This is a genomic window from Bacillus sp. AFS055030, assembly GCF_002574545.1.
Classification (GTDB): domain Bacteria; phylum Bacillota; class Bacilli; order Bacillales; family Bacillaceae_G; genus Gottfriedia.
The window spans coordinates 1-57,671 of sequence record NZ_NUGT01000032.1; the positions used below are offsets into that span (position 1 = coordinate 1).

Here is a 57,671-nt window from a genome sequence, read left to right on the forward strand (position 1 = left end):
CCAGTCGCCTCCACTTTTCGTTACATAAACATAGTTGGTTGAAAGTCGATTGTTAGTTGTAGTTTTCCTTTGTCTATTTCGTCTTGGTAGTATTGTTGGATTTTGTTTAGTACGTCATAGAGTGCTGGTTCAGATTTGTATTTTATCACACATTGATATCGGAAATGGTCTTTTATTTTTGCGATTGGTGATGCTACTGGTCCGAGTATAATGGATTTTTCTGATAAGTATTCTCTTAGATAGCTTGCAATTTGTTCGCTTACTTTTACTGTTTTTATTAAATCATTATGAGCTATTGATATTAAAACTAAATAATAAAAAGGTGGATATCGAAATGAGCGTCTTATTTTCATTTCTTCTTCATAAAACGCAACATAGTTTTGTGTTTTAGCAAATTCGATACTATAATGCTCTGGTGAATAGGTTTGTACAACTACTTCACCTGGCTTTTCATGACGGCCAGCTCTTCCACTTACTTGTGTCAGTAAGCTAAACGTTCGCTCACTTGCTCTAAAATCTGGTAAATGTAGTGAACTATCTGCTGCTAAAACTCCAACTAATGTAACATTTGGAAAATCCAGTCCTTTTGCAATCATCTGTGTACCTAGTAAAATATCTGCCTCACCGTTCCCAAATTGCTTAAGCATTTTTTCGTGGGCACCTTTACGACTAGTCGTATCATTATCCATTCTAATGACTCGTGCCTCTGGATACGTTTTTGTAATAGCTTCCTCTACCTTTTGTGTTCCAGTTCCAAAAAATCGAATATGTTCGCTCTGGCACGATGGGCATTGTTTTGGCATATATGTTTCATATCCGCAATAATGACATTTTAGATGATGGTTATTCTTATGATAAGTTAATGAAACCTCACAATGGGGGCACTGAATTGTGTAACCACAATCCCTACACATTACAAACGAAGAATAGCCTCGACGGTTTAAAAATAAGATGATTTGTTCCTTCTTCTCTAATCGATCAATTATTTTTTCATGTAGTGCTGTAGAAAACATCGAACGATTACCGATTCTTAACTGCTCTCTCATATCGACTATTTCCACTTCAGGTAATGGACCTTGATTTACCCTTTTGGACATTGTATTTAGCTCATAAACCCCTTTATTTGCTCTGGCATATGATTCTAGTGTTGGAGTCGCACTTCCTAAAACGACCGGACAATGATGATATTCTCCTCTCCAAATTGCAATATCCCTTGCATGATATCTTGGATGTTCGTCTTGTTTATATGTCGTCTCGTGTTCTTCATCAATGATGATCATGCCAATATTTTCAAATGGAGCAAAGATTGCAGAACGGGCACCTACTACTACCTTAACTTCTTTTCTTTGAATCTTTCTCCATTCATCATATTTCTCACCGATCGATAGACCACTATGTAGAACTGCGACATCATTTCCGAATCTACTTTTAAAACGCCCTACAATCTGTGGGGTAAGTGAAATTTCTGGTACTAATACGATTGCTTCTTTCCCTTCAGATAGGACTTCTTGAATAGTTTGCAAATAAACTTCAGTCTTTCCACTTCCTGTTACTCCGTGTAAAAGATGAATCTTATTCTTTCTTTCCTGAAATGATGAAACAATTTGCTCAAATGCAGATTGTTGTTCTTCTATTAGTGGTAAAGGCTTAGAGAGTTCGATTTCCTTACCTTCATAAGGATCACGATAGACTTCTATTGTTTTAATTGAAACTACCTCGTTTTTCTCTAATGTCTTTATAGGCGAATCCGTAATGCCAAGACATTCTTTTAGCTCCTTCACACTTGTTTGACCATTCATACGTAAGTATTCAATAATGTCTTTTTGTTGTGGAGATTTGATCAAAGGTAATTCTTCGTCTAATACCTTTAATAGAGAAACTACACGTTCTGTTTTTTTATTGGCTTTATTTTTCACTTCATATTCAATTTCAAGCAGTCCTTCTTTTATTGCTCGTTGAACTAATGAAATTTTACTAACTAGACTTTCAACTTCAGTCCATTCTCTTCTTTTAACGACTGAAAATAGATTTGCTAATTCAGGAACTAATTGATTTAAAGCCTCATCAGATTTAACTTGAACATGTTTTTTATATACAGCTTTTATAGCAGTCGGAAGCATTGCTTGATATGCAGAAATGAAAAAACAAAGTGTTTTTTCAGATAGATAAGAACCTAAAAGAAGAAGCTCCTCTGTTAATACTGGCATGACATCAAGAACTTCTTCGATTTCTTTAACCTTCTCTAAATTAGTTGTTTCCTTTATAGACAAGACGAATCCTTGAACTTTCCTTGGTCCGAATGGAACAATTACTCGCATTCCAGGTTGTATTGCATCCTGCCATCTAGTTGGTATTTTATAATCAAAAGGACGGTCTGTTTGTCTGACTGATACATCAACTAAAACTGATGCGTATGTCATCTTTCTACCTCATTTAATAAGTGATGAACTTCAAGTAATATTTCTTCTGCTACTTCTTTTTTACTCATTTTAGGAAGTGGTTTAACTTCACCATTACGCTTAAATATGGTAACTATATTCGTATCAGTTCCAAAACCAGCCCCTTTTTTTGTTACATCATTGGCAACAATCATATCAGCATTTTTCTTTAAAAGTTTACTTTTTGCATACTCATCTATTTGGTCAGTTTCTGCAGCAAACCCTACTAATATTTGATGTGTTTTATGTTGACCTAAAGTTAATAGAATATCTTTTGTACGTTTAAAAGCAATTGACAGATCACCATCTGCTTTTTTCACTTTTTGGTCATAAGTAATCGAAGGCGTGTAATCAGCAACTGCAGCTGTTTTTATTACAACATCCGCCTCATGATAATAAGACCAAATCGCTTCAAACATCTCCTGTGCAGATTCGATTTGGATAAATTTACAGCCTTTAGGTGGTGTTAAGTTAGTTGGTCCAGAAACTAAAATCACCTCTGCTCCTAAAGAAAGTGCAACTTCTGCTATACTATAGCCCATCTTTCCTGTTGAATGATTTGAAACAAAGCGAACTGGATCAATTTTTTCAACTGTTGGACCGGCAGAAATAATGATTTTTTTACCTTTTAATAAACCAACATCTCTTTTAAAATATTCATTCACATATTGAACGATTTCTTCTGGCTCTGCTAATCTACCTTTTCCAACATAGCCACATGCTAAATATCCTTCATTTGGCTCAATAAATCGATGACCAATCTCTTTTAATGTGTTCATATTCTTTTGTACAATCGGATGGTTATACATATTAACATTCATTGCAGGTGCGACCCAAACTGGTTTTGTTGCAGCCAGTAAAGTTGCCAAAATCATTTCATCCCCAAGACCATTTGCTAATTTTCCAATCGTATTAGCAGTTGCTGGAGCAACGATGATTAAATCAGGCCAGTCGCCTAAATCAATATGTGCAATTTTAGAACTATCTTTTTCATCAAAAGTATCTATATAAACATCATTTCTTGATAAAGCTTGAAACGTTAAAGGTGTCACAAATTTAGTTGCGGAAGGGCTCATCATTACTTTAACGTCATATCCTGCTTGTACTAATTTACTTGTAAGTGCTGCTGCTTTATAAACTGCAATTCCACCTGTAACACATAGGAGAATCTTTTTTTGTTCCACTCACCTTCACCCTTTCAAATTTTATTCTTTCTATGTAATATGTCAAAAAATAGGTCTTTTGGATGTTCTATGTCTAAGATACCACAAATATGTTTTAAATAAATGTTATAGACTTTTCTAAAAAAAAGCTAAACAATGAGCTTAGTTGTCTGAATCTTGTTTCGAATACAGCGCTTTTCGCGGATCAACTACTCGGTTATTTTATCACAAAAATAAGACTGCCCCCATTTCTAATCACCACATAAACTTTTAGGAGAGGTGTTAAACACCACGTTGTCCTTTTTAGTCATATGGATAATTAGCAAATGTTTTGGGACAGCCTCATCACACAGTTAAATATTAATCTTCTTTAACATCTTCAAGTTTTCTATAAGATAATAATCCAGCATTAATTTCTTCTAATGCTTTTCCTACAAATTTATCAGATACAGGTTTTTCAACACGAATATCTTTATTTACTTGCATTTCGCGAGCACGCTTTGAAGCAACTGTTACTAGCGTATATTTTGAGTCTAATTTTGTTAATAAACGGTCAATCGAAGGATATAACATAGTTTATTCGGCCTCCATCATTCTTTTATAATAATTTGCAACTCGTTCACGTTTTAAATGTTCACTTAAAATAATTGCTTTAATACGTTCACAAGCTAAATCAACTTGATCATTTTCGACTACATAATCGTAAGCATCCATCATTTCAATTTCTTCTTTTGCTGCATTCATACGATTCATAATCACATCTTCAGTTTCTGTACCTCTTGTTACAATTCGATTTTGTAATTCTCTCATACTCGGAGGGGCTAAGAAAATAAAGATTCCTTCAGGAAAAGCTTTTTTTACTTGCAGGGCACCTTGAACTTCAATTTCCAGGAAAATGTCTTTTCCTTCGCTTAATGTTTTTTCAACATAATCAATTGGCGTTCCATAGTAATTACCTACAAACTCTGCCCACTCAAGAAACTTATCTTCATTTATTTTCTGTTTGAAATCTTCTTTTGATGTAAAGAAATAATCCACTCCATGTACTTCACCTTCACGAGGTTTTCTTGTCGTCATCGAAATACTATATTGAAGATCTAAATCCTTATTATCAAAAATAGCTTTACGCACCGTACCCTTACCTACTCCAGATGGACCAGAAAGTACGATTAATAAGCCTCTTTCATGCCTCATTTATGACCCTACCCTTCTAATTCTAGACAGTTTAATTTACTAAAGGTCAATCGCTCGTTACTTTTTTCGTGTGTCAGAGTCAATTAAAAAATTAATTAGTCTTCTAATTCACATTGTTACCGGACCTTTGCAACTATAAACAAATCTTTTACATTATTCAATATTTTGAACTTGCTCTCTAATTTTTTCAAGATTATTTTTAATTTCAACAACTTGTTTAGAAATATCTAATGAGTTTGCTTTCGAACCAATCGTATTCACTTCTCGATTCATTTCTTGTACGATAAAATCTAATTTTCTCCCGATTGATTCTTTTATTTGTAAAGTTTCATTAAACAATTCTAAATGACTAGTCAGTCGAACTAATTCTTCAGATATGTCACATCGATCTGCAAAGAGCATAATTTCTGTTAATAATCTTTGCTCATCAACCGTTGTTAATTCAGCTTCCGCTAATTTTGATTGAAGTTTTTCACGATAAGATTTCAAAACAAGTGGAGAATGAACAGTAATCTGTTTTTTACATTCTTCAATTGCTGATAATCTTTCTATTAAATCTTTTTTAAGTTGTCCACCTTCTTTGCACTTAACATCAAAAAATTGCTGACATGCATTTTCAGTAGTCGTTAATAATAATTCTTCAAAATTATCATTGATTTGTTCTACTTCACTTACAGTAGTAACTTCCGGTAGCTTTAATAAATCGATCGGATTATAAAAAGATTTACTTTCCGCTTCGCCCGAAAGATTTTCAATCGCTTTTTTATATTGTTGAATTAAGCCTTCATCTATTTGTAATGTACGTTGTAATAAGCCCTCAATTGTAACAAAAACCTCAACTCGGCCTCGACTAGTATACTTAGCTACAATTTTCTTAATTGCATCTTCATATGCTAATAATTGTCTTGGCATTCGAACGATTGTCTCTAAGTATCGATGATTCACTGCTTTCATTTCAATATGTATTTTGTACTGTTCATTTGACAAAATGGCTTTACCATACCCTGTCATACTTACGACCATTGTTCCACTTCCAATACACTAATTTTCTCTCTATTTTATTTCCCAAATTTCATTCAATATGTAAAAGAGAAAAGGTAATAGAGCATACCTCTACTACCTTAAGGAATTATAACATATTTTAAATTGGTTATCCATTTTGTTCGCAAATTATTTTTTCTTAGTAAATAATGCTCCTGCAAGCATAAAAGTTGGAATAGATGAAAGACCTCCAATTAAGAACCAATCTCTTGGCACGATTGGTATCGTTTTGAAAATAGGTTGTAATGGTGGGTAGTAAATAACTACTAGCATTAAAAGCATAGAAACGATAACTGCTCCAATTAAATATAAATTTCCAAATACGTTTCGATGGAAAATGGATCGCTCACTTCTACAATCAAACACATGAATTAATTGTGCTAATACTAATGTTGAAAATGCTACTGTTTGTGCATATTCTAGTTGATTTGGATGTTGATTGTACGAAATAATGAATGCTAATAGTGTGACAAATCCAATTAAGAACCCTCTTGAAATAATTTTCCATCCTAAACCTCTTGCAAAAATCCCTTCTGTTACCGAGCGAGGACTTCTTTTCATGACATCATCTTCAGCTGAATCAACACCTAATGCCATAGCTGGTAGTCCATCAGTCACTAGATTTACCCATAAAATTTGTACTGGAACAAGTGGTAGCGGTAAAGCTAATAACATCGCAAACAACATTACTAAAATTTCACCAACATTTGAAGCTAATAAATAACGAATAAATTTGCGAATATTACTATAAATATTGCGACCTTCTTTAATTGCTGATTTGATAGTGGCAAAATTATCGTCAAGTAATACTAAAGATGAAGCTTCCTTTGCTACATCTGTACCAGTAATCCCCATTGAAATACCAATATCCGCCGCTTTAATTGCTGGTGCATCATTTACACCATCACCAGTCATTGCAACAATATGTCCATTTGCTTGAAGGGCTTTTACAATTTTTAATTTATGTTCAGGCGATACTCTAGCAAACACAGCAGCATCCTCTACAAATTCTTGAATCTGCTCTATTGATAGTGCATCTAATTCTTTCCCTTCTACTACTCTACCATTATCTCTTAAGATTCCTAGTTTTCTAGCTATACTAGAAGCTGTTAATTTATGATCCCCAGTTATCATAACCGTTTTTATACCAGCTTCTTTACATTCTTGAACAGCTTGTGCAACTTCTGCTCTTGGTGGGTCAATCATCCCTTGTAAGCCAATAAAAGTTAAATCACTTTCGAGATCCCTTTCATCAATGATTGAATTTGATTTTAATGGTTTAAACGCAATCGCAATCGTACGGAGTGCATTATTTGCATAAGTTTCAATTATATTTTCTACTGCATTTTGTCTAAACGTATTTAATTGTTCTTCCCTTTCATGCCATAAAATTGTATTACATTTTGAAAGTAAGACGTCTGGTGCACCCTTTGTAATCACAAATTGTTCACCTGATCGATTTTTTACAACAACCGACATCATTTTCCGTGTACTATCAAAAGGAAGTTCATGTATTCTAGTAAAATTCGAATTTACGTATTCACGATCGATTCCAGCTTTATACCCTGCCACAACAATCGCGCCTTCAGTTGGATCACCATCTAATACAATTTCTTTTTTCTTTTGAATCAATTGTGCATCACTACAAATAGATCCGAATACAAGAGTTTGAAATAATTGTTTATTTAATGTTGGATTAATGGTTCTGTCTTTATTTGTAAACTCTCCATCAATTGCATAGCCATTTCCAGATACTTCATAACTCGCTCCACCCGACCAAATATTTGTAACAGTCATTTTATTTTCGGTCATTGTCCCTGTTTTGTCTGAACAAATGACTGAAGCACATCCTAATGTTTCAACCGCTTGTAGCTTTCGAACGATTGCTTTCTTTTTAATCATTCGTTGTACCCCAAGTGATAAAGCAACTGTTACAATCGCTGGCAAACCTTCTGGAATCGCAGCAACTGCAAGTGACACACCCGCTAAAAACATATGATATAATTCATTTCCTTGATAAACACCGATAAATACAACTAAAGCTGTTAAAAACAATGCTAGAATAATCAATATTTTACCTAATTGTTCTAATCGTCTTTGTAAAGGTGTAACAATGGTTTCTGTATTTTGAAGTAAATTTGCAATTTGCCCCATTGCTGTTTTCATTCCTGTCGAAACAACTACACCTTTCCCATTTCCACGCGTAACAAGTGTTCCCATAAAGCCCATATTATCTTGATCACCAATACCAATATCATCAGACTGAATTGATTCAAATCTTTTTTGAACCGGAACTGATTCACCTGTAAGCGCTGATTCTTCTATGTATAAACTTGATGCTTCGATTATGCGAATATCAGCACCAATCCGATCACCACTTGAAAACTTAATAATATCACCAACAACTAATTCCTTTGAAGGTAACTTAACAAATTGTCCATCGCGCAAAACATTTACTTGTGGAGCAGCCAATTCTTTCAAAGCTTCTAATGATTTTTCTGCTTTAGCTTCCTGAAAATATCCTAAAATCCCGTTAATTAATACAATTGCCAAAATCGCTACTGCATCTACTACTTCCTTTAAAAAGATTGATATAATCGTAGCGCCTAATAGAACAAATACCATAAAATCATTAAACTGATTTAAAAATAAAACGAGTTTGGAAGTTTTCTCTGATTCCCTTAATTCATTTGCCCCAAATGTTGCTCGCCTTTTCTTTACCTCCTCATCAGTTAAACCGGAGGATACATTTGTATTCGTTACTTGCACGACTTCTTCCGCTCTCATCCGATAAAAATTCATACCCGCGTTCACCCCTAATTAAACATTAGGTAAGTTGTCCCCCTTACCTCTTGATAAAAGCATATTCAGACTCGTCCAAATTAATGATATAATGATGAAAATAAATCTAGCTTTTAGCAACTGAAAATGTGACAAGACTAATCAAGATATTGTATGATTGAATTCGCTTTTAGAACGATCTTGATTGTTTAATATATGGATATGAAACAGTTTTTAAAATAGGTTGATTTAAGGGAAAGATTGAATGTAATACTGGAAGTTATTAGAAATTTTAGGATCAAAAATAAAAATAGTGTTTTTAAAGAGTAGGACGTGATACATATGTCTTTTGACGGACTTTTTACAGGAGCTATGACAAACGAAGTAGCTTCTAAATTAACAACTGGAAGAATATCAAAAATTGTACAACCTAGTAACTATGAGGTACTACTAACCGTGAGAGCAAATGGTGCCAATTACAAACTAATATTAAGCGCTCACCCTAGTTACGCAAGATTCCATTTTACAAATCAAAACTATGATACTCCATCAGAACCATCTATGTTTACAATGCTTTTAAGAAAACATCTAAATGGTGGCATCATTGAAAGCATTACACAATTAGAACATGAGCGAATCGTGAACATGAAAGTACGTAGTAGAAATGAAATTGGTGATGAACAATACCGAACATTGATCATTGAATTAATGGGTAGACATAGTAATATCATCTTAATTGATGAAGAACGACAAGTAATATTAGATAGCATAAAGCATGTACCGATGGCCGTTAATCGACATCGAATAGTACAACCTGGAGCTACTTATATTTCTCCACCTAAACAAGAAAAACAAGATCCTTATAAAGTCACTTCCAAAGAGGAGTTTAATCAACTTATAACTCAAAGTGACAAATCACCGTCCGAAGCAATTGTTCAACATTTCTCCGGAATCTCTCCATTACTCGCAAATGAAATTGTCTATAAAGGAAAAGAGGATTTGTATAAATCGTTTAAAACAATCATGAATGAAATACAATTAAAAAAGTTTACTCCTTCACTTTTCCGCTTAGAATCGAGAGAAATGTTTTATTTCATTAATTTATCTCACTTACAAGCCGAACAAACTGTTTTCGACAGCTTAAGTGAGCTATTAGATGTTTTTTACTTTGGTAAAGCTGAACGTGACCGAGTAAAGCAACAAAGCGGAGACTTAGAAAAACTGTTACAAAATGAACTGACAAAAAATAAGAAAAAAATTAAAAAATTACTTAAAAGTCTTGAAGATACCGATAAAGCAGATAAAATTCAGTTACAAGGCGAATTACTTACAGCAAATATGTTTGCAATACAAAAAGGTATGAAAGAAATTGAAGTCATAAATTACTATGACGAAAATGGTGCCAAAATGGTTATTCCTTTATCGCCATTAAAAACACCTTCTGAAAATGCACAAGCTTATTTCACCAAATATACTAAGCTTAAAAATTCAGTCGCACATATCGAAGAACAAATTAAATTAACGACAGAAGAAAATGATTATTTAGAGACAGTTATTCAGCAAATTGAATCTGCTTCACCACGTGATTTAGAAGAAATTAGAGAAGAACTAGTAGAGACGGGTTATATTAGAAAGAAAAAATCGAAAAAAGCCCAAAAATCAAACAAACAAAAAGTCACATTAGATGAATACATCTCAACTACTGGTGAACAATTATTAGTCGGTAAAAATAATAAACAAAATGATTATTTAACAAATAAACTTGCAAGTAGAGACGAACTTTGGTTTCATACAAAAGATATCCCGGGTTCTCATGTTGTCATTCGTGCTAAGGATCCAAGTGAAATTGCGATTAAAGAAGCAGCTATTATTGCTGCATATTTTAGTAAAGCACGTCAATCAAGCTCAGTGCCAGTTGATTACACACAAATTCGCAATGTAAAAAAACCAAATGGTTCCAAACCAGGTTTTGTCATATACGAACAAAACAATACAGTGTATGTAACACCTGATGAAGAACTTGTTTTAAAACTGAAGAAATAATAAAAATGGTGCCTATTAACGGGCACCATTTTTCACGTTATAGAAGACTAAATCTAGCTTATCTTTTATCTCTCATTCTGCAAGTAGCTTAAAGCCTCTTTTGTCTTCTCAATATATTCTATGTCATTATTTGAACACATAAACTTGACATTTGTTTGACCAGTTTCATTTAATTGGCCATTTTCTCCAAGAAGCTGGATTAATCGTTTGACAGTTCCATTACTTCCATCAACAATTCGAACATCTTCAGGTAAAATCTTTTTTAGGATATTTTTATAAAATGGATAATGAGTACACCCTAAAACAATGGTTCCATATTGCTCAATATTAAATAATGAAAGTTTACTTTTAAAATAATCAATCATAAAATTTTCATTAAAATTTAATTCCTCACAATAATGAACTAGTTCTGGTAAAGGCAATGAATCAACAATACTTAGATCGTCCACCCTTGAAATAAGCTCATTATACTTTTTTTGCTTTAACGTAAGTGGAGTCGCAAAAACTAATACTCTCTTACCAGTTGTTCTGTTCATTTCAACAGCTGGTTTTACAGCCGGTTCCATTCCGATAATCGGAAAATCATACATTTCTCTCAATTCATTTACTGCTATACTAGTAGCCGTATTACATGCAATGACAAGTGCTTTCACATCTTCTTTAATAATCATTTCTACAGACTTTTTTACAAATGCACTTACTTCTTCCTTCGACTTTGTACCATAAGGAACGTGAAGCGTATCAGCAAAATATAAAAAATCTTCATTTGGTAATTTTTTCAGTGCCTCATTTAAGACAGTTAACCCACCAATTCCCGAGTCAAAAAAAGCTATTCTCATTTCAATTCACCTAATAATTTTAATTTAATGAAGTCATCTGTGAAAATGTCTACAAATCATTATACACCAGACAAACTTTTACAAATATATAATACTAAATTAACCTAATTATGGATGAATGTAAACTTTTCAGAAAATAGTTAACTCATGAACATGCCATTCGTCATACATGTTATACTTCAACTGATAAATTTTTTTTTAATGAAGTACAAGGATCATAGATTAAATAACAAGGTGGTTAGTAAAATGGTAGAAGAATTACTTAAAATTTTTGATGAATCTGGTAATCATATAGGAGAATCCCCACGGAGTGAAGTACATAAAAAGGGATTATGGCACGAAACATTTCATTGCTGGTTACTAAGTATAGTAGATAACCAAGCTTCAATCTATTTTCAAATCCGTAGTCATCAAAAAAAGGATTATCCGAATTTATTTGATATAACTGCAGCTGGTCATTTATTATCTACTGAAACTGTTCAAGATGGATTAAGAGAAGTAAAAGAAGAACTTGGAATTGAAGTAAAAATGGAAGATGTAATCCCACTTGGCACCATTAAAAATTCAATCATTTTAGATACTATTATTGATCGTGAATTGAGTCATGTTTTTTTACTAAAAAGCGAAAAACCTTTTACAGATTTCCACCTACAAAAAGAAGAAGTTTCAGGTATAGTCAAAGCTGATTTTAATCAATTTTATCAATTCGCACATGGATTAAAAGATACAGTAGAAGTTGTTGGTTTTCAAATGACTGAAACAGATGAAAAAATTCCAATTCAAAAATCAGTAGATAAAAATCAGTTTGTTTCACACGAAAGTAACTATCTTTTAGATGTTGTTGAATTAATAAAAAATCACATACATAGTGAATGAACACTGATTTGAATGAAAAAAAGGACTATCAGACAGTCCTTTTCATACTCTTGAAATGAATTTTTTAACTCATACTAGATTGTCTTTCGATAATTCGATATGGTACGACGACACTTTTTGAAAGTGAGTCATTTGATTGGATTTTTTCAATTACTAATTTAGTCGCTTCATTGCCTAGTTGAAAAATGTTAACGTCTACTGATGAAAGACTTGGAGTTGCTAGTTTTGTGAATACTAAGTTATTAAAGCTAATAATTGAAATCTCATCAGGTACTTGTATACCTTGTTCTGCAAGCGAACTCAATATTCCAAGAGCTATAATATCGTCTGCAGCTACAATTGCTGTTGGTGGATTTTTTAGAGACATTAAATGATCAATCGATACTTTTCCGCTTTCGAATAAGAAATCATCATGGAAAATGTATTCATTAGAAAGCGGTAAGCCCGCTAATTTCATTGCGTCACAATACCCGTTTAATCGATCTTGAGTGACAAGAAATTTTCTACTTCCACCAACAAACGCGATTTTCGTATGACCTTTTCGAATAAACATATCTGTTACTTCTCTAGCGGCACCATAGTTGTCATTATTAATATAAGTAATTCTTTCAACATTTTGATATGGTTTTCCTACAAGTACAAACGGAAATTCCTGGTCTAATAAATACTGAATAATTGGATCATTTTCACGTGAATAAAGTAAAATAATACCATCTACACGTTTACCCATTACCATTTTTTTAACTGCTTCAAGAATTTGATCTTCCGTTTCACCAGTTGAAATTAGAAGGGAATAATCTTTAATATGAGCAGTAGAACTAATCCCCCTAATCACTTCAGGGAAAAAAGGATTTTGAAATGCCTTACTTGCTGAACTAGGCATGACAATACCTAATGTTTGAGATGATTTATTTGCTAAATTTCTTGCGTTTATATTTGGGTGATACCCTAACTCTTCCATAATTCTTTTTACTTTTCTTTTTGTACGCTCACTAATAAGTGGACTATCTGAAATTACTCGAGAAACAGTAGAAGGTGCAACACCAGCTGCTTTTGCTACCTCATGTATTGTAATGCCCATCCTAATAACCTCATTTCTAGCTCGAACTTTCATTAAAATATCATTAAGTAAGATACACTAATGATACCATTTACAGAGTCAAAAAAGTCTAACTACAACTACTTTATTTTTGATTTTCAAGAATAATTGTTCCATACCCTTTTATGATCACTCTTGAATGATGAATGGAAGCGTTATTCATGAATAAATTACTCTTTTATGTAAAGCTTAATTACTTTTTTGCATCGATATTATGTTCCCACTTTGATTTGAACAACCGAAAAGAAAAAAGATGCAACATAAAGAGAAACAAGTATATTAATTGTTTTGATTATCTCTTTTGAAAAAAAAGAGTGAGATGCAAGACCCCACTCTTTTTGTATTAACCTTTATTCGCTCCAGCAGTGACGCCTTGGATGACATATTTTTGAAGTACTACATATAGAATTGTGATTGGTACTGCTACTAACACTGCACCTGCTGCGAACATTGTAAAATTCTGATTCGTCTGTCCTTTAATTAAATCAAACAGGCCAATGGCAAGTGTTTTCTTTTCATTTGAGCTAATTAATAAACGTGGCAGAATAAAATCCATCCATGGGACCATAAATTGGGTTAATGCAACAAAAGTTAAAATTGGTTTTGATAATGGTAAAATAATTTTTAAGAACACTTGTGTTTTAGTTGCTCCATCAATCATCGCTGATTCATCAAGTGACTTTGGAACAGCTCCTAGATACCCCTTTATTAACCACGTATTAAAAGGAATTTGTCCAGCTGCATAAACTAAAACTAGTCCTAAGTGATTATCTAATAGTCCAAAGTTTAAAAATAAGATATAAATAGCAATCATCCCCATAAAAGAAGGGAACATTTGAAGAACTAGCATTGCAATCATACCAAATTTTTTTCCTTTAAATTTATAACGAGAAAAGACATATGCAGCTGATGTTGATAAAAATATTGAAAGAACCATATTAATTAAAGCAATTTTTAATGTATTCCAATACCATAGAGAAAATTTCGTCTTCTCAAATAATTCTTGATAATGGATAATTGTTGGATTTTTTGGTAAAGGTGTTGCATTGGCGAGTCCAGTTGATTCACCGAACGATGATCCTAGTATCCAAATAATTGGAAACAAAACAACTAGAGCAACTAAAGTTAATAATAGATAAATTAAAGTAGTTAATAATCCTTTTCCAAAGTTTAATCTTTTTCTATTTAATTGTGTAATAGTAGACATTTTACTCCTCCTCTTTAAATTGCTTTGTACGAGTAAAGTTCCACGCAGAAATTGATCCAATAACTAAAAATATTAGAATCGACATAACAGATGCCATATTATACATACGATTATCAAGAGTCAATTTGTAAATCCATGTTATAAGAATATCAGTAGAACCTGCAAATTGATAATTCGGATTTGTTGGTCCACCTTCAGTTAAAAAATAAATGACATTGAAGTTATTAAAATTCATTGCAAATGACATAATTAACAATGGTGCTGTTGCTGCTATTATTAAGGGGAACGTAATTTTCCAGAATTCCTGAGATTTTGAAGCCCCATCTATTTTAGCAGCTTCATATATTTCTTTATCTAAGCTAGTCATTACCCCTGTCATTAATGCCATGAAGTATGGAAATCCTAGCCATAAATTAATAACAATAATTGTTATTCGAGCTAAATTAGGATGGTTAGAATCTGTAAACCAATTAATTCGCTCATCTGTCAAACCGATATTGACTAAAAATTGTGAGATTGGTCCAAATTGACCGTTAAACAATGTTTTGAATACAAGAAGAGAAATCATGCTTGGAATCGCCCAAGGTAAAATAAAGATTGTACGCCAGAATTTCTTACCTTTTACTAGACTACTATTTATGACTACTGCCATGAATAAACCACCAAAGAAACATGTAGCAGTAGAAAGAATTGCCCAAACAAACGTCCAAGTAAATACTCCTGTAAATGTATGAGTCCAAATTGGTAGGCTAAATAAATTGATAAAATTCTCTAATCCAACCCAGTTTACTAATTTAGTAGGCGGCAAATGAAATTTATTATAATCTGTAAAAGCAATTAATATTCCAAAGATAATTGGCATTAAAGATATAAATGTTAGCATAATAATCGATGGTATTAATACAATAAATTCAAACATTCCATCCCACAAGTCCGTAAGATATTCTTTAGAAGTTTGCAGTATATTTGTTTCATTAAATATCTTTCTTACTTTATAAGCATCTTTAATATTCCAATAATAGATTCCTAGAAGAATAGAAATTAAAATGAACGATATTATTCCATTTATTAGTAGTACAATTGAGTGATCTCCTTCAGTTAATCCTGTAATTCCCATCGTACGGGGCTGTGTACCTAACGTCACTAATCCCCATAACCCTTTAATAAAAAAACCACCATTTTCTCTTAAATAATACCCCTCTGAAAGATTAGTGTAATGACCTGTTAAAACTTCAATGGCTAAAACTATTATTTGAATTGTAAAAAAGAACATACCTTTTAAATATTGTTTATTGACTACTTGTCCTAATCCCCAAATCAAAACTGAGAGAATGGCAGATAGTGATGGGTTCATTTTATTCGATTCTTTATTAGGTAAATTAGGCTGATGTTCCAGAACTCTAGCCGCTTCCATGCTTATATCTCCCCCTCTCGCACCAAAATTCGGCACTAAAATCTTCATAATAATTTTTCATTATCTCAAATGATGCAAATTTTCGAAATCGCTTGCATAATTAGTTGATAATACAGCCTCTCATTTTGTTTGAGAGGCTGCATGTTAATGCATTATTTTTTACCTGCTTGTAAAGCTTCGTAATCTTCAACCGCTTTCTTTTGAGCAGCTTCCGGAGACATTAAGCCATCCCATACATTAACAATCATGTTTTTAGCAGGATCCCACCAGTTAGCCATTTCAGGAATTGAAGGCATCGGTTTTGAGAATGCAGCTTGAGCTGCAACTCCTTTAAGCAATTCATCTTTGCCTAAACCAGTAACTTCACTTGCATATTGTTCCTTAAGAGCTGGTAATTTCCCAGTTGTTTTATAAAGAACTTCAGCGCCTTCTTTAGAACCTAAGAACATTGCAAATATACGCGCAGCCGCTGGATGTTTAGAATAAGAAGATACGTTTGCAATTTGGTTACCTGAGAATGTTATTGGTTGGTTACCATTAATTTTTGGAAGTTTAGCAATTCCAAATTCAAATTTATTTTTGTCAGCACCTTTTTGCACATCAGCAATTGCCCAAGGACCAGTAATTAAGAATGGTGTTTTTCCTTTAGCAAATTCAAGAGTTGTTGTATCATTTGTAGCATCAGCTGAGTTTACATCCCAGATTTGACGTGCAGCTTTTAAAGACTCAAGAGCCGCTTTTACTTCTGATGAATCAAAGCCAATTTGAGATGCATCTTTACCATCCTTACCAAATAAGTCATAACCATATGAAGATAAGAAGAAATAGCTCGTGTAAGAATTTCCTGCTTCCCAACGAATTGTCCATTGATTTTTCTTTTTGTCATTATATGTATTAGCTAATTCAGTAATTTGATCCCACTCTGTAGGAGCAGTGTCTGAACCTGTTAATTGTTTTAATAATGTTTTGTTATAGAATAGTGCAACCGATTCCGTCGAAATTGGCACGCCGTATGCTTGATCGTCTTTCATCACTGTTCCAACAGAAGCATCTAAGAAATGATCTTTAATTTGATCAGTGTATCGTCCCATCGGACCAATAATTGCTGATTCTAAAGATGCACCGATCCCATCATGAGGTTGAACAAAAACATCTGCACCTAAACCAGCTTCACCATCAAGTTCCATTTTTGCACGAGTATCTACAGCACCAACTTTTTCATACTCAATTTTTACTTTTGGATACTTAGCATTAAACGCTTGAATGATACCGTTTGCATAATCATCGTTATCTAGCCAGACTTTTAATGGTTCTTTACCATTCAGTACATCCTTTTCCATCTTGTAACCTTTTGCTTGTTCGTCCCATGGAAGGTCGTCTTTCTTTTCTTTTGCAGTATTTGCAGTTTCCTTTGAAGTACCACAACCTGTTAATGCACCTAAACTTAAACTTACTGTCGCAAATACAGCAAACATCGATTTTAGCTTCATTTTGGTTTCCCCCTTACAAGATTTTTTCATAAAATATAGCAAGCGTTTTCACAACTTTATAATAATCTACTACTATTTTATTGTCAAACTATTTTGTATATTTAAACTATTTTTTAAAAAAGTTTAATTCCAAATGCTCATATCTAGCTTTTTACCTAGTTTTACATCTAAACAATAGATCAGTAGAGTAATCCTACTAAATCTCCACTCCTAACTATTCTTTAGAACTCTAGTTTTTCAAACAAAAAAGAGAGACCTGTTGTAGTCTCCCTTCCTACTTAAAGCCTTTACGCTACTCTATTATATTTTCTGTAGATGTAATAACTAAATAATATAAAACCGAAGTTAAATATTATATATACAAAAGCCATTGAGATCATTGTTCCAACGATTAAAGCAAATATTGCTGGTACCGTAGCTGAATAAGCTAGAAACGAAAAAAATTTTTTATAAGTCAATTTATTTGAATTTCCAATATTAAATAACAAAGACATCAAAGCCACAATAGCGATAAATATGATATTTGTAATAATCGTAATTGGATATAAAAGTTGCATTGCCATTGCAACTGCTTGCATTTTCACGCTTGAAACAACTCCGGTAAATAATTGATTATAATTTTGTAGATTAAATACATCAACTAATTGACTATTATATCCTCCATATAAATCAAATCCTAAAACATTCACATGGATGTGTGTTTTTCCTAAGATTATTGTTGTCTTCTCTTTATCATTTATGACAAATTGATCATTAGGATCTATTACAAGACGTTGGTTTTTATTATCTATTATTCTCGTTTTTTCAATAGAACAAGTCAAATTTTTATTAAAAGTACAATTCGGAACTTCATTTTGCCATCCTTTATTTTCGTAAAACGGTGCGAATACTCTTTCACTTAATCTCTCCGAATCTGTTTGTACAATTTGGAAAACTAGTGGAAATGCAATTAGTGAGCCTACTAAGATACATTGAATAAAAACAAATATTAGTTTATTATCTTTTGATCCATATATACCTTTTAAACTAAAGCGGTTATTATAAAAGCGTCTAATCAATTTTTCATCTCCTATAAATTAACTTTTCTTTTAGACTCTAACACACATTCCACATTTATTAAACTGAATATTTTAAAAATAGGTTTTGAAAACAATTGACATTGAAAACGTTTAATTATACTCTTTTTTTAAGCAAACGATTGTCTAAATTACGAGATGGAGGTAGCATAATGTTAAAGCAAGCCATATATCACCGCCCTAAAAACAACTATGCATACGCTTACAATAATGAAACGCTACATATACGTTTACGTACAAGTAAAAATGACATTACTTCTGTTAATCTAATACATGGTGATCCATATGATTGGAAAGATGGGGCTTGGGTAATAAATAAAACAGAAATGAAAAAGAGTGGTAGTACTGAATTATTCGATTATTGGTTTATTGAAATAAAACCTCCTTTTCGTAGACTGCGATACGGTTTTGAGATTAGTAGTTTAGATGAAACAATTACATATACTGAAAGAGGATTTTATGATGAAATTCCAACAGACGATACAGCTTATTACTTCTGCTTTCCATTCTTAAACGAAATAGATGTATTTAAAGCACCAAGCTGGGCAAAGGAAACGGTATGGTATCAAATTTTCCCAGAGCGCTTTGCGAACAAAGACCCGTCAATCAATCCTGAAGGTGTATTAGCATGGGAAAGTGAAGAGCCTTCTTCAAACAATTTCTTCGGGGGCGATTTTGAAGGAGTTATTCATCATTTAGATCACCTTGTCGAATTAGGAATTAGTGGAATTTACTTTACACCAATTTTTAAAGCATTCTCAAATCATAAATATGACACAATAGATTATATGGAAATTGATCCACAATTTGGTACAAAAGAAACGTTTAAGAGATTAGTAGATGAGTGTCATAAAAGAAATATAAAAGTTATGTTGGATGCTGTGTTTAATCATTGTGGTTATTTCTTTGAACCATTTCAGGACGTTTTAAAAAATCAAGATAAATCAAGATACAAGGACTGGTTCCATTTAATAGAATTCCCGATTGTAACTGATCCCGTGCCTAACTATGATGCATTTGCTTTTGTACCTTCAATGCCAAAATTAAATACTGAGCATCCTGAAGTTAAATCGTATTTATTAAAGGTTGGTAAATACTGGGCCAAAGAATTTAAGATTGATGGATGGCGATTAGATGTTGCAAATGAAGTAGATCACGCATTTTGGAGAGAGTTTAGAAAAGAAATTAAATCAATCAATCCTGAACTTTATATTTTAGGAGAAATTTGGCATGATTCAATGCCCTGGCTTCTTGGCGATCAGTTTGATGCGGTAATGAATTATCCTTTTACAAATGGAGCATTAGATTTCTTTGCTAAGGATAAAATTAATGCAGAAAAATTTACGAATATTATTAGTGATGTACTTCATTCGTATCCACAAAATATTAATGAAGTAGCTTTTAACTTACTTGGAAGTCACGATACTCCTCGTGTTTTAACAGTTTGTAACGAAAACATTGATAAATTAAAGCTTTTATACACATTTCAACTATCATTTCCAGGAGCTCCATGTATTTATTATGGAGATGAAATCGGCATGACGGGTAAACAAGACCCAGACTGTCGTAAATGTATGATTTGGGATGTAGAACGTCAAAATCGTCTACTCTTTAACTATATCCGAACATTAATAAAACTTCGAAAAAAATATAAGGCAATCGGTAATGACGGTTCATTTAACTTTATCGAAGTAAATAACGATAAAAACGTCATTGTCTATTCAAAAAAATTTGATAATGATACATTTATTTTTATCTTAAGTAATAATCCAAAAAAAATTACCATTAAAACACCTGATTTATTAGTTGGTAAAACGATCATAAATGTTCTTACAAATAAAAAAGAATCATATGATACTAAGTTTACACTTAAAAGTTTTGGGATTAAAATTTTAAAACTTTAGAATAAGAAAAGATGTCTTTGAGATCTTTTTCTATTGAAATATCAAAACTAAATCATAAAAAACCCTAAAAATAATTAGGGCTTTTTATGATTATTCAATATCTTTACTAAAAGAATAAGAAAGCTTTTTATACTCCATTTTATGTTCATAAAAACGATGCGCATTAATTCTTTGGACACCGGATTGTAGTGTAACTAATTGACAGTCATTTCTTTTTCCAAAATCAGAAATAAAATCAAGTAATTTCTTACCGTAACCATTTGAGCGTTTACTCTCATCCGTCACTAAATCATAAACAAATACATGTTTACCATTATAGAAATTTGTTATTATACTAACTCCAGCGACTGCAACCGTTACTCCTTGATCTTCTAACGCAAATAAATGATATCCTTGTTTTTGCATTTCTTCATACAAATTAAAAAACGATTCTTCGTTTAAGTGGGTACGAAGTTGTTTTAATACTTCAAAGCCTTTTCTTAACTCATCTTTTGTTTCGTAAAGCTTTATTGAAATATTAGCCATTTTAACACTCCTATTTAATTTGTTTACGATACACTAATTACATTTTCACCAGTTTCGGCTTCTCTTTTAAATAATCTTGAATAAACGCCATCTTTTTCTAATAAAGAATGATGCGTACCTTCTTCTACTACTTTACCATTTTCTAGTACAACGATTCGATCAGCAGTTAATACGGTAGATAATCGATGTGAAATTACGATGACAGATTGTTTTGATTTTCGCTGTTGAATTGCTTCATTTATTTGCAACTCTGTAATCGGATCTAAAGCGGAACTTGCTTCATCCAAAATTAGAATAGGAGAGTTTTTCACTAAAGCTCTTGCTAAAGATAATCTTTGTTTTTGACCACCAGATAATAGTGCCCCACGCTCACCAATTGATGAATCTAGCCCTTCTGGTAATGAATCTAGAAAGTCTGATAATCCACTATCTTTTAGCGCATTAATCATTTCATCGTCTGTCACCAATTCATTTCCTATACGAATATTATCTGCTAAACTACCATTTCTTAACTGGACATCTTGTGAAACAAATGAGATGGAATCTCTAATCCATTTTGCATTTGCTTTTTCAATTGGTAATCCATCTATTTCTATTATTCCATCATTTAACGGATAGAAACCTAATAATAAATCTACAATTGTTGACTTTCCAGCACCACTTGGTCCTACTACAGCAACCGCTTCCCCTGGTTTCACATGAAATGACAATCCATTTAACACAAATTCTTCCTTCGTTGGATACGCAAATTTAACATCTTTAAATTCAATTAACCCGTTAACCGAGGTTAATTTTTCACCTTCTTGTACTTCAAACTCTGAAACTTTTTCAGCTAACAATTTTTCAGAGCGATCTAATGCTGGACCAGTTCTACGTACTGATAGCCAGTTTCTAAGCATTCTTTGAATTTCATTAGCCGCAATCGTTACCAGTCCCCCAGCCGTATACATTTGTCCCGTTGTAATTTGATCATTTGAAATTAGTAAAACACTTATAAAATAGACAGCTGCTAAAGCAAATCCATTATAGCTACCAATTACGACAATTGATTGCATTCTTGCTTTTAATTCGATGATTGATTCCTTCATAAATGATTTACGGATATCGGCAACACTTTGAATTTCATAATCCGTTGCCCCTAGTATTCTTGAAAGTTGAATCCCTGTTACTGATTCACGTAATCTTTCTAAATACCGTGACGCTTCATTTCTAGCTTTAGCTGAAGCAATTCTAGTACGAGCTCCTACTTTATTAGAAGTTAAGTAAAATAAAACACCTAAAACAACACTAGTAATCATTAAATACGGATTAATCCAAAGTAAGACAATACTATAGATAAATACGCCTTGTACAGAAGCCATAAAAGTAGAGCCTTCCCATGCTAAAAAATTATGCAGTGTATCTGGATCATCAGATACTCGTGCTAATAATTCACCAGATTTTGATTGATGAAAGTATGAATAAGGTAAAATTTGCAAGTGCTTAAATAAACGTAATTTTTGCCAGTTTGTAACGGATTTAGCAATATGATGACAAAAATACTCATCAATGACCATTAAAATTAAATCAAGAATTGCAGCAATAACAAGCAACCACATTAATCCCCATAATAATGCATTGTCATGATTTGGGAGTATATGATCAATTAACCAACCCGTTCCGAGTGTTGGTATTAATGCTGCACAAACTTGACTTAAAGCAATTACAAATGAATCTGCAAATACCCATTTTTTATGAGGCTTGAGAAAATTTATGACTCTTTTTCCATCGCCTATTTTTTTAGTATTTTTCTGCATCATACAGCACTCTCCTTTTCTAGTTCACTGTATTGAGCCATATATAGTTGATAGTACTGACCTTTCAATGATAATAATTCTTCATGAGTGCCTTGTTCAGCAATACGACCTTTATCTAATAACAAAATACAATCAGCATCTTTAACAGTTACAAGTCGATGGGCGATCGTAATGGTTGTACGACCTGGTATTAACTTTTCAAGTGAAGATTGTACTTTTTCCTCTGTTTCTCCATCTAATGATGATGTAGCCTCATCGAAAATTAATACTGGAGGATGACGTAATATTGCTCTTGCAAGTGCTACTCGTTGTCTTTGACCACCAGATAATTTCAATCCTCTTTCACCAACAATCGTTTCAAAACCATCTTGAAGTGAATCAACTAAATCAGATAAGTCCGCAGCTTCAACTGCAAGCCCAAGTTCTTCATCAGTTGCATTCGGTTTAGCATATAGTAAATTTTGCTTTAATGTACTATTTAATAGAAATGTTTCTTGTGAAACAACACCAATATTTTGGCGTAATGATTGATAATCATGAGCTGATAAATCTTTACCATCAACAAAAATCGATCCTGATGAAGGCTGGTATAGGCCGAGTAATAACTGAATTAAAGTACTTTTTCCCCCACCGCTTGAACCAACAATCCCAATATGCTGACCTGCTTTAATTGAAAATGAAACATCTTTTAAGACTTCTTCCGTTGAATTTGGATAAGTAAATCGAATATTTTTAACTTCTAGATCACCTTTCACTACTCCAAATTTTGGTAAATCATCAGGTTGTTCTGCTGGTAGGTCAAAGTACTCATATATTCTTTCAAGTGCAGGAATTGCTTGTTGAATTGTTAATGCGTTTTCAGCTAACGAGCGAACAGGCATAAACATTGTCGGAATAAAACCTAGAACAGCAATTAACGTACCAACTGAAATTTCATGTTGCCAGATCGAATATCCACCAATTAACATAATGACCCCTGGTGCACCATTATTAAACACATTTCCTAAACGCCAATTAACCTTCCCAATTAAAGCCAAACGAATGGCAAATCTTTTCCATACAGACAGCTTATCTTCTAATTTTTTATTTTCTTTATCCTGTGTTTGAAACGTTCGCACTAAACGAACAGATTCGATACTTTCTTGAGTGTGATTATATAAATCAGCACTCATATCACGAGCTATAGCGCCCATTATTCTTACTTTTTTACCAATTAAAAAAGAAGGAACTAAATAAATCGCAAATACAATAAGCATGACTACAGCAGCTGGCCAATATAAAGGAAACACCGCTATAAATGCTGCAATTGCCGCAATTACTTGTTGAATAAAACGGGGTATAACTGTATTATTCAAGTTTTGAACAGACTCTACATCATGTGTTAGCCGATATAACATATCCCCTCGTGGTGTTGTCGAAAAAAACGTCATCGGTGCTTTTTGAAGCTTTGTAAAAGCACGTAATTGCATATCTGTAATGACATCTAAACCAATTTTCACTTGAATAAATTCTTGTAATGATTCAAAACCAACCTTAAATAAGAATGAAAGCATAATCCCTAAAATTAAATAAAAAATCATTTTCGAATCAGGACCACCAACAATCTCATCGACCAATTTACCAGTCAAAATCGGCGGAATAATCGCAAATGCGCCAGCAATTAATGAACATGCAAAAGCAATCAAAAATACTTTCCAATACGGTTTAAAATGCTTAACTGTTTCGATTAAAATTTTCATCTATTGCCATCCCCCTAACCTGTAACATTTTACAATATTTTCGAACTATTTTCACTATTAAAATTTTTACCAGGATTAAAGTAATTGTATAAATGGATTTTCCGAGATATTTTTTCTATTTATGTTGAATAAAAAATCCCGAAAGTTCCTCATTATCCCTTTAACCAATCTCAAGATATATTCTAATCTTTCAATTAATCGATTTCTTCATTATATTGATTGAATTTTTTTACACGATTTGACTGAATAAGCATAAAAAAATCTACAACATTAGTCGTAGATTTTAAGAAGTAGCTATCTATATTTACAAGCTATAAGTATCGTCCCTGCCCCAAATAAAATACAAAATTGGCGCTAATATTGAGGGTAGATAATATTTTATTATATTGGGTGATTTTGCAGAGAAATTCATCAGCAGTTTGATCAATATCAATGTAATATTTTAAAATCGTATGCATGAACGGATTTCCCTTTTACTGATGACAATATTTCCTCTACTCCTTTCATTTGAACTACATTTGTTTTTTTGCCAGTTTCCAGAGAATATTGCTCAATATAATATTTAACTTTCTTTTTTGAATCATACCTTACAACAAACATTGAATCATTTTTGAAATATGTTTGCTCTCCATAGCGATATGGCCCTTTTCGTGGATTTTCAATTGTAAATTTCTTTTTCACTAGATTACTAGTAGTGTCCATTGTGTAAACTTCACCTAATCCATTTGCAAAGAAAAGCTCTTTTCCATAAAGATAAATCGAATCATCTGGACTGTAAGGAATTGTTGCGGTCAATTGATTGCTGGTTTTATTTTTATAGGAAACAAGAGTGATTAAATCTTGCTTTAATGTTTTCTTATTAATTCGCAATAGTACTTCATTCTCATCTTTCAAATTCTCTTGTTTACTTTCCCCAAGTACCATGTAGTAATAATTTTCATCACTAATAATCTGTGAACTAGGACCGTAGCTGTCATAACCAGATCGTTTTTTTAGCTCGGTTAAATCTTTTATTTTTAGTTTGTTGTCGTCGAAACTAACTTTCCGTAAATGACGAGTATTTTTCTCAATATCTTCTGTTAAAATTAGTATTTCATTTTTATCTACACCTGATGTAGAAATATAATGGGGTATATTTCCTTTTTTAAATCCTTTCTCATTTCCATATAATACATTTGAAGCATAACCATTTTTTACAAAACCTGAATTAAAAATAGTAAAATAGAGATTTAGATTTTTTAAATATCCCGTTTGTTCTCCCGTATGTTGATACTTCATTTTAACTTCTTTATATTTATTCCCAATTAATCGTAGCGTTTCTTTATCTTCTAATAAAAGGCCAGTTTCACCTACCCCAACACTACCAAGTTCTAATCCTTTCATTTTATAACCTCTAGCTACACCGTCATTATCAACAAAGATCACAATACTAATCCCTCTATCATCCATATCTTGGTCCGCTGTAGAAGAATAATATAAGACGGCTTGTTTATCATCTAAAAAGTTATTCTTTCGAATGGTCTCCTCTTTTAGGATAAATGGAGAAACTCTAATCTTATTAACAATAAAATAACAACTGTAAATAACAAGTAAGGAAGCTAGAAATAGTATGATATATTTATACTTTCTTTTCATTTTTTTCTCCTAAACTTTACTAAAAGGCAATAAATCAAACTGTTCAACTTAAAATTTTATATTTTACGGACTAGCGTTGTATCTTTCGAATCACGAATATCTCTTGGATATACACCATTTCCTTTGTCTTTATCTAAATCTAAATCTGCTTTTAACTTATATGCAGACCATACTAACTTTGCACAATTTTTAGCACCATAATGATCTGTTTTACGGTTCGTTGCAAAATTGTAAGTGTAATCATCTTTACCAACTCGACTGTATGCCCAGTCGGCAGCTGCATTTCGTTTTGCAGTTGTAGTATTAACGGATTTTACTTGTGCATTTCCTTTGTCTACTAGTCTGTTTTTGTAATTTAGTTTACGAACTCCCACTTTTGGTACAGATTCAACTACAGTTTCAGTATTATAATACATCCCTACATGTCCATGATTTAAATAAGCAGTTTGTGATGCAGTATAGTAAATCTGGCCTTTTACTCCTTTTCCAACAGAAACAGTACCACCACTGCCCCCTCTAGCTTTTCAATTTTCTGATAACCCCTGAGTTTCGTTTTGTTTAAGCTCACTAAAAAGTTGTTCCAATATAATTTCTTGCGTATCACCAGTGTTTTCAGAAATGGATTCTACGTCTTTTAACAATTCTTTTTCTGTAACATCTGGTTGTAAGGCTAAAATTTCTTTTACATAAGGTAAATCGTTTGTGTTAGCATAACTAATAGGTGTGATAGAAAGGACTAAACTTGCAGATAAGACACTTACTCCAATTAATTTTTTCATTTTACCGTCTCCTTTTACAAATTATTTTATATTTGTAATAGAGAGTGATATGTGAAGTATACTAATTTCTCTGTCGAATCATTTATCACAATTCTATACAAGAATATTATACAAGGAAAAGTTTACTAAAATTCACTTAATTTAAGACTCTTTTGTGACACTTCTTTTTTTTCGAAAATCCTTAAAATCGGCTATTTGAGTCAAGTTTGCTTCACAGCTATCAAAGTCTACTTCCTTGATAAAAAAATCTACGTCCTAAGTCGTAGATTTTTTTGATTCATTCAGTTTGTATTCTAAGAATTCTTGAGATTTTCCTTTTGGGATACTCAAACTCTTAAATTCCTTATTTTTTATTAGCTTAGCAATATAAACAATTTGACCAATGTGATTTCCGTAATGACTGATTTGTCTTTGTATTGCTTGTAAAACGGTATGATCTTCTCCACGTATTTTAATCGTTTTTAACGCATCTTCTTCTTGTAGACTTTCTAGCGTGTTAAATACGACATTCCATCCTTTATTCCAATCTGCTAATAATTCATCCTTTGATTCGTATTTTCCTTCAAACTCAACATCACGATTTCGCCATGGTTTTTCGCCATCTGTCGTGAGAAAATCCGTCCATCTAGACATCATATTGCCGCTTAAATGCTTTACAATGATGGATATACTATTGGATTCACTAGAAGGTTTGATGTGTAACTCGTCATTATTTAGTTGATCCATCGAACAATCACCAAGCTTTTTTATCCCTTTGAATTCCTTTAAACTATTCGAAAGAAAATGTTTTCCGATTGACATTCATACCCCTCCAATTTTTTAATGTCCTTCAATCAATTGTATGAATAGTTCACAAACTTATTAATTCATTATCTAGTAATTTGTTTTTAGAAACTTTAAGGTGAAGGGGCTATTCATTTCTTATGCTTCCTAAAATCTTTTTAGATGATATATATTTTCGATTTTACTGTGTTTAATTGTGATTCTCCTTATATTTAATTGCCATTTTTCGTATTTTTATTGCGTCAATCATTTTTTTCTCCACAAAAAAAGATGACTCAAAAAAGTCATCTTTCCTACTCTAAGTATTAAACTTCAACAGTCATCCAACTAGCATCTTGTGGATTTTTTCTCCATGCAGTTAGTTTTGCTACGTGTTCTGCTTCGATTGAACCTTGTTCTTTTGCTACTTCAACTAGTGTGTCATAGTCTGTTAGAGAATAGTATGTTACGTCATTTGCACTAAACTTCTCTACTGCTGCTGGTAGATTGTATGTGAAGATTGAGACTACTCCTAGTACTTCGCAGCCTGCTTCGCGTAATGCTTCAACACATGTGATTACGCTGCCGCCAGTAGAGATTAAATCTTCTACTACAACTACTTTTTGTCCGGTTTTAATTGGTCCTTCGATTTGGTTTCCTTTGCCGTGGCCTTTTGCAGAGCTACGTACATAAACCATTGGTAATTCCATTAAATCACTCGTCCAAGCTGCGTGTGGAATTCCAGCAGTTGCAGTTCCTGCGATTACATCTACATTACCAAATTTAGTTTGAATTAATTCCACTAAGCCTTTAGCAATATTTTTACGAATTTCTGGATAGCCAAGAGTTAGGCGATTATCACAATAAATTGGAGATTTGATTCCTGATGCCCAAGTAAATGGAGTTTCAGGTTGAAGGCTTACTGCCCCAATGCTTAATAAATTTGCTGCGATATTTTTTTTCATATTGTTACGCCCTCCCATTGTGCTATTACTTCTTCATATGCTTCTACTGGATTTTCGCTTTTTGTAATACTGCGCCCTACTACAATATAGCTACTTCCTAATTGTCTAGCTTTCGCTGGAGTTGTTACTCGTACTTGATCATCAACACTATTGTCTGCTAAGCGAATTCCTGGGGTTACTGTAAGGAAGTTCTCACCTTCAACAGCTGCTTGAACTAACTCTACATCAAGTGGAGAGCAAACTACACCGTCAAGTCCGCTTTCTTCTGTTATCGCAGCATATAGTTTAATCGAATCTTGTAAAGAAGAAATTCCTTGTTCATGAATTACTTGTTCTTCTGATGTGCTAGTCAGTTGTGTTACAGCTATAAGTAATGGTCTTTTTTTACCAGCTGGAGTGCCTTCTTCTAGCCCTTCTAATGCTGCCTTCATCATTTTCGTACCACCAGCTGCATGTACATTAACCATGTCTACTTCTAGAGATGCGATATTTTTCATTGCATGTTTTACTGTATTTGGAATATCATGAAGTTTCAAGTCTAAGAAGATTTGATGTCCTAATTCTTTTAATTCCTTTATAATCGCTGGACCCTCTTTGTAAAATAGCTCCATCCCTACCTTTACATATAGAGACTTCTGAAATTTTTTTACAAAATTCATTACTTCATCTTTTGATGAAAAATCAAGCGCGATGACCACTTGTGATGACATGTTGTTTCCAGCTCCTTCCGATACATTCTTCAATTGATTGATATCCATACTTGTGTAGCACTTCTGGTAGTTCATTTATGATTGTTGGACAAACAAATGGATCAACGAAGTTTGCCGTACCTACACCGATTGCACTTGCTCCTGCTAGGAAAAATTCTAGTGCATCTTCAGCATTCATAACCCCACCCATTCCGATAATTGGGATGTTTACTACTTGGCTTACATCATGGATCATTCGAATCGCGACTGGTTTAATAGCAGGACCTGATAACCCACCAGTTTTATTAGCTAAAATTGGTTTACCTGTTCTTAAATCTAGTCTCATCCCTAGTAATGTATTGATCATTGTTAAACCATCTGCTCCAGCATTTTCAATTGCTTTTGCGATTTCAACAATATTCGTTACATTCGGTGATAATTTTACGTATAGCGGAACTTCGCTTACTTCTTTAACTTTCTTCGTTACTTCCGCTGCTGTTGCAGCATCCGTTCCAAATGCAATCCCACCACATTTTACATTTGGACAAGAAATGTTTAATTCTAATGCTTTTACATTACTTACTTTTGAAATTTCTTTTGCGACTGTTACATAGTCTTCAATAGTTGAACCAGCAATATTTGCAACGATTGGTACATCATAATTTGATAACCATTTTAATTCACCATCAATTACTTTTTCTAAACCAGGATTTTGTAGTCCAATCGCATTTAACATGCCCGCCTGAGTTTCAGCAACGCGAGGTGTTTCATTTCCGTACCTCGTTTCAACTGTTGTTGCTTTTATCATAATCGCTCCAAGAATACTTAGATCGTAAAGATTTGCAAACTCTCTACCAAATCCAAAGCAACCAGAAGCTGGCATAATAGGATTTTTTAAATCTAAGCCAGGGAGTTTTGTTTGTAATGAAATCATAGTACTACCTCCTCAGCTTGGAATACTGGTCCATCGCTACAAATTTTTCGATATGACCCGTCTTCAGTATGGCATACACATGCAAAACACGCTCCGATTCCACAGCCCATTCGTTCTTCAAGTGATATATAGCCATCCTTCATCCCTTTATATTGCTGTTGTAAAGCCTTTAACATCACAGTTGGACCACATGCAAAGTATTGATCAAATTGAAGTTCTTTTTCACGAATTACATCTGTTACGAAACCTTTCGTGCCTAGCGTTCCATCTACTGTTGCCATAAAAGTTGGTCCTAATTCTGAAAATTCTTTTTCATAAAAAGCTACGTTACTTGATGCAAATCCTAACACATGGATGACATTTACACCACGAGCTTTAAATTGCTTCGAAAGTTCATACATTGGAGGTACTCCTATTCCACCACCAACTAGTAGTGCTGTATTACCTTCTGAAAGAGTTTCAATATCATAACCTTGACCTAGAGGACCTAATACATCAACTTGTTGTCCAACGCTTGCTTCTTTTAAAAGCTTAGTTCCTTCACCCTCTGCACGGAATATCATCGTGAACTCACTTTTCTCTTTGTCGATCGAACATATACTGATTGGTCTTCTTAATAGTGGTGTTAGTCCACCAGTCACTTTTATATGGACAAACTGCCCAGGAGAGTGCATCTCCTGAACTAGTTCACCTTTTAATGTCATTTCGACAATTTGATGGGCAATTTCTCTGTTTGAGACAATTGTCATGAGTTCTTTTTTTATCATACTAATACGCCAGCCTTCATTTCTTTGTTTGGTAGTGCAGTAGTTGAGAATGTTAAACTTTCAATTACTGATAAGATTGCAGTTGCTGTATCTAGTGAAGTTAAGCAAACTACTCCGTTTTCAACTGATTCACGACGAATTCTGAATCCATCACGAGCTGGTTTTTTACCTTTTGTTAACGTATTGATAACAAACTGTGCATCTCCACGCTTGATCATATCTAGCATATTGTTTTCATGCTCGTTAATTTTGTTTACCCCTTTTACAGGTACGCCGTGGTTTTCTAAATGATTTTTAGTTCCTTCTGTACCAAATACAGTAAATCCGATTTCATGGAAGCGTTTTGCGATATCTACTACTTCTTCTTTATCTTTATCAGCTACTGTAATGATTACTGAACCGTGTGTTGGGATTTGCATTCCAGCAGCGATTAGTGCTTTGTATAATGCTTTTTGAAGACTTACATCTTTACCCATTACTTCTCCAGTTGATTTCATTTCAGGGCCTAATGTTATATCCACTGAGCGTAGTTTAGCAAATGAGAACACTGGTGCTTTTACATATACTTCATTACCTTCTGGATGGTAGCCAGTTGCATATCCGAATGAAGCTAATGTTTGACCAAGAATCACTTTTGTTGCGATATTCGCCATTGGTACATTCGTAATTTTACTTAAGAATGGTACTGTACGGCTTGATCTTGGGTTTACTTCAAGCACGAAGACTTCATCTTTATCTGTTACAACAAACTGGATGTTCAGTAATCCTTTGATATTTAAGCCTTTTGCTAATTTGATTGTATAGTCGATTAATTTTTGCTTCGCAGCTTCTGATACATTTTGTGTAGGATATACTGCGATTGAATCTCCTGAGTGAACTCCAGCTCGTTCGATATGCTCCATAATACCTGGGATGTACACATCGATTCCATCAGAGATTGCATCAACCTCAATTTCTTTACCAGTTAAGTAACGGTCGACTAATACTGGGTGTTCTGGATTGATTTTCACTGCATTTTCCATGTAGTGAAGAATTTCTTCACGACGGTAGACAATCTCCATCGCACGTCCACCTAGTACATATGATGGTCTTACTAATACTGGATAACCAATTTCATCAGCAATATTAGCTGCTTCTTCCGGTGTCATTGCTGTTTTACCTAGAGGTTGTGGTACTCCTAATTGTTGAAGTGCTTCTTCAAACTTGTCGCGGTCTTCAGCACGATCTAAATCCTCAAGTGATGTTCCAAGAATTTTCACACCACGTTCTACTAATTTGCTTGCAAGGTTAATGGCTGTTTGACCACCGAATTGAACAACTACTCCCATCGGTTTTTCTAAATCGATGATGTGCATTACGTCTTCTATTGTTAATGGTTCAAAGTACAGTTTGTCTGAGATACTGAAATCAGTTGAAACTGTTTCTGGGTTGTTGTTTATAATGATTGCTTCGTATCCAGCTTCTTTAATAGCTCTTACACAGTGTACTGTTGCGTAATCAAACTCGATCCCTTGACCGATTCGAATTGGACCAGAGCCAAGAACTATTACGCTCTTCTTATCTGTTACAATTGATTCATTTTCGATTTCGTATGTTCCGTAGAAGTATGGTGTTGTTGATTCAAACTCTGCTGAACATGTATCAACCATTTTATATACTGGAATGATTTGATTTTGTTTTCTAAATTCGTATATTTCTTTATTTGTAGCATTCCATTGTGATGCGATGTAATCATCACTGAAGCCCATCTTCTTAGCTTTTAAAAGTACATCTAGTTCAAAATGGTTATCTTTAATTTGTTTTTCCATTTTTATGATGTTTTCAATTTTGTGTAGGAAGAAAAAGTCAATTTTTGTAATGTCATGAATTTCTTCTAACGTCATACCTGTTCTCATTGCTTCAGCAACGATGTAAAGTCTTTCATCGTCAGCTTTTGCCATGCGAGTAATCATTTCGTCTTTCGTTAGTTCTTTTACTGCATTAAGCTCGATGTGACTGATACCTAATTCTAGAGAGCGAACTGCTTTTAATAATGACTCTTCAAGTGTTCTACCGATTGCCATTACTTCTCCAGTTGCTTTCATTTGAGTTCCTAACTGACGGTTTGCCGTTTCAAACTTATCAAATGGCCAGCGAGGAATTTTTGATACGATATAGTCTAATGCTGGCTCGAAGCAAGCATAAGTTTTCTTTGTAACTGGGTTAATCATTTCATCTAATGTTAAGCCTACTGCGATTTTTGCTGCTAGTTTTGCAATTGGATAGCCTGTAGCTTTTGAAGCAAGGGCACTTGAACGTGATACACGTGGATTAACTTCGATTACATAGTATTGGAAGCTATCTGGATCTAGAGCAAGCTGTACGTTACATCCACCTTCAATTCCTAGAGCACGAATGATTTTTAATGATACATTTCGTAGCATTTGATATTCACGGTCACTTAGCGTTTGTGAAGGAGCGATTACAATTGAATCTCCTGTGTGAACCCCAACTGGATCGATGTTTTCCATGTTACATACTACAATCGCATGGTCATTTGCATCACGCATTACTTCATATTCGATTTCTTTAAATCCAGCAATACTTTTCTCTAATAAACATTGTGTTACTGGACTATTTTTTAAACCGCTTGCTACGATTTCATTTAAATCTTCTTCATTGTAGCAAATTCCTCCACCAGTACCGCCTAGTGTAAAGGCTGGTCTTACGATGATTGGATAACCGATTTTTTCTACAAAGTCGTACGCTTCTTCTAAAGTATGGATGATTTCACTTTCTGGTACTGGCTCGTTTAAATCGTTCATTAATGTTCTGAATAAGTCGCGGTCTTCTGCACGATTAATTGCTTCTAGTGTCGTACCTAAAATTTTTACTCCGCACTCTTTTAACACACCAGATTCATCTAGTGCTACCGCTAAGTTAAGTCCTGTTTGACCACCTAATGTTGGTAAAAGTGCATCTGGGCGTTCTTTACGAATGATTCGGCTAACGAAGTCTACTGTAAGTGGTTCGATGTATACTTTATCAGCTGTTTGTACATCTGTCATAATTGTTGCAGGGTTTGAGTTTACAAGAATTACTTTGTATCCTTCTTCTTTCAATGCCTGACAAGCCTGTGTTCCAGCATAGTCAAATTCTGCTGCTTGACCGATTACGATTGGTCCTGATCCGATTACTAAGATTGTTTCAATGTCTACGCGTTTTGGCATTGTAAGTTCCCCTCTCTTTTCTGTGCTTCCATCATGCTAATAAAATCATCAAATAAATAGTTTGCATCTTCTGGTCCAGGTGATGCTTCTGGGTGGTATTGTACTGTGAATGCTGGGTAAATCTTATGTTTAAGACCTTCTACTGTTCCATCATTTAGTGCAACATGTGTTACTTCTAAATCAGTTCCTTCAATTGATTCCATTTCTACAGCATAACCATGGTTTTGTGAAGTGATTGCTACTTTTCCTGTTTCTAAATGTTTAACTGGATGGTTTGCACCACGGTGACCGAATTTAAGCTTTGAAGTATTCCCGCCATTTGCTAGAGCAAATAATTGGTGGCCTAAACAAATTCCGAATAATGGTACTTTGCCTACTACTTCTTTAATCATTTCGATTGCTACTTGGACATCTTTTGGATCTCCAGGTCCGTTACTTAACATAATTCCATCTGGAGCAAGTAAGAAAATTTCTTTTGCTGAAATATTATATGGAACGACTGTAACGTCACATTTACGGTTTGTTAATTCTCTTAAAATACCGTGCTTCATACCAAAATCTACTAACACTACTCGGTGTCCTCTACCTGGACTTCTATAAGGTTTTTTTGTTGAAACTCGTTCAACATGGTTTGTAAATAGTGGTGTATTTGTTAATTCTGCAACTACTTCATCTACATTTGCTTCCATGCTGCAGAATTTACCTTTCATTGTTCCAACTTCACGAAGCTTTTTCGTTAACATACGTGTATCAATTCCTGCTAAACCTGGAATGCCTTTATCTTTGCAATATTGATCTAAGCTCATTTTGTTTCGGAAATTTGATGGATGCTCAGCATATTCTTTTACAATTAAGCCATGTACTGCTGGCACGATGCTTTCGAAATCCTCTAAGTTGATACCATAGTTCCCTACTAAAGGGAAAGTGAATGTTACGATTTGTCCACAGTATGATGGGTCAGTTAATACCTCTTGATATCCTGTCATACCTGTTGTAAATACGATTTCTCCTGTTGTTTCAACTTCGCTACCAAATCCTTCTCCTACAAAAACTGTTCCGTCTTCTAATATTAATTGACGCATCATACTGTTAGTTCCTCTCTTTCATATACTAATTCGCCATTTACCATTGTCATTACTGGCCAACCTTTACAGTTCCAACCATTAAATGGTGTGTTTCTACCTTTTGAAAGGAATGTATTTGAATCGATTGCTTCTTCTAAATCTAAGTCGATTACAGTTAGGTCTGCTACCGCTCCAACTTCAATTTTCCCTCTGTTTAAGTTAAAAACTTCAGCAGGTTTAGTTGTTAAAAAGTTTATTACTTGTTGTAAAGTCATTTTACCTGTTTCGACAAAATGAGTGTTTAATAATGGAAATGCTGTTTCTAGCCCTACAATTCCAAATGGTGCTAATTGCATTCCTTGAGACTTTTCCTCTTCTGTATGAGGTGCATGATCTGTTGCAATCATGTCGATTGTTCCATCAAGTAATCCTTCAATTAATGCTTCTCGATCGACTGCACTTCTTAATGGAGGATTCATCTTAAAGTTTGTGTCTAAGCCTGGGATATCATCTTCACAAAGAATTAAATGGTGTGGAGAAACCTCTGCTGTTACATTAATTCCAGCACGTTTAGCATCGCGTACCACTCTTACTGATTCTTTCGTACTGATATGGCAAACATGATAGTGACAACCTGTAGCTTCAGCTAAAAGCACATCTCGAGCTATTTGAACACTCTCACAAATTGAAGGAATTCCATTTAAACCATTTTCTTTTGAAAACTTACCTTCGTGGACACAACCTTTTTGAATCAGTGTGTTTTCTTCACAGTGTGCAACGATTGATACATTTAGTTCAGCTGCTTTTTGCATTGCTTTATACATCATTTCAGCTGATTGAACTCCTACACCATCATCTGTGAATGCAAAAGCTCCATTTTCTTTTAAGCCTTCAAAGTCTGTTTGCTCTTCTCCAGCTTGTCGTATTGTTATTGATGCATATGGTAATACGTTTACGACTGCTGTTTCTTCTATTTTTTTATTCAATGCGCTTAAGTGCTCGATTGTATCTGGTACCGGTCGAGTGTTTGGCATTGCAGCAATTGTAGTAAATCCTCCTCTTGCTGCTGCCTTTGTACCTGTTTCGATTGTCTCTTTATGTTCACCGCCTGGCTCACGAAGATGCACATGAACATCTATTAACCCTGGTGATAGCAATTTGCCGTCTAATTCAATTTGTTTTGCATCTTCATCAACGATCGTTTCAGCAATTACTGAGATTTTTCCATTAACTACTAATACGTCTCGACTTAGAAGTTCACCATTTTCTTGTAAGATGACACCGTTTTTAAACAAGTACTTCATTTTTCATCTCTCCCCATACTGTTGGTAAGGCTCTTTTTAATACAGCCATTCTTACAAATACTCCGTTTTCCATTTGCTTGAAGATTCTTGATTGCTTGCATTCAACTAATTCACTTGCAATTTCAACATCTCGATTAAATGGAGCTGGATGCATGATAATGCTTGTAGATTTCATTTTTTTTGCCCTTTCAACTGTTAGGCCATGCTTTTGTAAATAATTTTCCATTATATGATTTGTCTCTTCGTCGTGTCGTTCATGCTGTACTCTCAATAGCATCATGACATCAACTTCTTCGACTAATTCATCTAAATTTTTATATGTTCCATAAGTATTTTTATCGTCTTTCCATTCATTAGGACTTGCGAAGAATACTTCTGCGCCTAATCTAGTTAGTGCTTCAGCATTAGAGCGTGCAACTCTTGAGTGTCTTAAATCTCCAACAATTGCTACTTTTAACCCTTCGAAGCTTCCAAATTCTTGCCTGATCGTAAGTAAGTCAAGTAAGCATTGTGTTGGGTGATTTCCACATCCATCGCCGGCATTCAGGATTGGCATTCCTGCATCTTTTATTTCTTGAAAATATTCGTCTTGTGTATGACGGATTACGACTGCTTCAACTCCAATTGCTTGAAGGGTTTTAACTGTATCATATAAAGTTTCACCTTTTTGAATACTTGAGCTTTCAACTGCTAAATTTATTACGTCAAGTCCAAGTTTCTTTTGAGCTACTTCAAAGCTAAAGCGAGTTCTCGTACTATTTTCAAAAAATAAATTTGCAACAAATGTCTGACGTTTCGGGCTACTTTTTTCTCCATTTGCAAAGTTTTGTGCTTCGTTAAGCAAATCTTGAATTTCTTCAATTGTTAATTCAGACATGGTTAATAAATGATTCATCCGTCATCCCCCTAAATGAATTTCATCTGTTTTATTTCTGGACATTCTTATCAATGTAAGAATGCCCCATTTATATGTCAATTATGAAGCTGAGCTTTCGTCCTTATTTTCAGTCGTACGATCGCCACCAATGTTTTCTGGAAGGACTAAATTTAGTACAACTCCGATTAAAGCCGATAAAGCCATTCCTTCTAATGCAAATTGTTTACCTATGTGTATTGCTGCTCCACCAATTCCTAGGACTAGAATGACTGAAGCGATAACTAAGTTTCGTTGTTTAGCAAAATCAATCTTGTTTTCTACTAGTACTCGTAATCCGCTTGAAGCGATGATTCCGAATAGTAAGATTGAGATACCACCCATTACAGGTGTCGGGATTGAGCTAATCACCGCTGAGATTTTTCCGATGAATCCAAATGACATGGCTAAGATTGCAGCACCTATGAATACGTACACGCTATATGCTCTTGTGATTGCTAGTACTCCGATGTTTTCTCCGTATGTTGTAGTAGTAGGTCCACCGATTAAACCTGCTATCATTGTTGAAACTGCATCACCGAATAATGACTTATCTAACCCAGGATCTTTAATTAAATCCTTTTCTACGACATTTCCTAGTACAACTTGGTGTCCAATATGTTCTGAAATTGTCACGATTGCTACAGGTACAAATATAAGCAGCAACTGGAAAGTGACATGTGGTGTGTAGTCAACAAATGGTACTGAGAAATCAGGAACAGCGATCCAATCTGCTTTTTTAATTTCGGTAAAATTTACTACTCCAAAGAAGATTGATGTAATATATCCACCGATAATTCCTACTAAGATTGGTATGACTGATAAGAAACCTCTTGTAAATAATGCTGTGATGATTGTGATTGCTAGTGTTATTAATGCGATTGCGATTGATGTAGAACTGTATTTACCGTCTGCTCCATTCATTGCCATTCCAACCGCTACTGTTGATAAGCTCAAACCGATTACGATAATTACCGGTCCAACTACGATTGGTGGTAATACTTTGAATAACCATTTCACGCCTACTTTGTTAATGATTAGTGCGATTACTGCATAAATAATACCTGTGATGAAAACTCCTACGAACGCTGCACCAGGTTCTAAATTTGTTTTCGCATAGATCATCGGAGCGATAAAGGCGAATGATGATCCAAGATAAGATGGTACTTTACCTCTTGTAATTAGTATGAACACGATCGTTCCAATTCCACTTGAAATTAGTGCGATTGAAGGATTTATTCCGATTAAGATTGGAGCCAATACTGTCGCGCCAAACATTGCGAATAAGTGTTGTAAACTTAGGAAAATCCATTGACTTATATTCGGTTTTTCATTTATCTCTAAAACAGGTTTTTGTCTCATGCTGTTGCTCCCTCCAATTTCCCCAATAAAAAAACTCTTTGTGAATATACACAAAGAGTCCAAGTGCGTCGCTTAATAAGGCAGCAACTAACTAGACCCTTTGTTAGCCTCTCTGGACCAAATTTAAAAGGGACTTCTATTTTTCAAATATACTTACTTTATCGTGGTCATCTGTTTCCTTTAATGCAACGACTACTCTTTCATTACTCGAAGTTGGAATATTTTTTCCAACGTAGTCTGCTCTAACTGGAAGTTCACGATGTCCTCGATCTACTAAAACCGCTAATTGTATTTGTGACGGTCTACCTAGGTCCATAACAGCGTCCATTGCGGCACGAACTGTTCTACCTGTATATAGCACATCATCTACTAAAATTACTTTTTTGTTTGTTAGGTCAACAGGAACATTTGAACCTTTCACTAATGGTTCTTTGTTTTCTGTCTTTGTCGATAAATCATCTCGATAAAGTGTAATATCTAAATCACCCATGATTACATCTTTACCTTCAATCTGTTTAATTCTTTCTGCAATACGTTTTGCTAGATAAACACCTCTTGTTTTGATCCCAACCAAAACTACATTTTCAATACCTTTGTTATTTTCTAGCATTTCATGAGCAATCCTTGTTAACCCACGTCTAATTGCTAGTTCGTCTAAGATGATTGCTTTTTCAGTCATTTACCTTTACCTCCTACTTTTATAATGTAGAAGCAAAAAACCCTCTTGCCCGATAGACAAGAGGGTAGCGTAAAAGGATACAATTATCCCTTTTCATGTTTCCGCTTCCTTCTCAACCTCACGGGGTTGTGTTAAAGGTTCATTTAACTGTCCTCATTATGACCTATATTTCAAGCATTGTCAACAGTTATCTTTGTAATTGTTCAAGAATATTTTCTAGGACTTTTGGTATAGGTGCTGAAAACTCTAAATACTCATTTGTTCTTGGATGATTAAATCCTAAAACAGCTGCATGTAGTGCTTGACCATCAATATCTAATGTTTTTCGTGGTCCATATTTAGGATCACCAGCTAATGGGAATCCTATGTATTTCATATGAACACGAATTTGGTGTGTACGACCTGTTTCAAGCTGACATTCAACTAATGTAAACTCATCAAATCGCTCTAATACTCTAAAATGTGTCACTGCTTCTTTACTATTCTCTTCCGTAACCGTCATGCTTTGGCGATCACTTTTATCTCGCCCAATCGGAGCATCGATTGTACCTTCTTCATGCGGAATAACTCCGTGTACAATAGCAATATACTTACGTACTGTAGTTTTTAAACGTAATTGCTCTGCAAGTTTCTCGTGTGCTACATCATTTTTTGCAACCATTAATAAACCTGAAGTATCCTTATCAATTCGATGGACAATACCTGGTCTTAATACACCATTTATGCCAGATAAATCTTTACAATGATACATTAGAGCGTTTACTAAAGTACCCGTTTCATGACCTAATGCAGGATGAACTACCATTCCACGAGGTTTATTTACAACAACTACATCAGCATCCTCATAGTAAATATCGAGTGGAATATTCTCAGCAATTACTTCTAATGGCTTTGGATCAGGTACTGAAACTGATATTTCATCTCCTTGTTTAACTTTATAATTACGTTTAATTTTTTCACCGTTCACTAATACAAAATCTTCTTTTAACCATGTTTGTACTTGAGACCTTGACCACTCATCATTTTGAGTTGCAATAAACGTATCGATTCTTTCTAAATGTTGATCCTCTTGAACTGTAAAAGCAAAAACTGTCATTTCTTAACTCCTCTTTTATCTTCCAATAAAGTAATAATAAATAATAAAATAACACCCACACAAAGTGCTGAATCTGCGATATTAAACACAGGAAAATCATAATTAAAGATATAAACATGAATAAAATCAACTACTTCTTTACGGAAGAATCGATCAATGAAATTACCTATCGCACCACCTAAAACTAATCCTAAAGATAAACCAAGGAGGCGATCTCCTTTTGCGTGTTTTTGAATAAAGTAAACTACTGCTGCCACAAAGACAAATGTAATTAAATAAAAGAAGCCCATTTTTCCTTGGAGCATTCCCCAAGCAGCTCCTCTATTGCGATGTGATGTTATGTAAAAAATATTTTTAATAATTTCAATATTTTCTCCTAAATACATCTTTTTTAATACTGCAAGTTTTGTCAGCTGATCAATTAAAATGACAATTAACGCAATAATATATGCCACATTTATCCCCTACCTTATTAGATATCTCATCAAATTTTAGCATAGGGGAAAGGTTTATACAATGAATTGTATTAGTAATGATTTCTAACAAAACTAAAATCCTCTAACGTACGACCCGTTGGAAGCACTCTTAATTTTTCAATTGGAATAGCTTGCCCAGTTACTTCACAATAACCATATAATCCATGTTCAATTTTTTGCAAAGCAATTTCAATATCATATAAATCATTTTGCATATCTTCAACGAGTATTTGATGTTTATTTGTCACCTCAAAAATTGAATGATGTTGCTCAATTTCAGAAGAACTTATTGGTTCTGAAAATAAACGATGTAGCAATTCATTTTTAATTTGTTCAAGCTCTTGTTTAATATAGAAAATTTCATTGCTCCTCATCTTCTTCACTCCCAATTTATTTATGTAAAAATACTTTTCCCTCAAATTGAAGTCGATAATAGGTGAAACTTTTTCCTTTAAAGGAAATGGCAAAAGATATTACCATTCATAAAGTTGCTAAAAAAAAGAAAACCCGCATAGGTCATTTTCCTAAAACGGGTTTTCCATTAATTCTTTCATTGATTTAAATCAGTCATTAAATTGTAGTTTTTTTACCTTTACTCTTTCATTAAAAAGAGCCGAAAGTTTAATCTTTCGGCTCTTGTTTAGTGAAACAACATATTAATTACATATCTTTAACTACACTTGCACAACGTAAGCAAAGTGTCGGGTGCGTTTCATCTTTTCCAACTTCTTCAGTAACTACCCAGCATCGTTCACAAGTTTCACCTGTCGCAGGAGTTACTTCAATACTTAATGTATCAAATGTTTGAGCTGTTTCAGGAGCTTTTTCATTACTATTTGCAATTTCTACTTGAGATACAATTAATAATTGTTTGAAGTCTTCATTAATTGAATTCAATAGCTCCTCTACTTCTGCATTTGGATAGATTTTCACTGATGCAGTTAGAGATTTACCGATTACTTTTTCATTACGTGCAACTTCAAGTGCTTTTAATACGTCGTCACGTAAATCCATGAATTTTTCCCATTTAGCTTCAAGGCTTTGAGTATCGCCGAAATCTTTAACATCTGGCATTTCAGTTAAGAAAATACTATCAACTGTAGTTCCTGCCATATGTGACCAAACTTCTTCAGCAGTATGAGGTAAAATTGGAGCAACTAAACGAGTTAATGCTTGTAATGATTCATGTAATACAGTTTGAATCGCTAAACGATCTTTATTCGTTTTTGGCTCAATATATAAAATATCTTTTGATAAATCAAAATAGAATGAACTTAATTCTGTTGTACAGAAGTTTTGAATTGTGTGGTATACATTTGCAAATTCATATTTCTCGTATGATTCACGAACTGATTTAACCACATTGTTTAACTTAACTAGCATGTATTGATCTAATTCGCGTAGCTCTTCATATTTTAAAGCATCTTGTTCTGCGTTAAATCCATCTAAGTTTCCTAATAAGAAACGGAATGTATTACGGATTTTACGGTATACTTCAGCAACTTGTTTCATTAATGCGTCAGAAATACGAACATCTGATTGATAATCTACAGAAGCTACCCATAAACGTAATATATCTGAACCATATTGATTCATAATTTTTGATGGTAAGACGATATTTCCGATTGATTTACTCATCTTACGACCTTCACCGTCTAAAACAAAGCCATGGCTTACTACAGCTTTGTAAGGAGCTTGACCTGTTACAGCAACGCTTGTACTTAATGAAGAGTTAAACCAACCACGGTATTGGTCAGAACCTTCTAAGTAAATGTCAGCAGGGAAAGATAATTCTTCTCGAGTGTTTAACACTGCTTGATGTGATGATCCACTATCAAACCATACATCCATAATATCTTTCTCTTTTGTGAATTTACCATTTGGTGAACCAGGATGTGTAAATCCTTCTGGTAATAATTCTTTTGCTTCTTTTTCAAACCAAATATTTGAACCATGCTCTTTAAATAAGTTCGAAACATGTTCAATTGTTTCTTCAGTAATAATGGCTTCTCCGTCTTCAGCATAAAATACTGGGATTGGTACTCCCCATACACGTTGACGTGAGATACACCAATCTCCACGATCACGAACCATGTTAAATAGACGAGTTTCACCCCAATTTGGGAACCACTTAGTATCTTGAACAGCTTGCATTAATTGCTCACGAATTGCTTCAATTGATGCAAACCATTGTGCAGTTGCACGGAAGATAATTGGCTTTTTTGTTCTCCAGTCATGTGGATATGAGTGTGTGATAAATTGTAATTTTAATAAAGCACCTTTTTCTTCTAATGCTTTTGTAACTGCTTTATTAGCTTCATCATAGAATAAACCTTCAAATCCAGGAGCTTCCTTCGTTAAAACACCTTTTTCGTCTACTGGACAAAGTACTTCTAATCCATATTGCTGACCTACACGGAAGTCATCTTCACCATGACCTGGTGCAGTATGAACACAACCTGTACCAGCGTCAGTTGTTACATGATCTCCTAAAATAACAACTGATTGACGATCATATAATGGATGCTTACAAATAATTCCTTCAAGTTCTCCACCTTTGAAAGTCTTTTCAACTACTGTATCTTCCCACCCTAGTTCATTTACTACAGATTCTCTTAACTCACTAGCAACTACAAACTTGTCACCATTTACTGATACAACATCGTAGCTTAAGTCAGGATGTAAACAAACAGCTAAGTTAGCTGGGATTGTCCATGGAGTTGTTGTCCAAATAATGAATTTCTCTCCACCCTTTAAAACGTCTTTTCCGTTTTCAACTGCAAATGCAACATAGATTGATGCTGAACGCTTATCTTGGTATTCGATTTCCGCTTCTGCAAGTGCAGATTCACTTGATGGAGACCAATATACTGGTTTAAGACCTTTATAGATTAATCCCTTAGTAGCCATTTTACCGAATACTTTAATTTGTTCTGCTTCATATTCTTTTTCAAGTGTGATATATGGTCGGTTCCAATCACCTAAAATTCCTAGACGTTTAAATTGTTCTTTTTGACGCTCTACTTGCTCGTAAGCATATTCTTCACATAGTTTACGGAATTCTGCTACTGACATTTCTTTTCGATTTACTTTTTTATTTGCTAATGCTTGTTCAATCGGTAAACCGTGTGTATCCCAACCTGGAACGTAAGGAGAACGGTATCCATTCATATTATAAAAACGTACAATGAAATCCTTTAATACTTTATTAAGTGCATGTCCCATATGAAGGTCACCATTTGCATAAGGTGGTCCATCATGTAAAATAAATGACGGTTTTCCTTCATTATGTTTTTGAACTGTTGCATAAATATCTTTTTTGTCCCACTCTTCCTGAATTTGTGGCTCACGTTGAGGTAAATTCCCTCTCATAGGAAATTCAGTTTTTGGCATAAGTAACGTATCTTTGTACTCCATTTGCTTTCCTCCATTTTTAAACTTTTTAAGCTTGATTTAAAGCTAGACGTTTTTTTAGCAAGTCTTAAACTAAAATGCCAGCTTACTTTCCATTTTTTAAATTCCACATTAACGCATTGTATCCATCTTACAATCCTTTTATTAGTGGAGTTGTCTATTATGTATAATAAATCGTATAGACGAAAAAAAACCTTCCTCATCCCAAAAAAGGGACGAGAAAGGTTTCCCGTGGTACCACCCTAATTGACAATAAATTTGATTAAATCATTGTCCACTTAGCATTCGTAACGTGAATGAAACGTCTTTTCTTACTCATTTTCAGAAAAGCACTCTAGGGTGATTTTCCTTCTATTTTCTACATCAAGCTTACACTATCCTTGACTCGCTACCTAGATTTATAGAAGTACTCTTCCCTGTCACCGATTTACTATTAATATCTAATAAATTATATGTTAAAACTTTATTAAACGTCAAGGCTTATACTACTTAGTTTGCGATTTCTTCTGTTTCTTTATCTTCTAAAATATGATCCCAATCTTCATGACCTAACATTTCTAATTGAGTTTCAATTGCCATTCTTAAACGAGTTCGGAAAACTTTTGATTGCTTTTTAAGCTCTTCAAACTCCATCGTTACTTTTCTAGATTTAATTAAAGCTTCATTGATAATGCGATCTGCATTTTTCTCCGCTTCTTTAATAATCAATTTAGCTTCTTTTTGGGCACTACCTTTTACATCTTCAGCAGCTTCTTGCGCAATCAGTATTGACTTATTTAAAGTTTCTTCTATAGTAGAAAAATGCTTTAATCTTTCTTTCATATCAAGAATTTGTTCTTCTAATTGTTTCTTCTCACGAATAACTAATTCATAATCTTTAATGACTTGATCTAAAAACTCGTTAACCTCATCTTCATCATAGCCACGAAAACTTTTACCAAATTCTTTATTATGAATATCAAGTGGTGTTAAAGGCAATTAAGCCACCTCCATGTATGTATGTTCTTTATTTATAGGTTATAATAAATTTTCGACAGTTTCTACGTTTTTCCTTCTACAATTTCTGACTATTTTTTAACACCGTAGTTTATCCGCCATTTTTCTTTTTTTGATAAACCATCAATTGACATTAACATCCCTCTACCAAAACCTTTGACAGAGAATAAATCGCCTTCTTCACATAAAAATGAAGTAGAGTCAATAACTCGCTGATTAACTTTAACGTGTTCAGCTTTAATTAAACTTTGAGCTTTTTGTCTTGGTATATTATAAAATTCACTTAATAGGACATCTAATCTTAGTGAGGATACAGTCCCATTATTAGTTTGCCAAACATCATCTGATTTGATCAATTCTTTCAATGGAATGCTTCTTAATTTAACCGGCGATTTTCCTATAGAATTTAAGTTATTTTCTACAAAACTTGCTATTTCATCCGCAACAATCACTTGGATCCTATCATTTTTTATTAGAATATCACCAAATTTCCCTCTTGTGATTCCTAACGACATTAATGTTCCTAATACTTGCCGATGGGATAAGCTGTGAAATTTCGTTGCATAAACTAATTCAAATGCTACCAAAGAATAATCTTCTTCAACAGGTGCATAAAAACTCGGATAAATAATTGCACGCTTTCGTTCACAATCCTCATGTCCACCAAAAAAAGCAACAAAACACTCCCCTTGATTTCCGATAATTGATTGCATAATCATTTGTTCTCTTAAATCTAGAAAATCCGTCAACTTAATAGAATAGCGTTCAATTGCCTGTTCCTTCCAACTGAGAACCTTATCTACGAAAACATGTTCTTCTTTTCGAAAATGATCATAAATACTCATTTATACAATCCTCTTTTTCATAAAACTATCAATATTAATTAAAAAAGAGAACCTGTAAGATTCTCTCTTTAAAAGTAACGAGAAATATTTGCAATACCAATTCCAGCAAATTCTAGTGCAAATAATGCAACAATTGGTGAAAAATCAAACATACCGATTGATGGAACAATTCGACGGAACGGCTCTAAATATGGTTCAGATAACCTACCAATTAAGCGACCGAAGCCTGATTGTCTTATTTGAGGGAACCAAGATAAAATAATATGAATGACAATGACGATTCTATAGTATGAGATTAATTTGTATAAAATATAAAAAAGTAAATCCATTTAATTACCACCTTTTAATGGAATTGTCTTCCTCAAATAACATATCTGTAATCGTTCCGGAAATATCAATATTATCAGGTGTACAAATAAATGTATTTGTACCAATTTTTTTTATATCTCCACTTATTGCATAAACTGTGCCACTCAAGAAATCAACAAATCGTTTAGCTTGATCGATTTGCATTTGTTGTAAATTGATTACAACTGCTTTTTTTGATTTTAAATGGTCTGCAACATCCTGTGCTTCTGCATATTCACGCGGCTGCGCTAATACAACTTTTGACGACAAAGAAGCTCCTCCCGGTATACTTACTAATTTTTGCTTTGAAGCATTACGCTCATGGTTAATTTCTTCATGTTTAGTAAATTGTTGTTGTTGATATTGTTTTTGTTGTTGATATTGTTTTTGTTGCTGTTGCTGTTGTTGCTCTTCGTATTCATAATCATCATCTTCATACTCATCTTCCATTGCAAAAAAGTTTCTTACTTTCCCAATAATACTCATCTTCTCTACCTTCCCTTTCCTACTAAATCAGTGCCTATTCTTATGAATGTAGCACCTTCTTCTATTGCTATTTCAAAATCATTAGACATACCCATTGATAATTCAGAACATGGAATATTTGCAATCTGTAGATCTTTGACTTTTTCTTGTAATTCCTTTAAACCTTTGAAACTATTTCGAATGATGGCTACATCTTCCGTGAAAGGTGCCATTGTCATTAACCCAACAACTTGTACTTTATCAAATTCTGAAACTTGTCTAGCAAATTCAATCACATCATTTGGATGGATGCCATGCTTTGAGTCTTCTCCAGATACGTTAACCTGTAGGAAACATTTTAATGGTTCAACTGCTCTTTTTTGTATTTCCTCTGCTAAGGATAGTCGATCTAATGAATGTAAATAATCTATTCTATGTATGACGTCTTTTACTTTTCTAGTTTGAAGTGAACCAATAAAATGCCAAACAACATCATCGCTTTTTATGTGATCTTGTTTTTCCTTCAGACCTTCTAAACGGTTTTCGCCTAATTGATGTATACCTTCAGCTAAAACTTCCTTAGCTACATCGGTAGATACTTGTTTCGTAACAGCAATTAAAGTGATTTCATCATTTCGATTTGCTCTTACTTTGGCTGCATTAATTTGTTCACTAATACGTTCGTAATTTTGTTTGACTGTCATGATGCTAATTCCTCCAACCAATAAAACTCATCATTCTTCCTGTTTTCCCACCATCTCTACGATGAGAAAAAAATAAGTTCGGGTTACAACTTGTACAATAATTTGTCATAAGTATATTTTTTTCACTAATACCCGATTTAATGAGTAATTGTTTGTTTGCTTCTTTTAAATTCAATTTAAATTTTCCGTTTTGTAAAATAGTTAAAATATTATTAGGAATTTTGTGTTCAAAAGCATCATTTAGCTTATTCATCACAAAATCATCTACCTCATAACAACAATCACCAATTGATGGCCCGATCGCAACTTGGATATTTTTCAGTTGTAGGTTTTCTTCTTTAATCCATTTTTCGATTAGACGCCCACCAATGTTTTGGACCGTGCCTTTCCAACCTGCATGTGCTAAACCAATAAATTTACTTGTTGGTTCAAGAAAATACAATGGAACACAATCTGCATAACAAGATGTTAATAATATATTTTCCTCATTTGTATAAAATCCATCAGTTGTCTCGATACTACTTTCGTAATCAGTAACACCTTTTCCACAATCTTTTTTTGTTACTTTCACGACATTATTCCCATGAACTTGTTCTGAACAAACCCATTTTGTCTTTGAAAACGCTAATTTACTCGCAAGGAGTTCTCTATTTTTTACGACAATATCCTTCGAGTCATTTACATGTAATCCAAGATTAAAAGAGGTGAAACAACCTTGGCTCACTCCATCATTTTTTGTTGTAAATCCTGCAACTAAATGTTTATATGAGTCTTCCCAAGGTTGAATCATAAAAGTACTTTCAGTCGATTGAATGAAGCTCTCTTTCATATTTATAAGACCTCACAGAAACTAATTTAGTAAATATATATGTCAACCAGTTGATGGTTTCCTATATTTTACCATAGATTTCACATTTTTGATTATTTTTGACAAAACACAATTATTTTTTTCACATTCGAAAGTAAAAATTAGCAATTAGGCATTATACTCGACGTAATTCCAGTTAAATATATAAAGTATAATAACAAACTACGCCTTTGACTTCCCCCTAAAAAGCACGTCTGTCGACAAATTTTCCTTAAGTGAATTTTACTGGACTTGCTTGATTTTCATCTAAATCCACAGACGAACGATATTTTACTAAAATAACATCTTCACCTATTTTCACAATATCATTCCAATAAATTGTCATTTCCTCTTCTTTACTAAAAAAGTTTAAGCCTTTCCCTGGCTTTGTTAAAATAATCGATGTGATTTTTCCACTTGATTGATCAATATCTAAATCAACAATATTTCCTAATTTCTTTCCATCGGCAACATTTACAACATCTTTAACTTGAAAATCTGAAATTCTGGCCATAAAACTTCACCTTCCTTTTTATAAAATATATGAAGCAAGGCCCAAACATCATGATAAAATTCAAATAAAAATGTGTTAGACAATGTTGTTCGATGTTCCTCCATTGTCTAACACATTAATAACTTATTTTCATTCTTCCAGTTTAACTATTTAGTTATTGGATTATTTAGATTATATAATTGTTTGTTTATAAATTTCATTCATTACAATTTGCAAATCTTATACAGGAATTGATGCTTGATTTTAGTTAGGCTCCGATTGTTTGCCTCAAAGTTTTAAGAGAATTTCCGAAATAGATTTAAAAGGAACTTTCTTTTTGTCTAAGAAATATGTTCGATGTCTAGCTGCGGCTCCTAGCTCCTCGGTAATATTCCATTAATCTTCGAAGTGGAAAAACCACCACTTCTTCAGATGAATGGAGATATTCCTTTCAGAGCTGGGCGAGCTTGCTCCACATTTCGTTTACCCCTGTATATTTTTGTTCATTTGTTTTATTGCTGATTTTTCTAGTCTGGATACTTGTGCTTGGGAAATGCCGATTTCTTCGGCGACTTCCATTTGTGTTTTTCCTTGGAAAAATCGTTTGCTGATGATCATTTTTTCTCGATCGTTTAGTCGTTTCATTCCTTCGCGCAGTGCTAGTTCTTCAACCCATTGCTCGTCCTTGTTTTTATCGTCACTTAGCTGATCCATTACAAAGATTGGATCTCCGCCATCATTATATATTGGTTCAAATAACGAAACTGGGTCTTGAATTGCATCTAATGCAAAGACTATTTCTTCATGTGTTACGCCTAGTACTTCTGCGATTTGAACAGGAGTTGGTTCTTTTGAATTCTCTGCTAATAATCGCTCTCTTACTTGTAATGCTTTATAAGCAATGTCTCTTAAGGATCTAGACACTCTTATTGGGTTATTATCCCTTAAATATCTTCTTATTTCACCAATAATCATCGGTACAGCATACGTCGAAAATTTTACATTTTGGCTTAAATCAAAATTATCAATAGACTTCATAAGGCCTATGCAGCCTACTTGAAATAAGTCATCCACAAATTCTCCGCGATTATTAAAACGCTGAATTACACTTAGGACAAGTCGTAAATTACCATTTACGATTGTTTCTCTTGCGCTTTTGTCACCGCTTTGCATTGCATGAAATAACTTACGCATCTCATCATTCTTTAAAACTGGAAGCTTTGATGTATCTACACCGCATATTTCTACTTTGTTTCGTGTCATGATGTTCCCTCCTACTTGGAGTTGCTGTACTATAGGTAAGTATCTCCTTCGGTGGAAAATTTATGCACAAAATAAAATATACAAAAATAATAATTTTTGTAATAAAACACCTATCAAATAGGAGAAATTCAATGATTTCCAGTGCTAAATGAATGAAAAAAATATTAATAAATTCTTCACACATAGGAAAAAACCGATTAGATTTGAAAAACTCAATTCTAATCGGTTCTTACTTATGTTAAACCATTTTATTAAACTCTTTTCGAAGTCTTTTAATAATGCGTTTTTCTAATCGAGATATATAAGATTGCGATATACCTAGCATATCAGCTACATCTTTTTGGGTTTTTTCTTCGGTCCCATCTAGTCCAAATCGTAGTTCCATTATTTGTTTTTCACGATCGTTTAGTTGATCTAATGCCTTTGTTAGTAATGATTTATCGACATTTGCTTCTAGGTCTTTTGTAATGATATCATCCTCTGTACCTAATACATCAGAAAGTAATAATTCATTTCCATCCCAATCAATGTTTAATGGCTCATCGAATGATACTTCAGAACGGTTTTTATTATTTCTACGTAAATGCATCAGAATTTCATTTTCGATACATCTTGAAGCGTATGTAGCCAATTTAATTTTCTTCTCCGGATTAAAGGTATTAACAGCTTTTATTAATCCAATTGTACCAATGCTAATCAAATCTTCAATATTAATCCCAGTATTTTCAAACTTTCTAGCGATATAAACTACCAATCTTAGATTTCTTTCAATTAATAGTGATCTAGCCCCTAAATCTCCATTCGGTAGTTTCTGTAAAAGCTTTTCTTCTTCTTCTCTTGTCAAAGGAGGTGGTAATGCTTCACTTCCCCCAATGTAGTATACTTCATCGGCTTTCAAACCAAGTTTTACTAACAGCTTATACAAACCTAACTTTAGTTTTAAGAAAAATCGATTCATTTTCTACCTCCTATGCAATTTCATTAATTGTTCCCTGCATCATTTTTGGATGAAGGATACATTCATATAAATTGTCTGAAGACAAAGTAACATGACTCAATCCAACTAAAACCGAACTCGATGAATACCATTTCCCATTAATTTTCAATTTTACAACAGTAGGTTTTATTGCAACGAGGAATTGATTACTTTGACCAATGCTTTTATAAGGTATATAGGTTCCTTGAAAAAAACTTAAGACGTCTAGTGCATCAGTATTATGCAAATTATTTTCAGGGTCCCTAACTATCTTTACTAGTTCGATCGGTAATCCATAATCACTAGTAGAACAATCTAAAATAATAACTGGTTTCCTAGAAAGAGGTTCATGTAGAGAGTTACCACTATCCATTAACCCTCTAATTTTAATCGAAGTGTTCCGCCACACAATTTCCATTTCATACATTTCATTCATTTTCCATTTTGTAAACGAGATTTGATTGATCGATTTTCTAGCGTAAAATATGACGATTGGTAGCATACCAATTACAAAATACCAACTAACAGGATCCCCATAAAAAGATGATTTTGTTAAATTTGATTCATTGCTGGCAAATAAATAATGTAGGCCTAATAATGCGCCACCTAAAATGAATGTTGAAAAATAGAAGATACTTAATAGCTGTAAAAAAGTGATAATTCGTTGACGTCCAAATGCAAAAAATACGATGAAAAACGATAATAATATTTTCATAAAGGGTGAGCCAACAACATATGCATAAGGAGTGAACGTCATTAAAACAACGATTGAGCCTAACAATGCTCCTAACAATGACCGCAAAATAGATACATTTCTTTTTAGAATTAAGCCTGTCAACTGAATGATCAAGAAGTCCATTAACAAGTTTAATAACCAAACAAGATCTCCATATATCACCAATTTTGTTCGCCATCCTCTATAGAATATTCATTTATATGTAAGTATAGGATGAGCACGGTAAGAAGTCTGTCAAAATAAGGTATCTTTATTGAAGAGTTTTTCGACAATACATTTTCAAAATACGGATTAGACAGGTCATATTTTATAAAAATCTTTCACTTTTTTTCATTTAATTCTGCCTAAATAAGGAGTGAGGATTTGGATAACTGGATTTTTCATTCACCCATTTTTGAGTTTGACAAAACGAAACCATCAATTAGACAGCACTCTGCTTGGAAGGGGCACGCTAAATTTGCTTACGATTTAGTTCATTTCGTAAAACCAAAAATAATTGTAGAATTAGGTACACACTATGGCTTTTCTTTTTTCTGTTTTTGTCAAAGTGTGAAAGATCATAATCTGTCATGTGAATGTTTTGCGGTTGATACTTGGCAAGGTGATTTGCATAGTGGACTGTATAGTAATGAAGTTTTTGATACAGTACATGAAGTTGTTCATAAACATTACCAAAAAGAAGCTAATATGATCCGTAAATCTTTTGACGAAGCAATTCAGCATTTCGAAGATCATTCAATCGACATACTTCATATTGACGGGTTTCATACTTTTGAAGCCGTGCAACATGATTACATTACTTGGTTACCAAAAGTGTCGAATGAAGGGATTGTTTTGATCCATGACACTGAAGTAAGAATAGTAGATTTTGGAGTTTATAAATTTTGGGAAGGCATTAAACAACAATTCCCATCTTTTGAATTTACACATTCACATGGTTTAGGTGTTTTATTTCCTAAAGGCTGTAACGAAAAGTTCAAGAATGTCATCAGTAATCTCACGAGTTTACAAAACCATTACTCAAAAGAATAAAAAAACCAAGATAAGAGATTCATCTTATCTTGGTTTTTACATTTATTAGCGTCTTTTACGATTACGTAAGAACGCTGGAATATCTAAGTCATCTAGACTAGTTACATTTTTAGTTGTTTCTACAACCGGAACTTCTTCGCGAATTGGTTCGCGTTTAATAGTTGGTTGTGGAGATTGAGTTGGCGTTGAAATTGTTTGTCTTGCCATTGGTTTTGGCGTAGGCGGTGCTGTAATGACACCTTCAAATCCAGTCGCAATAACCGTTACAATAATTTCATCCTTTAAGTTTTCATTGATTACAGAACCGAAAATCATATTTACTTCTGCATCACAAGCGGTTGAGACGATATCTGCTGCTTCTTGAACTTCATATAAACTTAAGTTCGTTCCACCAGTGATATTCATAAGTACACCTTGCGCACCGTTAATTGAAGTTTCTAATAATGGACTAGAAATAGCTTTTTTAGCTGCTTCAGCCGCACGATTTTCTCCACCAGCAACACCGATACCCATTAATGCAGAACCTTTATTAGACATAATTGTCTTAACATCTGCAAAGTCAAGGTTAATTAATCCCGGAACAGCGATTAAGTCAGAAATACCTTGAACCCCTTGACGAAGTACATTATCTGCTTCGCGGAATGCTTCTAGCATTGGGGTATTACGATCAACGATTTCTAATAATCGGTCATTAGGAATAACAATTAAAGTATCAACGCTTTCCTTCATTGCAGCGATTCCTGTAGCCGCTTGAGTTGAACGCTTTCTACCTTCAAATGTAAATGGACGAGTAACTACACCTACAGTTAATGCACCTAATTCTTTTGCTACTTGTGCAATCACTGGAGCTGCACCTGTTCCTGTACCGCCACCCATTCCAGCAGTTACGAATACCATGTCTGCTCCTTTAAGAGCTTCTTGTAATTGTTCTCTACTTTCTTCTGCTGCTTTTTTACCTACTTCTGGATTAGCTCCTGCCCCTAAACCACGAGTAAGTTTGCCACCGATTTGCATTTTCACTTCAGCTTTTGATAGATTAAGAGCTTGTGCATCTGTATTCACAGCAATAAAATCTACACCTTGTACTCCATGTTCAATCATTCGGTTAACCGCGTTATTTCCTCCGCCACCTACACCAATTACTTTTATCTTCGCTAATGCATCTACATTTGTATCAAAATCTAACATGATTGATCCCCCTACTATTCAAATTCATCACAAATTTAATCCCATAAATATTTAAAAATGCTTTTAACTTTACTCATGACGCGTTCTTCATCCTGCTGTTTTGGTTTTGTATTTGAATTTGAAACAGCTACAGGTTTTCGTTCATTTGATTCGAATGCAATATTAGAGCTAAGTTTTTTTCCACGCATTTTTGATTTATAAAAAGCATACTTGATTAGACCTACACCAGTAATGTATTGAGGTTCTCTTACACCAATATAGTCTGGTGTTGCAACCCTTACATTATTTTTAAATACCTTCTGAGCTAAATCGATTACACCAGTCATTGTTACTGTACCACCAGTTAAAACATATCCACCAGGTAAATTGCTACCTCTCATTCTTACAAGCTCATTTTGAACCATAATGAAGATTTCTTCTAATCTAGCTTCAATAATATCGGAAATTTCTTGCTGACTGTATTGTTGATGTTGCTCACTACCCATTATTGGTACACTTAATACTTCTTCAGGTAATGCAGTATCATAAAAAGCATGTCCAAACTTCACTTTAATTTTTTCTGCATCTTCTGTTGAAGTTTTCAGTCCAATAGATATATCTTTTGTAATATGTTCCCCTCCAACAGGTAGGACTGAAGTTGCCATTAATACACCTTCTCTAAATAGAGAAATTGTTGTTGAGCCTCCACCAATGTCAACAAGTGCTACACCTAAGTTTTTCTCATCCTGCTTTAGTGCTATCGTACTTGCAGCCATAGGTTGTAAACAAATATCCGTAACTTCTAACCCCGCTCTTTCAACGCAACGAAGTATATTATGTACTAGAGTTCTTGAACCAGTGATTAATGTACCTTCCATTTCTAAGCGTACACCGATCATTCCTCTTGGGTCTTTTACCTCAGAAAGGCCATCAACAATGTATTCATGTGGAACAACATCGATAATTTCTCTTTCCGGTGGTATAGAAATTACTTGAGCTTGATCCATTACTCTTAAAACATCTTCATTGTCAATTTCTTTATTTTCTTTAGATACTGCTACTACGCCGTTTGTACTAATCAACTGCACTTGATTCGCACTTACCCCTACAATTACTTTGTCAATATGAATGCCAACCATTCTTTCTGCTTGATCAATTGCTTTTTTGATTGATTTGACTGTTTCATCTATATCAACTATTGACCCACGTTTTAAGCCCGAAGATTTAACATTACCAACACCGATAATGTTAAGTGTGTCGTTAACTAGTTCTCCTATGATTACTTTAATTGTTGAAGTTCCAACGTCAAGACTCACATAGATCTCATTGCTGTTCATGATGGCACCTCCTTTTTCTCTCTATCTATTATAATCTAACATCATTTCATTCTTAAATATCATATATGACATCTATTCAACATTTACGGGTGTTTTCCTCTTTTTTTAAGTTTGATTTTTCATAATCTTTTTAATTTTTTTCATTATTGCTATTTAATTCCTAGTCTACACTAACATGCAAAGTTAAAAAAGACTTGAATGTACTGTTTACTAATGTTAAATAGCCTAATTTTGCTCAGTGCTATAAGGAGAAAAATAAGCACCCATTTCTAAATGGATAATCCCTTTTTGATCTTTAGGTATTGACTTTAAAATTAATGGGTAATTTGACATTTTATTTGAGAATTTTCGAATCGTTGTCCTTACTTCATACCCTTCATTCGTATAAACTGTTATTAACAAAGGATCATCTTTACTTGGCGTATAATCTATTTCAGAAATTGAATGAAAAATACTTTTTGGCATTTTTTTCAATTCCGCAGCCATTTCCTGTAACTCGTCTCCTTGTTTCCAACCAACCAAATCAGGTGCTGTAGTATTTCCTAGTGAATTTTTCTCTTTAATAAGCACTCCACTTTCTAACAATAGATACTTTTTCCCACTGAATAAACCTTGTCCAACAGGCTGGAATTCTTTTACATCAATGACTACTTTATTAGGAAATCTTTTATGTACGATTGCAGATTGAATTGTGTTTTGGCTTTCAAGCTGATCTACTACCTTTTTTGACCTAACTGTTAAAAAGCTATCCTCAACGCTAACATCAGCTAACTTTTGAATTTCTTTATCAGAGTACAGTTGGTTTCCATTAATTACTAAGTTAATTTTTGAACCAATTGATGTTTGGAAATACAATACACATAAAAGCAAAGAAAAAAACACAAGAATTGTGACCAGTAATCGCATATTTGCTTTTTTACGTTTTTTATTACGTAAAACAGGTACACGGTCTTCTAAACTAATAATCTTATTTTCCTGCATAAATATGCCTCCATTATCAATGTTCAACTAAAAAATACCTTTTTAATTTACTTTTACTTAAGAAGTAATGTAAGAATATTGAACTCCTCATGACTTTGCGACTTTCGAGAGGTATTGGCAAACGACAACCACCAAACAAGTTCTATTTACGCAACAAGCACCATACTTGAATTCGTTCTAGTTCAAGTGTCCGATATGATTTTATCTTATACTTCATGTCGAATACTAGTATAGTAAAATAATATGACGCTTTTATACTATATTGAATCCGAAGTCGACTCATCTCATAATTTAAATCACGAGTGTTCTTGACTTAATAATAGAATAATAAAAAATAGAATAGCAAATGAATGCCATTCTATTTTGGTCATCATATGCTATGTAAATTATAGCATATAATATGGGTAGTTTAGAAGAAACTTACATTTTTTTCCCAACAATTTCTACTTCTGTTTCAAGTTGTACATCAAATTTTTCTAATATAGTTTTCTTAATAAATGCTATTAAGTCTAATACATCTTTTGAAGTGGCATTTCCAGCATTTACAATAAAGTTACCATGCATTTCAGAAACCTTCGCTCCACCAATTTGATATCCTTTTAAATTAGCACGTTCAATTAAATTACCAGCATACTGTGGTAATGGATTACGGAAAATACTTCCAGCACATGGATAATTCCAAGGCTGTGTTTCTCTTCGATAATCTTTGTTTTTTTGCATTAATGCAGTTGATGCTTCTTTTGATCCTTCTTGAAGCTGAAGTTCTGCTTCTATAACGAATCCTTTACGTTTATGTTGTAAAACTGAA

At 33.7% G+C, this 57,671-nt stretch carries 51 protein-coding genes and 1 other annotated feature (1 of these 52 running past the window's edge); of the genes, 4 read left to right on the top strand and 47 right to left on the bottom strand.

Annotated features, from left to right (window positions below; genetic code table 11):
* Positions 1-20: 20 nt before the first annotated feature.
* The 6 genes from priA to CN925_RS13405 form a co-directional block, all read right to left on the bottom strand.
* Positions 21-2,420: a primosomal protein N' gene (gene priA, locus CN925_RS13380; RefSeq protein WP_098846722.1), complete on the bottom strand. Its 2,400-nt coding sequence runs from the start codon at positions 2,418-2,420 to the stop codon at positions 21-23.
* The gene (gene coaBC / locus CN925_RS13385) at positions 2,417-3,622 is read right to left on the bottom strand and encodes a bifunctional phosphopantothenoylcysteine decarboxylase/phosphopantothenate--cysteine ligase CoaBC (RefSeq protein ID WP_098846723.1); all 1,206 of its coding nucleotides are present in this window, start codon (positions 3,620-3,622) and stop codon (positions 2,417-2,419) included. Before coaBC ends, priA begins: the two co-directional genes overlap by 4 nt.
* A 339-nt stretch (positions 3,623-3,961) precedes the next feature.
* Positions 3,962-4,174, bottom strand: a complete 213-nt coding sequence (gene rpoZ / locus CN925_RS13390) for a DNA-directed RNA polymerase subunit omega (protein ID WP_098846724.1) — start codon at positions 4,172-4,174, stop codon at positions 3,962-3,964.
* Positions 4,175-4,177: 3 nt separating this feature from the next.
* Positions 4,178-4,795, bottom strand: a complete 618-nt coding sequence (gene gmk / locus CN925_RS13395) for a guanylate kinase (RefSeq protein ID WP_098846725.1) — start codon at positions 4,793-4,795, stop codon at positions 4,178-4,180.
* Positions 4,796-4,948: 153 nt separating this feature from the next.
* Positions 4,949-5,818 carry a YicC/YloC family endoribonuclease gene (locus CN925_RS13400; RefSeq protein ID WP_098846726.1) on the bottom strand — a complete coding sequence of 290 codons (870 nt, stop codon included), beginning with the start codon at positions 5,816-5,818 and terminating at the stop codon, positions 4,949-4,951.
* Positions 5,819-5,965: 147 nt separating this feature from the next.
* Entirely contained in the window at positions 5,966-8,638 is a 2,673-nt protein-coding gene (locus tag CN925_RS13405) for a calcium-translocating P-type ATPase, SERCA-type (protein ID WP_098846727.1), read from the bottom strand.
* A 321-nt stretch (positions 8,639-8,959) separates the two neighbouring features.
* Between CN925_RS13405 and CN925_RS13410 the strand changes: the two genes are divergently transcribed.
* Positions 8,960-10,660, top strand: coding sequence for an Rqc2 family fibronectin-binding protein (locus CN925_RS13410; RefSeq protein WP_098846728.1), 1,701 nt, complete (start codon positions 8,960-8,962; stop codon positions 10,658-10,660).
* 65 nt (positions 10,661-10,725) lie between these two features.
* On the opposite strand, the gene murI is transcribed toward CN925_RS13410, so the two are convergent.
* Positions 10,726-11,499 carry a glutamate racemase gene (murI, locus tag CN925_RS13415; RefSeq protein WP_098846729.1) on the bottom strand — a complete coding sequence of 258 codons (774 nt, stop codon included), beginning with the start codon at positions 11,497-11,499 and terminating at the stop codon, positions 10,726-10,728.
* A gap of 246 nt (positions 11,500-11,745) precedes the next feature.
* Here murI and CN925_RS13420 point away from each other — a divergent pair, with 246 nt between their 5' ends.
* Entirely contained in the window at positions 11,746-12,375 is a 630-nt protein-coding gene (locus CN925_RS13420) for an NUDIX hydrolase (RefSeq protein ID WP_098846730.1), read from the top strand.
* A gap of 64 nt (positions 12,376-12,439) precedes the next feature.
* Here CN925_RS13420 and CN925_RS13425 read toward each other — a convergent pair whose 3' ends face one another.
* The 5 genes from CN925_RS13425 to CN925_RS13445 form a co-directional block, all read right to left on the bottom strand.
* On the bottom strand, positions 12,440-13,456 hold the full coding sequence (locus CN925_RS13425; protein WP_098846731.1) for a LacI family DNA-binding transcriptional regulator: 1,017 nt from the start codon (positions 13,454-13,456) through the stop codon (positions 12,440-12,442).
* A 361-nt stretch (positions 13,457-13,817) separates the two neighbouring features.
* The gene (locus CN925_RS13430) at positions 13,818-14,681 is read right to left on the bottom strand and encodes a sugar ABC transporter permease (RefSeq protein ID WP_098846732.1); all 864 of its coding nucleotides are present in this window, start codon (positions 14,679-14,681) and stop codon (positions 13,818-13,820) included.
* Position 14,682: 1 nt separating this feature from the next.
* Positions 14,683-16,095: a carbohydrate ABC transporter permease gene (locus tag CN925_RS13435; protein ID WP_286138346.1), complete on the bottom strand. Its 1,413-nt coding sequence runs from the start codon at positions 16,093-16,095 to the stop codon at positions 14,683-14,685.
* Positions 16,096-16,247: 152 nt separating this feature from the next.
* Positions 16,248-17,585, bottom strand: coding sequence for a sugar ABC transporter substrate-binding protein (locus CN925_RS13440; RefSeq protein ID WP_180232958.1), 1,338 nt, complete (start codon positions 17,583-17,585; stop codon positions 16,248-16,250).
* Positions 17,586-17,872: 287 nt separating this feature from the next.
* Complete coding sequence (locus CN925_RS13445) at positions 17,873-18,643, bottom strand: DUF1189 family protein (RefSeq protein ID WP_180232959.1); 771 nt, start codon at positions 18,641-18,643, stop codon at positions 17,873-17,875.
* Positions 18,644-18,813: 170 nt separating this feature from the next.
* On the opposite strand from CN925_RS13445, the gene CN925_RS13450 reads away from it, so the two are divergent.
* The gene (locus CN925_RS13450; protein WP_098846735.1) at positions 18,814-20,565 is read left to right on the top strand and encodes a glycoside hydrolase family 13 protein; all 1,752 of its coding nucleotides are present in this window, start codon (positions 18,814-18,816) and stop codon (positions 20,563-20,565) included.
* A 90-nt stretch (positions 20,566-20,655) separates the two neighbouring features.
* Here the strand turns inward: CN925_RS13450 and CN925_RS13455 are convergent, their stop codons facing one another.
* The 31 genes from CN925_RS13455 to spoIIGA form a co-directional block, all read right to left on the bottom strand.
* Positions 20,656-21,090 (bottom strand): GNAT family N-acetyltransferase, encoded by a 435-nt coding sequence (locus CN925_RS13455; RefSeq protein ID WP_098846736.1) that lies wholly within the window; start codon positions 21,088-21,090, stop codon positions 20,656-20,658.
* A gap of 23 nt (positions 21,091-21,113) precedes the next feature.
* On the bottom strand, positions 21,114-22,889 hold the full coding sequence (locus tag CN925_RS13460) for an ABC transporter ATP-binding protein (protein ID WP_098846737.1): 1,776 nt from the start codon (positions 22,887-22,889) through the stop codon (positions 21,114-21,116).
* Positions 22,886-24,625 carry an ABC transporter ATP-binding protein gene (locus CN925_RS13465; protein ID WP_098846738.1) on the bottom strand — a complete coding sequence of 580 codons (1,740 nt, stop codon included), beginning with the start codon at positions 24,623-24,625 and terminating at the stop codon, positions 22,886-22,888. Before CN925_RS13465 ends, CN925_RS13460 begins: the two co-directional genes overlap by 4 nt.
* A gap of 429 nt (positions 24,626-25,054) precedes the next feature.
* On the bottom strand, positions 25,055-26,260 hold the full coding sequence (locus CN925_RS13470; protein WP_098846739.1) for a hypothetical protein: 1,206 nt from the start codon (positions 26,258-26,260) through the stop codon (positions 25,055-25,057).
* Between the two features lie 56 nt (positions 26,261-26,316).
* On the bottom strand, positions 26,317-26,727 hold the full coding sequence (locus CN925_RS21775; RefSeq protein WP_483295197.1) for a YiiX/YebB-like N1pC/P60 family cysteine hydrolase: 411 nt from the start codon (positions 26,725-26,727) through the stop codon (positions 26,317-26,319).
* A 57-nt stretch (positions 26,728-26,784) separates the two neighbouring features.
* On the bottom strand, positions 26,785-27,039 hold the full coding sequence (locus CN925_RS21780; RefSeq protein WP_483295196.1) for a hypothetical protein: 255 nt from the start codon (positions 27,037-27,039) through the stop codon (positions 26,785-26,787).
* 255 nt (positions 27,040-27,294) lie between these two features.
* Positions 27,295-27,840, bottom strand: coding sequence for a DUF1572 family protein (locus CN925_RS13480; protein ID WP_098846740.1), 546 nt, complete (start codon positions 27,838-27,840; stop codon positions 27,295-27,297).
* Positions 27,841-28,127: 287 nt separating this feature from the next.
* Positions 28,128-28,766, bottom strand: coding sequence for an orotate phosphoribosyltransferase (gene pyrE, locus CN925_RS13485; RefSeq protein ID WP_098846741.1), 639 nt, complete (start codon positions 28,764-28,766; stop codon positions 28,128-28,130).
* The gene (pyrF, locus tag CN925_RS13490; protein ID WP_098846742.1) at positions 28,763-29,476 is read right to left on the bottom strand and encodes an orotidine-5'-phosphate decarboxylase; all 714 of its coding nucleotides are present in this window, start codon (positions 29,474-29,476) and stop codon (positions 28,763-28,765) included. Before pyrF ends, pyrE begins: the two co-directional genes overlap by 4 nt.
* Entirely contained in the window at positions 29,448-30,389 is a 942-nt protein-coding gene (locus CN925_RS13495; RefSeq protein WP_098846743.1) for a dihydroorotate dehydrogenase, read from the bottom strand. Before CN925_RS13495 ends, pyrF begins: the two co-directional genes overlap by 29 nt.
* Positions 30,386-31,156 carry a dihydroorotate dehydrogenase electron transfer subunit gene (locus CN925_RS13500; RefSeq protein WP_098846744.1) on the bottom strand — a complete coding sequence of 257 codons (771 nt, stop codon included), beginning with the start codon at positions 31,154-31,156 and terminating at the stop codon, positions 30,386-30,388. The genes CN925_RS13495 and CN925_RS13500 overlap by 4 nt, the downstream gene beginning before the upstream one ends.
* On the bottom strand, positions 31,153-34,365 hold the full coding sequence (gene carB, locus CN925_RS13505) for a carbamoyl-phosphate synthase large subunit (protein WP_098846745.1): 3,213 nt from the start codon (positions 34,363-34,365) through the stop codon (positions 31,153-31,155). Before carB ends, CN925_RS13500 begins: the two co-directional genes overlap by 4 nt.
* The gene (locus CN925_RS13510; protein WP_098846746.1) at positions 34,350-35,450 is read right to left on the bottom strand and encodes a carbamoyl phosphate synthase small subunit; all 1,101 of its coding nucleotides are present in this window, start codon (positions 35,448-35,450) and stop codon (positions 34,350-34,352) included. The genes carB and CN925_RS13510 overlap by 16 nt, the downstream gene beginning before the upstream one ends.
* Positions 35,447-36,733 carry a dihydroorotase gene (locus CN925_RS13515; RefSeq protein ID WP_098846747.1) on the bottom strand — a complete coding sequence of 429 codons (1,287 nt, stop codon included), beginning with the start codon at positions 36,731-36,733 and terminating at the stop codon, positions 35,447-35,449. The genes CN925_RS13510 and CN925_RS13515 overlap by 4 nt, the downstream gene beginning before the upstream one ends.
* Positions 36,717-37,628 (bottom strand): aspartate carbamoyltransferase catalytic subunit, encoded by a 912-nt coding sequence (locus CN925_RS13520; protein WP_098846748.1) that lies wholly within the window; start codon positions 37,626-37,628, stop codon positions 36,717-36,719. Before CN925_RS13520 ends, CN925_RS13515 begins: the two co-directional genes overlap by 17 nt.
* Positions 37,629-37,709: 81 nt before the next feature.
* Positions 37,710-39,008 (bottom strand): solute carrier family 23 protein, encoded by a 1,299-nt coding sequence (locus tag CN925_RS13525; RefSeq protein WP_098846749.1) that lies wholly within the window; start codon positions 39,006-39,008, stop codon positions 37,710-37,712.
* A gap of 136 nt (positions 39,009-39,144) precedes the next feature.
* Positions 39,145-39,687, bottom strand: a complete 543-nt coding sequence (pyrR, locus tag CN925_RS13530; RefSeq protein WP_098846750.1) for a bifunctional pyr operon transcriptional regulator/uracil phosphoribosyltransferase PyrR — start codon at positions 39,685-39,687, stop codon at positions 39,145-39,147.
* Between the two features lie 187 nt (positions 39,688-39,874).
* Positions 39,875-40,783, bottom strand: a complete 909-nt coding sequence (locus CN925_RS13535) for an RluA family pseudouridine synthase (RefSeq protein WP_098846751.1) — start codon at positions 40,781-40,783, stop codon at positions 39,875-39,877.
* Positions 40,780-41,238, bottom strand: a complete 459-nt coding sequence (gene lspA, locus CN925_RS13540) for a signal peptidase II (protein WP_098846752.1) — start codon at positions 41,236-41,238, stop codon at positions 40,780-40,782. Before lspA ends, CN925_RS13535 begins: the two co-directional genes overlap by 4 nt.
* 71 nt (positions 41,239-41,309) lie before the next feature.
* The gene (locus CN925_RS13545; RefSeq protein ID WP_098846753.1) at positions 41,310-41,633 is read right to left on the bottom strand and encodes a TraR/DksA family transcriptional regulator; all 324 of its coding nucleotides are present in this window, start codon (positions 41,631-41,633) and stop codon (positions 41,310-41,312) included.
* A gap of 286 nt (positions 41,634-41,919) precedes the next feature.
* On the bottom strand, positions 41,920-44,676 hold the full coding sequence (gene ileS, locus CN925_RS13550; RefSeq protein ID WP_098846754.1) for an isoleucine--tRNA ligase: 2,757 nt from the start codon (positions 44,674-44,676) through the stop codon (positions 41,920-41,922).
* A gap of 205 nt (positions 44,677-44,881) precedes the next feature.
* Positions 44,882-45,105: a binding site (T-box leader), on the bottom strand.
* A gap of 57 nt (positions 45,106-45,162) precedes the next feature.
* Positions 45,163-45,651: a DivIVA domain-containing protein gene (locus CN925_RS13555; RefSeq protein ID WP_098846755.1), complete on the bottom strand. Its 489-nt coding sequence runs from the start codon at positions 45,649-45,651 to the stop codon at positions 45,163-45,165.
* 89 nt (positions 45,652-45,740) lie between these two features.
* Positions 45,741-46,514, bottom strand: a complete 774-nt coding sequence (locus CN925_RS13560; RefSeq protein WP_098846756.1) for a YlmH family RNA-binding protein — start codon at positions 46,512-46,514, stop codon at positions 45,741-45,743.
* Between the two features lie 68 nt (positions 46,515-46,582).
* The gene (locus CN925_RS13565) at positions 46,583-46,843 is read right to left on the bottom strand and encodes a YggT family protein (protein ID WP_098846757.1); all 261 of its coding nucleotides are present in this window, start codon (positions 46,841-46,843) and stop codon (positions 46,583-46,585) included.
* Between the two features lie 4 nt (positions 46,844-46,847).
* On the bottom strand, positions 46,848-47,348 hold the full coding sequence (locus CN925_RS13570) for a cell division protein SepF (RefSeq protein WP_098846758.1): 501 nt from the start codon (positions 47,346-47,348) through the stop codon (positions 46,848-46,850).
* 5 nt (positions 47,349-47,353) lie between these two features.
* Positions 47,354-48,031 (bottom strand): YggS family pyridoxal phosphate-dependent enzyme, encoded by a 678-nt coding sequence (locus CN925_RS13575; protein ID WP_098846759.1) that lies wholly within the window; start codon positions 48,029-48,031, stop codon positions 47,354-47,356.
* Positions 48,032-48,035: 4 nt separating this feature from the next.
* Entirely contained in the window at positions 48,036-48,860 is an 825-nt protein-coding gene (gene pgeF, locus CN925_RS13580) for a peptidoglycan editing factor PgeF (RefSeq protein ID WP_098846760.1), read from the bottom strand.
* 250 nt (positions 48,861-49,110) lie between these two features.
* Positions 49,111-49,392 carry a YlmC/YmxH family sporulation protein gene (locus CN925_RS13585; RefSeq protein ID WP_098846761.1) on the bottom strand — a complete coding sequence of 94 codons (282 nt, stop codon included), beginning with the start codon at positions 49,390-49,392 and terminating at the stop codon, positions 49,111-49,113.
* Between the two features lie 462 nt (positions 49,393-49,854).
* Positions 49,855-50,634 (bottom strand): RNA polymerase sporulation sigma factor SigG, encoded by a 780-nt coding sequence (gene sigG, locus CN925_RS13590; RefSeq protein ID WP_098846762.1) that lies wholly within the window; start codon positions 50,632-50,634, stop codon positions 49,855-49,857.
* Positions 50,635-50,872: 238 nt separating this feature from the next.
* A complete protein-coding gene (gene sigE, locus CN925_RS13595; protein ID WP_056471072.1) occupies positions 50,873-51,592 on the bottom strand; it encodes an RNA polymerase sporulation sigma factor SigE in 720 nt (239 codons plus the stop codon).
* A 10-nt stretch (positions 51,593-51,602) separates the two neighbouring features.
* The gene (gene spoIIGA / locus CN925_RS13600) at positions 51,603-52,508 is read right to left on the bottom strand and encodes a sigma-E processing peptidase SpoIIGA (RefSeq protein ID WP_286138348.1); all 906 of its coding nucleotides are present in this window, start codon (positions 52,506-52,508) and stop codon (positions 51,603-51,605) included.
* A 201-nt stretch (positions 52,509-52,709) separates the two neighbouring features.
* On the opposite strand from spoIIGA, the gene CN925_RS13605 reads away from it, so the two are divergent.
* Positions 52,710-53,378, top strand: coding sequence for a class I SAM-dependent methyltransferase (locus CN925_RS13605; RefSeq protein ID WP_098846764.1), 669 nt, complete (start codon positions 52,710-52,712; stop codon positions 53,376-53,378).
* Positions 53,379-53,423: 45 nt separating this feature from the next.
* Here the strand turns inward: CN925_RS13605 and ftsZ are convergent, their stop codons facing one another.
* The 4 genes from ftsZ to murB form a co-directional block, all read right to left on the bottom strand.
* Complete coding sequence (ftsZ, locus tag CN925_RS13610; protein WP_098846765.1) at positions 53,424-54,566, bottom strand: cell division protein FtsZ; 1,143 nt, start codon at positions 54,564-54,566, stop codon at positions 53,424-53,426.
* Positions 54,567-54,601: 35 nt separating this feature from the next.
* On the bottom strand, positions 54,602-55,882 hold the full coding sequence (ftsA, locus tag CN925_RS13615) for a cell division protein FtsA (protein WP_098846766.1): 1,281 nt from the start codon (positions 55,880-55,882) through the stop codon (positions 54,602-54,604).
* A gap of 225 nt (positions 55,883-56,107) precedes the next feature.
* Positions 56,108-56,863, bottom strand: coding sequence for a cell division protein FtsQ/DivIB (locus CN925_RS13620; RefSeq protein WP_098846767.1), 756 nt, complete (start codon positions 56,861-56,863; stop codon positions 56,108-56,110).
* A 420-nt stretch (positions 56,864-57,283) separates the two neighbouring features.
* Positions 57,284-57,671, bottom strand: partial view of a UDP-N-acetylmuramate dehydrogenase gene (murB, locus tag CN925_RS13625; RefSeq protein WP_098846768.1) — the 3' portion only. It continues 521 nt past the right edge of the window; 388 of the gene's 909 nt are visible here — the last part of the coding sequence; the start codon falls outside the window, past its right edge — the gene reads right to left on this strand; the stop codon is at positions 57,284-57,286.

Bases quoted from the DNA above. Each gene is read 5' to 3' on its own strand.
- CN925_RS13410 (WP_098846728.1), top strand. From the start codon at position 8,960: ATGTCTTTTGACGGACTTTTTACAGGAGCTATGACAAACGAAGTAGCT.
- CN925_RS13455 (WP_098846736.1), bottom strand. From the start codon at position 21,090: ATGGCTAATATTTCAATAAAGCTTTACGAAACAAAAGATGAGTTAAGA.
- murI (WP_098846729.1), bottom strand. From the start codon at position 11,499: ATGAGAATAGCTTTTTTTGACTCGGGAATTGGTGGGTTAACTGTCTTA.
- rpoZ (WP_098846724.1), bottom strand. From the start codon at position 4,174: ATGTTATATCCTTCGATTGACCGTTTATTAACAAAATTAGACTCAAAA.
- pyrE (WP_098846741.1), bottom strand. From the start codon at position 28,766: ATGAAAAAAAATATCGCAGCAAATTTATTAAGCATTGGGGCAGTAAGC.
- CN925_RS13575 (WP_098846759.1), bottom strand. From the start codon at position 48,031: ATGACAGTCAAACAAAATTACGAACGTATTAGTGAACAAATTAATGCA.
- CN925_RS13440 (WP_180232958.1), bottom strand. From the start codon at position 17,585: ATGAAGCTAAAATCGATGTTTGCTGTATTTGCGACAGTAAGTTTAAGT.
- carB (WP_098846745.1), bottom strand. From the start codon at position 34,365: ATGCCAAAACGCGTAGACATTGAAACAATCTTAGTAATCGGATCAGGA.
- CN925_RS13450 (WP_098846735.1), top strand. From the start codon at position 18,814: ATGTTAAAGCAAGCCATATATCACCGCCCTAAAAACAACTATGCATAC.
- CN925_RS13545 (WP_098846753.1), bottom strand. From the start codon at position 41,633: ATGAGGAGCAATGAAATTTTCTATATTAAACAAGAGCTTGAACAAATT.
- sigG (WP_098846762.1), bottom strand. From the start codon at position 50,634: ATGACACGAAACAAAGTAGAAATATGCGGTGTAGATACATCAAAGCTT.
- CN925_RS13430 (WP_098846732.1), bottom strand. From the start codon at position 14,681: ATGTCTACTATTACACAATTAAATAGAAAAAGATTAAACTTTGGAAAA.
- gmk (WP_098846725.1), bottom strand. From the start codon at position 4,795: ATGAGGCATGAAAGAGGCTTATTAATCGTACTTTCTGGTCCATCTGGA.
- CN925_RS13405 (WP_098846727.1), bottom strand. From the start codon at position 8,638: ATGAATTTTTATCGGATGAGAGCGGAAGAAGTCGTGCAAGTAACGAAT.
- CN925_RS13620 (WP_098846767.1), bottom strand. From the start codon at position 56,863: ATGCAGGAAAATAAGATTATTAGTTTAGAAGACCGTGTACCTGTTTTA.
- CN925_RS21780 (WP_483295196.1), bottom strand. From the start codon at position 27,039: ATGAAAAAATTAATTGGAGTAAGTGTCTTATCTGCAAGTTTAGTCCTT.
- CN925_RS13470 (WP_098846739.1), bottom strand. From the start codon at position 26,260: ATGAAAAGAAAGTATAAATATATCATACTATTTCTAGCTTCCTTACTT.
- CN925_RS13465 (WP_098846738.1), bottom strand. From the start codon at position 24,625: ATGAAAATTTTAATCGAAACAGTTAAGCATTTTAAACCGTATTGGAAA.
- CN925_RS13535 (WP_098846751.1), bottom strand. From the start codon at position 40,783: ATGACAGTTTTTGCTTTTACAGTTCAAGAGGATCAACATTTAGAAAGA.
- CN925_RS13510 (WP_098846746.1), bottom strand. From the start codon at position 35,450: ATGATGCGTCAATTAATATTAGAAGACGGAACAGTTTTTGTAGGAGAA.
- CN925_RS13425 (WP_098846731.1), bottom strand. From the start codon at position 13,456: ATGGGCATTACAATACATGAGGTAGCAAAAGCAGCTGGTGTTGCACCT.
- CN925_RS13400 (WP_098846726.1), bottom strand. From the start codon at position 5,818: ATGGTCGTAAGTATGACAGGGTATGGTAAAGCCATTTTGTCAAATGAA.
- CN925_RS13420 (WP_098846730.1), top strand. From the start codon at position 11,746: ATGGTAGAAGAATTACTTAAAATTTTTGATGAATCTGGTAATCATATA.
- CN925_RS13525 (WP_098846749.1), bottom strand. From the start codon at position 39,008: ATGAGACAAAAACCTGTTTTAGAGATAAATGAAAAACCGAATATAAGT.
- ileS (WP_098846754.1), bottom strand. From the start codon at position 44,676: ATGGAGTACAAAGATACGTTACTTATGCCAAAAACTGAATTTCCTATG.
- ftsZ (WP_098846765.1), bottom strand. From the start codon at position 54,566: ATGTTAGATTTTGATACAAATGTAGATGCATTAGCGAAGATAAAAGTA.
- CN925_RS13500 (WP_098846744.1), bottom strand. From the start codon at position 31,156: ATGATAAAAAAAGAACTCATGACAATTGTCTCAAACAGAGAAATTGCC.
- CN925_RS13570 (WP_098846758.1), bottom strand. From the start codon at position 47,348: ATGAGTATTATTGGGAAAGTAAGAAACTTTTTTGCAATGGAAGATGAG.
- ftsA (WP_098846766.1), bottom strand. From the start codon at position 55,882: ATGAACAGCAATGAGATCTATGTGAGTCTTGACGTTGGAACTTCAACA.
- CN925_RS13480 (WP_098846740.1), bottom strand. From the start codon at position 27,840: ATGTCAATCGGAAAACATTTTCTTTCGAATAGTTTAAAGGAATTCAAA.
- CN925_RS13520 (WP_098846748.1), bottom strand. From the start codon at position 37,628: ATGAATCATTTATTAACCATGTCTGAATTAACAATTGAAGAAATTCAA.
- CN925_RS13435 (WP_286138346.1), bottom strand. From the start codon at position 16,095: ATGGAAGCGGCTAGAGTTCTGGAACATCAGCCTAATTTACCTAATAAA.
- CN925_RS13560 (WP_098846756.1), bottom strand. From the start codon at position 46,514: ATGAGTATTTATGATCATTTTCGAAAAGAAGAACATGTTTTCGTAGAT.
- priA (WP_098846722.1), bottom strand. From the start codon at position 2,420: ATGACATACGCATCAGTTTTAGTTGATGTATCAGTCAGACAAACAGAC.
- CN925_RS13495 (WP_098846743.1), bottom strand. From the start codon at position 30,389: ATGATTTCATTACAAACAAAACTCCCTGGCTTAGATTTAAAAAATCCT.
- CN925_RS13565 (WP_098846757.1), bottom strand. From the start codon at position 46,843: ATGGATTTACTTTTTTATATTTTATACAAATTAATCTCATACTATAGA.
- pyrR (WP_098846750.1), bottom strand. From the start codon at position 39,687: ATGACTGAAAAAGCAATCATCTTAGACGAACTAGCAATTAGACGTGGG.
- CN925_RS13460 (WP_098846737.1), bottom strand. From the start codon at position 22,889: ATGATGCAGAAAAATACTAAAAAAATAGGCGATGGAAAAAGAGTCATA.
- CN925_RS13515 (WP_098846747.1), bottom strand. From the start codon at position 36,733: ATGAAGTACTTGTTTAAAAACGGTGTCATCTTACAAGAAAATGGTGAA.
- pyrF (WP_098846742.1), bottom strand. From the start codon at position 29,476: ATGTCATCACAAGTGGTCATCGCGCTTGATTTTTCATCAAAAGATGAA.
- pgeF (WP_098846760.1), bottom strand. From the start codon at position 48,860: ATGAAAGAGAGCTTCATTCAATCGACTGAAAGTACTTTTATGATTCAA.
- CN925_RS13585 (WP_098846761.1), bottom strand. From the start codon at position 49,392: ATGGCCAGAATTTCAGATTTTCAAGTTAAAGATGTTGTAAATGTTGCC.
- sigE (WP_056471072.1), bottom strand. From the start codon at position 51,592: ATGAATCGATTTTTCTTAAAACTAAAGTTAGGTTTGTATAAGCTGTTA.